The organism is Pseudoalteromonas sp. L1, assembly GCF_021728095.1.
In the GTDB taxonomy this organism is placed as follows: domain Bacteria; phylum Pseudomonadota; class Gammaproteobacteria; order Enterobacterales; family Alteromonadaceae; genus Pseudoalteromonas.
Map to the genome: position 1 here is coordinate 173,015 of NZ_JAKKCT010000005.1, position 57,671 is coordinate 230,685.

The following is a 57,671-nucleotide window of genomic DNA, read 5'->3' on the forward strand; positions in this document are numbered from 1 at the left end:
AAAGAAATCTTAACGCCTAAGCCTTTTAAATTTTCAAGCGCTTTTATTCCTTGCTCTTCATTTTCGATCATGTCGCGCTCTGTAAGCTCGATAGTGATTAAATGACCACTTAACTGGTGTGTTTTGAGTTGTTTAGCCAAATGAGAGTAGAAGCTCGGATAAGCAATATCCTGCGCCGACACATTAATAGCCGCCTGCATCGAAATGCCCATTTGCTGCCACTGCGCAACTTGTGAAACAACCGTCTTAACTACCCAAGCCGTTAACTCAACAATCACACCGGATTGCTCTGCTAAATCGATAAATAACTCTGGGGAAACCCATTGACCATCTTTACGTTGCCAACGAATCAGTGACTCAACTTTATCAATACATTGCGTTTTAATATTTAGCTTGGGTTGATAGGTCATAAAAAGCTGCCCGTCATCATCAAATAACGCTTGCTTTAGTTCATCTATAATAGCCAATCGTTCTAGGTGCTCTTCGTCCTCACCTTCTTGATAGTAGTGCACATTCTTTTGTTCAGATGATGCTGTATCAACGGCAATTAATACACGGCGCATTAAATCATCAGGCTTCACACCTTGCGACATACAATGAACTACACCAGTACTAAAGCGTAAGGTTATATTTAACCCTCGAATTAAATAGCCCACTTGTAATTGTGCCATTAACTCCATCACACTGCTTTTTAGTTGCCCTGCTTTTTGACTGGGGAATAAAGTTAAAAACTCATCGCCACCAATTCGAGCATTCACTCCACCAATCTGCTCTGAGTACTGACAAATTCGCTCTGCCACCGCTTTTAAGCATTCATCACCAATACGTGGGCCCAGTTTATCGTTAATATGTCGAAGGCCTCTGATATCAATTGCCACTAAGGTGTAATCAATTCCAAGTCCTAACAAAGACTCCATTTTTTCGAGCATGGCACTGCGGGTTAAAAAGCCAGTTAAAGAGTCATGACTTGCTTGAAAGCTGATTTGCTGCTCACGCTCTTTAATATCATTACCCATATTATTGAAAGCATCGATAAGTGTTGTAATCTCACTACTTTGCTTTTTGCCAACAAAGTCTGCTTGATAATTACCACGGGCAAATTGCTGCGCCAGCAATGTAAGCTGTAATAAAGGTGTCGTTAAATTTTTAGCTAAAAAGCCACTGGTCAACACCCCAATGAACACCGTAATAACCGCTAAAATAATGATAGTAAAAAAGAGTTGCTCAAATTCTCGGTAACTTAACGTTAAGTCTGCACTAAGTAATACTGTAACCTGATGCCCTGACAATGAGGGAAGTTGAATTATACGATTACGATAAACTGGCTTTTCCCCAAAAATCCGATGTGTCATTTTATTATTGAAATGTTCAAGTACTGAGCTTCCATAAAGGTCATCAGTGAGCGATGTTTCAACAACATCATCCTCTTGACCAATAAAGCTCACATCCATTGTAGTCAGGTTTTTCAACTCTTTAGCAACTAAGTCAGTAATTTTGAACCCAACGAGGCTGTATGCCACTGTACGAGGCGCTCTCACTGGCAGTAAGATCACCTGATATAAAGCTTTATCAATAATAATAAAGTTTGATTGCTCAGCATGCTTCAGCAGTTCACGCATTAAAGGGGTAAACTCATCAGAGGTATGATCTAACTCTGTATTTGCCGATACAAGTTGACCCGACAAATCAATTAACATCATTAAATCTGCGTTAATACGCCGACTGTGATTATTTAAAACGCTACTAATTGTGTCGGCATCTTGCGTGGCAATAGCTTGTTTAAAACCAAAATCAGCAGTCAGTACTTTCGCAGCCGTTAACAATAAGCTTTCTTTGGCGCTAAGGTACTGCTTGAACACATTCTCAGCAACATTGATATCTTCAACTAACTTTTGATTATTAAAACGATTTGTTGACCACCAAGAACTTAATAAACTCACCAGTGTGGTAAGTAAAACTAAACCCACGCATAGCGCAATAATTCGCCCTCTTAAACTATTAACCATTATTTACCTTAAACATCTCGCCAAATGTATTTCGTGGTGCAGGTTCCACAGTCTCAACAATAACTTCATAAAACTTTTTAGGAGATTGATTTACAATGAGTGACTGCTTAAAAGTAATATCGCTTACTTGGTTTGGGTGCCAAATAGTTAAACTTAGTGGATATATAACATCCTTAAGTGTTGCCATTCCCTGTTGATTTGTTTTTGTAGCCTGATGATTTTTAGCGACATAAATATAGCCGACCATTGAATCATGGATATTACAACCCAGTACCACAACACCTGAGGTATCAAATTTTTCAGGCTTTTCGGGTTGCCCCGCATACAGCTTTATATCAAAGACTTTAGCAGGCGAAAAAGAGTAAACATGATGACGAATATCATCACTATTAGGAAAATCCACTAACTGCCCTTGTTGAACAATCAGTACCGCAGGAGAAAATTGTTTATTAACTTGATCCATTACCGCGACTGGAAGAGGCGTAGATTCATTATTTTTTATTGCAACCTGCTCAATAACAGCGTCAGATAACGGATTACCTAGCTGGTCACGAACAACAAATGAAATATCCGCTGCAAACAAAGTTGAACTGGTAAAGAGTGCAAGACCACACGTCGCGCGAAGACAATGCGCAAATAAAAACATAGGTTGGTTCCTTGCTTAGCTTATTCTGCTAATTAGTATAGATTAATCTTGTGTTAAGTTAATGACTGAAAGCAGGAAAAGCAAGAAAAAAGCCAAGCAAACGTACCTAAAACATAAACTTGGCTTAAAAATAAGAAAGGCCTTGAAGGAATATTAGGCCTGAAAATGTGTTTAACTGTGTTTAATCAAACCGTATTCGCTGTCTAAAATAGCAATCACTTCACCACGCGGATCGCTTGGTATCGTTATTTTTTCGCCCACTATTTTACTTGCGATACCAACATAAGTATCAGACACTTCAAGCATTACAGATTCAGGTAATGTGTAATCTTTTGCTAATTGCTCGCGCTCACCCATGCGATCTTTATTTAACAATACATCGCTGTCTGGCACATTATAAATTAATAACTGGCGGAAACCTTCTTTTGAATTTTCAACTATTTTACCATCACGATAAGCAGGGCCATCCCAAATACGTGATGAATCAGGCGTGCCCACTTCATCAATATAAATAAGCTTGTCAGAGCCATCGATATCTTCTACATAACCAAACTCAAACTTGGTATCTACGAAGATTTGGTCAAGCTGCGCTAACTCATCACTAATAAGCTTAAAGCCCTCAACTAGCAATTGCTCATATTTAGCGACATCGTCTTCAGATTTAAAATTAAATACTGATAGATTATTAGTAATGTTTTCGCGGGTGATATTAACATCGTCCACCTCAGGAATTTCGGCAACACCTGTAATAATCCCTTTTGTTGATGGTGTAATAAGTACATCATCTAACTTTTGATTAGCTGTTAGACCTTCAGGCAAATCAATACCACAGAAATTGCGTGTACCTTTAGCGTAATCTCGCCACATGCTACCTGTAATATATTGGCGAGCAATGGCTTCAACTTTTACAGTGCTTGCTTTACGCACAATCCACACATATGGATGTGGAATATCAACAATGTGATTACCTGCAAGACCTGCTTTGTCAAATAACTTAAACCAATGTGATGCCACAGAGTTTAAAGCAATACCTTTACCTGGCACACCATTTAAACCATTTTCACCTTGCCAAATACAATCAAACGCAGAAATACGGTCTGAAATAACCATAATAGCTAGCTCGGTTCCCTTTGGAACTTGGTAACCTTTTTCATTAATTAAACGAGCGCTATCTTCATCAGTTAACCAATAAACTGAACGCACTTTACCACTGTGTACCGCACCTTTGGTACGGATCGGTAAATCATCGTTTACGTCTAAAACTTTATAGCTAGTCATGCTATCTCCGAAAGTATTTGGCATGCTCAAATGAGCACTTGTATGGGATTGGGGTTATGGCCGCCTATAATAATCTAGACGCTATGAAAGCTCAATCATTGCGCTACGATCCGCTTTTCAATTCTCATGACAAAATCAATAAACTTTAAATGTTCTGTAATTTTGCTGTCATAAACAAAACTTCGCTATAATAGCGCCCTCACAATAGGAGGTTTTCTTGGATTACTTAGCAGCTACCGCAGAAAAAAAATACTTAATGTATATTTCACAGAATTATTCATACGCCATCTTGCGCCCTCTACAGCAAGAAATTTTAGCTCATGGCGGTGAGGTTAAGTGGTTTCTAGAAGGAGATGAGGTTAACCCTGATTTTCTTCACCAAGAAGAGCAACGTTTGATGTCATTAAACGATGTAAAAGAATGGCAGCCCGATATTGTCTATCTACCAGGAAATATTGTTCCAAACTTTATCCCTGGTAAAAAAGTCAAAGTTTTTCATGGCTTTAATTCAGGAAAACGCGTTAATAATGGCCTAGATAATCATTTTAAAATTCGTGACTGTTTTGATTTATATTGCACTCAAGGGCCATCGACTACGACCACCTTTACAGAGCTTGCTCAGAAGCATGGCTACTTTCAAGTAAAAGAAACAGGTTGGCCAACACTGGATCCCTACTTTTCTGAGGTCGTAAATAACCCTTACGAAGATAAGCAAGATCCACGTAAAACATTACTCATTTGCTCGACTTTTTCTCGGCGTATCTCACTCGCTCCAAAGCTTTATGAACAAATTAAAGCATTTAGCGAGCAAGGAAAATGGCGCATTTTAATGCAGTTTCATCCTAAAATGCCAAGCGAACTCGTTGCGCAATATAAAGCGCTACAAAATGAAAACTTAACCTTTGTAGAAACCGACAATGTTCTACCGCTTCTTAAAGCAGCGGATGTGATGCTCTGTGATACCTCATCGATATTACTGATGTTTATTTTACAACGTAAGCCTGTGGTGACCTTCTGCAACCAAAACCCCGATGAGCATCTCGTTGACATTACAGATGCAGATAAAATCGAACAGGCCATCGATTATGCTCTCACAGAGCCCGATGAACTAATGGCTAAAATTGAACACTTCTGCCAACAGTTACACCCATATCAGGACGGCTTATCGAGTCAACGTGTACTTGCTGCCAGCAATGAATTACTATTGACGAATCCAGCACTTAAGCCAAAACCACGTAATTTTATTCGTAACCTCAAAATGCGTAAAAAGTTAAATTACTGGCGATGGTAACAACTTATAGGTCGTTATGATCACGCTTTCAAATGTGCTATTTAAGTGGCACTCACAACAAACGACGCCAACGATCAATATTGCACAATTGCAGATTGATCAAGGCGAACATGTTTTTCTTCATGGCCCGAGTGGCTGCGGTAAATCAACTTTGCTGTCTTTGCTTGCCGGTGTTGCTACTCCTAACAAAGGCACAATTGAGTTACTAGGCAAAGCAATAAACCAACTTAGTAATAGCCAGCGCGACCGTTTTCGTGCCGACCATATTGGTTATATTTTTCAAAACTTTAATTTACTGTCTTACTTATCACCCATTGAGAACGTAACATTAGGCTGCCAGTTTTCGACATCTCGCAAACATCATGCGCTTCAAAACAATGCTACTATTAGTGCAGAAGCGAGCCGACTGCTTACAGCGTTAGGGTTAACAGGCAGCTTACAGCATCAAGCTGTCGGTGAATTAAGTATTGGTCAACAACAACGTGTTGCAGCAGCCAGAGCATTTATAGGTAGTCCAGAAATCATTATCGCCGATGAACCAACCTCGGCACTAGACACACAAAACCGTCAAGCATTTGTGAAGTTACTGTTTGAACAAGCCACAGCCACTAATAGCACGCTCGTGTTTGTCAGTCATGATGAGACCCTGCGCAGCCTTTTCAAACGCAGCATTGACCTTGTTGAACTACAAGGAGGCAGACATGCTACTACTTAAACTTGCCGCAAAAAGCTTATTCAATCGCAAAGCCAGTGCTTTGCTTACGTTATTCACTATTGCTATTAGTGTGATGTTGCTCATGTCGATTGAGCGTGTTCGTATCGATGCCAAAAGTAGCTTTAGTAATACCATTTCTGGCACAGATTTGATCGTTGGCGCTCGCACGGGCGACATTCAATTGCTGCTCTCTTCTGTATTTCGTATTGGGCATGCTAATAACGGCGTCAGTTGGCAAAGTTATCAGTATATTGCAAAGCAACGGGGAGTAAGTTGGAGCATTCCACTGTCGTTAGGTGATAGCCATAAAGGCCTTGCGGTGCTTGGTACAAACAAGGACTACTTTACTCACTATCGCTTTGGTAAGAAGCAGCCATTAAGCTTTGCAAACGGCCATGAGTTTAATCACTTATTTGACGTTGTTCTTGGTGCTGATGTAGCCAAATCCCTTGGCTATCAACTGGGTGATAAGGTCGTGATTGCTCACGGCATGGGTAATACTAGCTTTCATAACCATGATGATAACCCATTTACCGTTGTTGGTATTTTACAAGCAACAGGTACACCCGTTGATAAAACCTTGCATATTCCACTTGCAGCGATTGATGAAATTCATGGTGGTCATAGTCATCAACATGAAAAAACCCACGACCACGACCACGACCACGACCACGACCACGACCACGACCACGACCAGCATGATGATGTCGATCTCATTGGCACACCAAAACAAATAACCGCTTTTCTACTCGGTTTTGATTCGCCACTGTACACCCTACAAGTACGCCGTAATATCAACCAATACAAAGAGGAGGCATTACTAGCCATCATGCCTGGTGTGACCTTACGTGAATTGTGGGAAATGCTCTCAATTGTCGAAAAAATATTATTACTTTTTTCAATTGTGGTGGTCATTATTAGTTTACTTGGCATGTTGACCAGCTTGCTGTCGAACTTAAATCAGCGTCGCAGAGAATTGGCTATTTTGCGCTCGGTAGGCGCTAGGCCTTGGCATATTTTTACATTGATAAGCGCAGAGTCATTACTCATCACTGGGCTAGGCTGCCTTGTTGGTGTCGCCTTGTTCTATGCTTTAATGCTATTCGGCGCAGGTTACTTGCAAAGCCATGCCGGAATAAGCCTTAATATAGCGCTATTATCGGCCTATGAACTTATGCTATTAGCTGCGATAATGTTTGCAGGTTTTATCGTTGGGTTGATACCTGCAACCCGCGCATATTTTTACTCACTTGCCGATGGCATGAGTATCAAAATTTAAGGAATTTTATGCAATTTTTTCAAAAATTTATTGCTGTTGCCATGCTTTTATCCTGCACGTTAGCAAATGCAGGCGAACCTAAAGAAATTTTTTGGGAAGACTTAATCCCACAAGGGCATGTACAAATTGACACCCAAGCACAAGCTAACCATGAGGGTTCAGAACAAAATTGGGTACAACCTGATTTAGATGCGCCGGTTGTTAAAGAACTAAACGGCCAATCAGTTAGTTTGCCTGGCTTTGTAGTGCCACTAGAGGGCGACAGCGAAGTAATAACTGAGTTTTTACTGGTGCCATATTTTGGTGCCTGTATCCATGTACCACCCCCGCCACCTAATCAAATTGTGCATGTCACAATTGAAGGGGGTGTGCCTATTGAAAGCCTATATGATGCAATCGTTGTTACAGGCGTGATTAGCACAGAAACTTGGTCGGGTGAAATTGCGCAAGTTGGCTATAAAATGAAAGCGGTCGGTGTCGCCCCATTTGAACTATAATTTAAAAGCACGCCGAGGCGTGCTTTTTTGATGGTTGCTTTCAGCGTCACTTTTGGCAATTAGAACAGTAAACCGTGCTTCTTTGCCCTAATCTAATTTCCTTTAATGGCTCTTTACAATTAACACATAGCTCGCCTTTGCGACCATAAACCAATAATTGCTGCGCAAAATACCCTGGCTTACCGTCACTTTGGGCAAAGTCTTTTAATGTTGTGCCACCTTGTGTAATAGCCGCTGCAAGGGTTTCTTTAATAATAGGCACCAATTGCTGATAACGCTTTAAAGACACCTTTCCGGCTTCTCGTTTAGGATGAATTCCAGCCTTAAATAGTGACTCATTGGCATAGATATTACCAACACCAACCACCACAGCGTTATCCATAATAAATTGTTTAATGGGTACTTTTTTGTTTCGTGACTGCTCAAAAACGCGCTCTGCAACAAACTCTTCTGTTAACGGCTCAGGCCCTAGCTTTGACAGCAAGGTATGGCATTCATTTGGCGCTTGCCATAAGCAAGCACCAAAACGACGAGCATCATTAAGCCGTAACGCTTTACCAGACGCTAAAATAAACTCAATATGGTCATGTTTTTTTAAAGGCTCAGTTGCATCCACAACACGTAAATTACCCGACATTCCTAAGTGCAAAATCACACTACCCAACTCACAACCGAGTAATAAATATTTTGCTCTACGCTCCACTGAGGTAACTTTAAGCCCTTGCAATTGATAAACATCATCAGGCACAGGCCAACGCATGCTGGCGTTATGAATATTTACTTTAGTCACTGTTTGGTTAAGCACATGCGGCGTTATTCCCAAACGGCTAACTTCAACTTCAGGTAATTCAGGCATCTATGACTCTCTTAAAACGGGTATAGCGGAAATAACTTAACGACATCGGCTTGCTCAAGCACAAACACCCGTTGTAACCGCTTATCCAATAAATAGTATTGCTGCTCAATGCTATATAACTGATATACCGCTGGCAATTGCTCACCAGCAAGCCATACAGAGGCAACATAATCCGCAGACGCCTTTGAAATTTTACTCACTGGCAGCGCTGCTATGGTTAATTGCTGGCGCTGCCAACGTTCGACTAATTGTTCGAGCATCTGTTCATCGGCTTGCCATGTAATGCTTTGTAACTTTTGGCTCCGCCACGAAGTACCTATGCGCTCAATTTTCAGTTCAGGAAAAGCCATTGCTAAAATAAAGCTTTGCTCAGGCAGTAGAGCTTGAACGCCCTCATTCACAGGGGGAGTATTGAGCTTTTTGTGCAAACCGTTAAAGAAAAAAATCATCAACAGCATCGAAATAATCACCACATTATTCCATGCTTTTCGGCTCAAACGCATCGTATCTTCCTCACTTTTCAATACCTTAAAGTGTAACTAAAAAGTCCATTAATTGGCAGTTGTAATTGATCAACAAAATTTCATGTCTGTTATATATCAATCTGTAGAGACTTTGCTAAAATATCCGCCAAATTTAAAGGAGTTCCGTCAATGTCAATGTATGTAGTGGGTCATAAGATCCCTGATTCAGATTCAATTTGCGGTGCAATTGCGCTTGCTTATTTAAAAAACCAAATCGAAGAACCTGCAATACCAACGCGTTTAGGTGAAGTATCGCCTGAAACACAGTTTATCCTAGATAAATTTGGTTTCGAAGCCCCTGAGCTAAAGCTTAGCTACGCAGGTGAAGACGTTTATATCGTTGACCATACAGAAAAAACACAAGCACCTGATGACATCGATGAAGCACGTGTTGTCGGTGTCGTTGATCACCACAAACTAGGCGATTTAACATCATCAACACCGCTTGAGTGTTGGATCCGTCCTGTTGGCTGTTCAAACACTATCATCAAAATGATGTATGACTTCTACAATGTAGAGATTCCAAAAGATATCGCAGGCATCATGTTATGTGCAATTTTAAGCGACACTGTAATCTTTAAATCACCAACCTGTACAACGGCTGACATCAAGTGTGTTGAAGCACTTGCTGAAATCGCAGATATCGAAGATTTTAAAGAGCTTGGCATGGAAATGTTCAAGGTGAAATCAGCGGTTGAAGGCACACCTGCACGCGACTTAGTCATGCGTGATTTCAAAGACTTCAACATGAACGGTAAGCTAGTAGGTATTGGCCAGCTAGAAGTGATCGACCTTGCTGTATTTGATGAAATCAAAGCAGATCTTGAAGCTGATATCGCAAAGCTTAAAGAAGAAGGCGGTCGCCACTCAGTATTACTCCTGTTAACTGATATCATGAAAGAAGGCTCTGAAATGCTAATTGCGTCTGATGACGTATCAGTAATCGAAGCTGCCTATGATGTTAAATCAGAAGATGGTCGCGTATGGTTAGATGGCGTATTAAGCCGTAAGAAGCAAGTAGTACCGCCACTACAAGACGCTTTTGCAAAGATCTAATCTTACGAAATAGACACAAAAAAGCCGATGTAACTTCACTTCAAACATCGGCTTCTTTATTACTCTATTATTAAGTTTTTATCTAGATATTACTAAAGGCTACCTATAATAGGTGCTTTTTTAAAAACGGCGTTATCTCAGAGAATAACTTTATTTGGCTTTCTTGATCGTCAAAAAAGTGTGTTCCATCCTCTATTTCAACATATTTAATATCTAGCTGTTTTCTCGCTTTGTCATAGAAATCTTTCGATTGATTATAATTAACGCGCGTATCGTTATTACCATGTATTAAAAGAATAGGCGCCTTAATGTGGTTAATTTTTCTTATTGCTGATACCTCAGCTAACGCATCGATAGACTTATCATCTTTAACATCAACGATATTACCTAAGTATTTCCCTTGTCTATCTGTTTTCGTAACAAAAGTTTCAAGGTCTGAGACGCCTGATATACTCACCACACATTTAAAGCGCTTGGGCTCTTGAAAGGCAGCTGTTAAGGCAACATAACCACCGTAGCTTGCGCCAAAAATACAGGCATTATCTTTTTTAGCTAAACCTTGCGCAATTGCCCAATCCATTGCCTCATACACATCTTGTTGCATACGTTTACCCCACTGGTAATAACCAGCCGTTTCAAATGCGCTACCAAAGCCTGCAGAGCCCCTAAAGTTAACTTGTAATACAGAAAACCCTAATTCAACAAGATACTGAAGCTCTTTGTCAAAATACTTATAATCTCTGGCGTGCGGACCACCATGCGGCATAACGATCAATGGCGGGTTTTTAACATTTGCTGGCTGCGTAAAGTAACCCGTTATTTCCAGACCATCACTGGCTTTAAAGCTATAATTTTGTACTGGGCTAAATGACTTTCTGACTAAATAAGGATATTTCGATAACCAAACACCTCCTTTTTGAGTATTTAAGTCGAAGTAATAATAAGTTGGCGGCGTAACATCATTAGTGACTGACACTAATAATCGCGTATGATCTCGGCTACGGCTGCTGATTGTGGCCTGCTTTCCTTTAAAAAGGCCTGCCACTTCACGCTCTTGTGCGCCATCTTTGTCATCAAAATAGTGAGTGCGATAGTAGTCATCAAAAAAAGATACACCGATAAACTCGCCCTCATTATCAGTTATTGCGCCATCGAGATCATATTTATCATTACTAAAAATCAACTCCTCAAACTTGCCTGCTTCTATGTTATAGAGCCAAAGAGCTTCACGTCCAAGCTCCCTATTAGAAAGCACATACGCTTTGGAGCCATCTTTTGATAAAGCTTGAATAGAAAAAGTATCATCTTCCCCCCACACCTGTGAGTGAATTTTTTTGAGCTCTGCGTCTTTATTTGCTCTATACCAAATTGATGCTGTAAATACGTCATCTTTTTCTTCAACGGCTAGTCCAAGTCTGATAACCCCTTTACTATCAGCATACCAGCTACCAATATCATTTTTGTTACCCTGAACTTTATCAAAGTCAGATGTGCCTAAATGCACACGATAGACAACATAGCCTTTATCATTTTTGTCGTAGGTGGAAATCAGTGCATAATCGGTTTCATCCTTGAGTGATGATACTAACTCAAATGACTGATACTTATACCAACGATCATCTGTAAAACGTGGAGATGTGAGCACTTTAGTTTCAGAGGTTTCTACATTGATAGAGTACAACCTAGATACTCTGAAAAACTGACCATTTACATATTCGGGATAACTTGCCGAAACGATAATGTAGCGATTACCTGACCAGCGAATAAAATCAACACGGTCTTTGTTTTTCTTTAACCGCGCCAACACCTTAAAATCAATATCAGGAAACTTAGTAACACTAATAGTTGGGCCTGAATCAGTATTATAAAGTGTCGCAATAAGCTCACCATTTGGCGATAAGCTTGGCTGCTCAACCATTGGAAGTTTAGCGTATTGTTCCCATACAGGGGCTTTAGCATTGACAATAAATGTTGCCAAAAGCAGGATTGCCATGATTCCTTTTAACATATTTTCCCTTTTGAATTAATCAGTTAAATGACCATAAAAGGGTAACACACGAAAAGCAATTAACACAGGGTTAATTCATCATTAACGCTTCAAGGGGGGATTATTTAATATTAAATAACCACCTCTATAGAGGTGGTTAGAATATTGATATTTGATAGGGCAAGTCAGTTTTATAACTGCGTCGCATTACGCTGGCGTAACACTTCAAATAAACAAATACCGGTCGCAACTGACACATTTAAGCTTGATACCGTGCCTGCCATTGGAATTTTAACGAGTAAATCACAATGCTCACGAGTCAGGCGGCGCATACCATCTCCTTCTGCGCCCATAACAACAGCCATAGGTCCAGTGAGATTTGCATCAAATAACTCAGTATCGGTTTCACCGGCAGTGCCGACAACCCAAACACCGGCATCTTTAATTTCACGCAAGGTACGCGCAAGATTAGTGACTTGTACCAATGGTACTGTTTCCGCTGCGCCGCACGCTACTTTGCGTGCTGTGCCGTTGAGTTTGGCAGATTTATCTTTAGGAACGATAATCGCGTGTACACCCGCGGCATCAGCGCTACGTAAGCAGGCTCCTAAATTATGCGGATCAGTAATACCATCAAGCACCAATAAGAAAGGAGTTTCTTCACGGGCTATGATCTCATCTAGATCTTTTTCGTTATACATACGCGCCGCTTTTACATTGGCAATAATGCCCTGGTGTTGCTCACCATTGGCTTTATTATCAAGCGCTTTACGCTGCATAAACTGTACAGAAATACCGAATTTACGTGCTTGGTCAATAACCGGATTTAAACGTTTGTCTTCACGGCCTTTTAAAGCATATATTTCTAAAAAGCGCTCAGGCTCTTTTGCTAAAATTGCTTCAACTGAGTGAAAGCCAAAAATTAATTCATTACTCACGTATTATTTGCTCCTCGGCCATTACGTTTACGGGCATTCTTACCCGGTCTTTTTGCCTTTTTAGTGGCTTTTTTCTTACTCTTTTTGTTACTGGCTTTTACTGCATCAGCTTTTTTACTACTTGGCTTTTTGCGCCCTTTAGAAGGAGAAGACTTGCCACGTTTTTCGTTCTCTTTATCGCCTGATTTTGCTTCAAAGCGACTTGATTCAGATTTTTTACCAGGAATTTTACCTGCTTTAAGCTGGGCACGAACACTTGGTTTTGCAGGGGCGCTGCGACCACGACGACGTGCATAACGGTCTTGTTGTGCCTCGCCTGCTAACACTAAGTTTATGCGACGCTCATCAAGACTGACAGATGAAACCTGAACCGTTAATTTATCGCCTAAACGATAAACAGTGTGGGTTTGTTCTCCAATCAAGCAATGCTTAGCACCATCGTAATGGAAATACTCATTGCCTAAGTTGGTTACATGGATCATGCCATCAATTTGTAAATCGTCTAAACGTACAAACAACCCAAAGTTAGTTACCGATGAGATCACCCCACCAAATTCGTCACCAACATGGTCTTGCATAAATTCACATTTCAGCCAATCTGCGACTTCGCGAGTTGCGTCATCAGCACGGCGTTCAGTGGTTGAACACTGCTCACCTAAAATATCAACTTCGTCATCAGTGTATGCGTACTCACCCGATGTTTGCTGACCTTGCGCTTTAAGCACGGCTTTAATTGCACGGTGCACCACTAAATCAGGGTAACGACGAATAGGCGACGTAAAATGGGCATAGGCTGGCAAAGCCAAACCAAAGTGACCAATGTTATCTGGCTGATACACCGCTTGCTTCATTGAACGGAGTAACATGGTTTGAATAAGCTCAGCTTCAGGACGGTCGCCTAATTTTGCTAACACTTGAGTGATTTCTTTTGGTGTTGGCTCATCAGAAATCGCGGTTTCAATACCAAGCTCTGATAAAAAGTTTCTGAAGAAACCAAGCTTTTCACCATCCGGCTCATCATGCACACGATAAAGCGCACTTGCTTCGTGTTTTTCTAATAAACGGGCAGCTGATACGTTCGCAAGAATCATGCACTCTTCGATAAGCTTGTGTGCATCATTGCGCACCACAGGCACGATTGATTCAATCTTACGGTGTGCATTAAACACAAAACGCGTTTCTAAGGTTTCAAACTCAATCGCACCACGTTCTTGGCGTGCTGCTTTAAGTGCCATATACATTTGCTGTAAGTCAGTTAAATGCGGCACCATCTTGGCATATTCTTCACGCAGCTTTTCATCGCCTTGTAAAATCGCATTCACTTTAGTGTAGGTAAAACGAGCGTGTGAATTCATCACCGCTTCGTAAAATTTATACCCAGATAACTTACCTGCATCCGACACTGTCATCTCAGCAACCATACACAAGCGGTCAACTTCAGGGTTTAACGAACATAAACCATTCGATAACACTTTTGGTAGCATCGGAATAACTTGCTCAGGGAAGTACACTGAGTTACCACGCTCGATTGCTTCTTTATTCAGAGGCGTGTTCATTCCTACGTAGTGCGACACATCGGCAATGGCTACCCATAAACGCCAACCACCTGATGGTTTACGCTCACAATAAACGGCATCGTCAAAGTCACGGGCATCTTCACCGTCGATAGTAACCAGTGGTAAGTCACGTAAATCTACGCGACCTTGCTTTGCTTGCTCATCAACAAATTCGCCTAAATGTGCAACTTGCTTTTCAACCGCTTCTGGCCACACATGAGGAATATCGTGATTGCGTAGTGCAACTTCAATTTCCATCCCTGGTGCTAAGTGCTCACCGAGAACTTCGGTTACTTTACCTACTGCATTCATATGTCGGCTTGGGTTTTGAGTAATTTTCACCTGCACCATTTGGTTGTGGCGCGCGCCATTTTCACTACCCGGTAGTATCATAATGTCTTGCGTTATGCGTGGGTCTTCTGCCACAACAACAGCAATACCATGCTCAACAAAATAGCGGCCAACAATCGGTGCTCGTTCATTGGTTAATACCTTAATGATACGTGCTTCGCACTTGCCGCTTGAACCTTTGCGATTGCCTTTGGCAAGCACAATGTCGCCGTGCAACACCATATTCATTTGGTGCTTTGCGATAAACCAATCTTTACTCTCACCTTCAACTTCTAAAAAGCCGAATCCGTCACGATGACCAATGACCTTGCCTTTAACCAAGCCAGATTCATCGATCAATGCGTAGCATTTAAACTTATTGAAATACAGTTGACCATCGCGCTCCATAGCACGTAAACGACGTTTGAACGCTATTTGGCGCTCTGTATCGTTCACATGTAATTCGTCACAAAGTTGTGTGAAGTTTGCTGGTTTAGCGCGAGATTCTAAGTGAGTAAGTATAAACTCACGGCTAGGGACGGGGTTTTCGTACTTTTCTTGCTCTCGACTGAGATTGGGATCCTGTTTTGACATTCACTATCTTGTTAGTTGGTTATGTTGTTATTTTAACCCATAACCTAACAATGAGACAGGCAAAAGCTATGAAACTTTTAAGAAATTGATTAATTCTGCTAAAAATGGGGCTTTAATATTCTTTGCAGCAAACACTCTGTGTTAATATTTTCGGTAAATAACAATACACTAACAAATTTATATGGATATTAACTTAACCCACTACCTATCAACGATGGCCTATAACAGCGCCTATATTGGTCTGTTCATTGCGATTATAGCCCTTGCAAAATTGTCCTATAACCTAGCAACCCCTTATAACACCACCAGCCAATTAACCGACAATGCCAACTGTGCTTTAGGTTTATCTATTGGCGGCTACTTAGGTGCGATTACTATTATTTATGGTTTTGTGTTGGCGGGGCCTAGCCAAGGTCTACTAAGCGATTTGATGAATGTATCACTTTACAGCGTATTAGGTATGGTGCTACTTACTTGCTCACGCATTTTGAATGACAAGTTACTACTGCGATTGTTCTGCAATCAAGAGCAATTAATCAACCAACAAAACGAGGCGGTTGGCCTAGTACAAGCAGCTAACTATATGGCCGCAGCACTGATCATTGGTGGCGCATTAACAGGCGAAGGAACCTGGTTATCAGCCATCGTCTTCTATTTACTCGGGCAATTGCTGCTGATCATTTTTGCCAAAGGCTATGATCGCCTGACAAGCTTCAACCTTCATGAGCAACTCGAAAAAGGCAATAAAGCCGTCGCACTTAGCTTTTCTGCCACTATGTTGGCACTAGCCATAATCTTATGCCATGCGCTGATTGGTGGCTTCCACAGCTGGCAACAAAGCCTGAGTTTATTCTTTATTGACGCATTATTTGGCTTTTTAATTTTACCAATTGTGCGCTACCTCGTTGATAAAATTATCTTTAGTAAAATCTCCCTCGACCAAGCAATGCACGACAACAACACTGCAGTGGCGGTTATTGAAAGTAGCATTGCAGTCTGTGTCGCAGTAATCATTACCATCGCTATTTAAGCTTATTCATGGAGTAACGGATGAACATCTATAAGCTTTGTATTATTGCTGCCATCACATTTTTGGCCTGCTTAATAATACGATCAGACCTACAGACACCTCTAATGAGTGGCCAATATGGTAATTTTAAAGACTACGATGGACAAGACAAAGCCTACCTATTTACAGTGCCTGAAGATGGCCAAATGATGCGTTTAGAAATAAAAGGTAGGCTGCCTTTAAATTCATGGAAAGCCATTGATATGGAAATTTTTGACCCTGAAGGCAACTATCTATTCAGTTATTCTGATGAGCTATGGGCTGAATCTGGACGTGACTCTGAAGGTGAATGGCGAGAATATAAGAGCAGGGCTTATCATGATGTGCACTTCCCTAAAAAAGGCCAATATAGCGCATATGTAAGCAGTAGTTTTGGCCCTAATAATAGCGCTAAGAATTTCAGTTATACATTTCGCATCATTCCAATCAAAGGCAATATCAGTTTCATCGACCCTCTACTTTGGATCACTGGCATAATAGCAGGCTTCTCTTTAATTGTTATTTTGCATCGACTTGGCGCAAAGAGAGAAAACTCTGAACTTACTTATAAACCAATCAACACGTTAAGCCCAAAGGCTATGAAAGCAATGGAAACCCATATCCCAGCTTGGCCAATTGCATTGTTGTTTTTCGTGCCTGTGCTAGTTGCATCTTTGTTTGCTTATAGCAAAGGCGATAATGAGCACGATTGGCAAGTTTATTCATATCACCACTTCAATATAAACGTTGATAAACAATTACGTGAACAAAGTATTGGCAGCGCAGGTTTTCGTTCACGAGGCGGCTCAGGTGGTAAGTAAGTCAATTCGCGAAAGCCACATTTTACTGTTTAGTATTTTTGTTGCTGGCCTTTGCTCTATTATTTATGAATTATTAATTGCAACCACTGGCGCCTATTTTTTAGGTGATAGCATCACCCAATTTTCCCTGACAATTGGCGTATATATGGCGGCAATGGGGGTTGGCTCTTATTTTTCGCGTTTTGTACCTGATAAGCCATTGCTGGTGTATTTTATTGGTTTTGAGCTACTACTTGCGTTACTAGGTGGCTTGAGTGTGCCATTACTATACTTCGCTTATGCGTATGGCTTACCACTACAAGTGATTAGTGTTTTACTCACCACCTTAATAGGTATTTTAATTGGTTTAGAAATTCCGTTGTTAAGCCGCTTAATGGAAAAACATTATGCGCTAAAAGCAAACCTTGCCAATGTACTATCAATTGACTACTTTGGTGCCCTGCTCGCGACTTTATTATTCCCTTTTCTCTTCTTACCTTGGCTGGGGGTATTTAAAACAGCCCTAAGCTTTGGCTTAATGAACCTAAGTATTGCGCTATTATTGCTGTGGTACTTTATTGACCATATCAGCACTCATCGTCGACACGTGCTAAGACTCACTCTCATTTTAGTTAGTCTCATATTGGTGCTTTGTTTATTTGCTAGTAAACAGCTCACCCATCTTTGGCAAAGCCAAATCTATGATGATCGTGTCGTCCACTCGGAGCAAACGCCTTATCAACAAATCGTACTGACTCGCCATAAAGATGATATTCGGCTTTATTTAAATGGTGGCTTACAGTTTTCATCGATTGATGAATATCGCTATCACGAAGCGCTTATTCATCCAGCTATGGTGCGCCATGGCAACGCAAAACGAATTCTAATTTTAGGCGGTGGTGACGGCTTAGCTGCTAGAGAACTTTTGAAATACCCACAACTAGAGTCTATTACCCTTGTCGATTTAGACCCTGCTGTTGCCAAACTTGCACGGACTAATTACAACCTCACAACCCTTAATCAACAGTCGCTAAATGATCCAAAGGTTAAGGTTATTCATCAAGATGCCTATGTGTTTATTGAGCAAGGCAAGCAACTGTTCGATATCATTTTTATTGATTTACCTGACCCAAAGGCGATTAACTTAGCACGACTCTACAGCAAACAATTTTACCAATTAGTGAAAGCTAGCTTGCCTGACAATGGCATTGTTGTGACCCAAGCAACGAGCCCGTTTTTTGCGAAGCAGGCATTTTGGTCTATCAACAATACGCTCCGCGCAGCAGGCTTCACCCATACTTTGCCTTATCATTTAAACGTACCGTCTTTTGGTGAATGGGGCTTTGTTATGGCTTGTAATTTGATGTGTAGTAACCACCAGTTATTGCCTGTTAACACTCGCTTTTACCGCCCTGAAAATGATGCTCAACTATTTATTTTCTCCCCCGATATTAGCGCTAACAATGAAAAAGTATCGACGCTTGATGAGCCTAATGTGCTCCACTATTACTTGCAAGGTTGGAAATATTGGAACTAACCGAATGGATTAGCCTATTTAGGGAGTTTACAAAGTAAAGGATTACCGTTACAAAGAGAGCTAATAACAACAAACAAAAGGTTTGTAATGCAGGCGCACAAACAGAGCCTTATGTACTTACACATTGCAGTGCTACTATTCGGTGGCACGGCATTATTTGCCAAATTGGTCAGCCTAAGTGCATTAGATATTACCGTTTATAGAACAGCGATTGCAGGCTGTGCCTTACTGATTTTACTCACAATTCAACACAAAGCCATTAAGCTTCACTCTCGCCGTGATTACCTAATTGCCTTGTTACTTGGCATTACTGTTGGAATACATTGGCTCACCTACTTTGCTGGCATGCAATTGGCGGGGATTGCGGTGGGTATGATTGCCTTTTTTACTTACCCTGTGATTACGGTATTTTTAGAACCTTTTTTTCATGGCAGCAAACCACAGCTCAAAGATATAGCAAGTGCCTTGGTAGTTATGTTGGGTATTTACTTACTCATTCCTGATGCCAGTTTAGGTAATGATGTGACCTTAGGGATTGCCATTGGTATTTTATCGGCGTTCTTTTTTGCTTTTAGAAATATTGTGCATAAGCGTTACTTTAGCCAATATGGCGGCCCACAAACCATGCTTTATCAAACTTGGATCGCGTGTATTATGTTGTGCGCGTTTGTCGAAATACCACCATTACAAGTTGATACAATAAATTGGCTGCTATTAATTACCGTAGGGGTTATTTTTACAGCAGCACCGCATTCACTGTTTGCAGCAAGCTTAAAACATTTATCCGCTTCAACCGCTGGTTTAATATCTTGTTTGCAACCTTTATACGGTACGTTTTTCGCTTTTTTAATTTTGCATGAGCAACCTACAATTAGCACACTTATTGGTGGTACATTAGTGATTAGTGCCGCTTTTTATGAAACATGGTCAGTGACTCGGAAACACAAGCAATGATGAAAGTATTCGCTCACAGAGGTGCCAGTGGTACCTATCCAGAAAATACCAAAAGCGCCATTATTGCCGCAGTAGATTTGGCAGTAGATGGTATCGAAATTGACGTACAAAGCTGCCTTGATGATTATATGATCATTCACGACACTTGGCTCGATCGCACAACCTCTGGTCGCGGTAAAGTAAATGCCTGCACAAAAGAGCAAATTCAACAATATGATGCAGGTAACGGAGAAGTTGTTCCCTGTCTGCAAGATGCCATTGACTGGGTAGAAGATAAAACGCTTTTAAATCTTGAACTAAAACACACTTTTTCTTTAGATAAGTTTGTTGAGATGATAGAGTCAAACATTAGTATTGGAAAAATATCAAGAGACAATATTTTGGTATCATCTTTTGATCATCATCAACTCATGTGGCTCAAACAAAAGTTACCATGGGTAAAAATTGGCGCTCTTACGGCTTCAATTCCAATCAATTACAGTGAATTTGCTCAAAAACTGCATGCCTACAGCATTCATATAGATAAAAACTTTATAAACCATGAATTTGTTGCAGATGCAAAACAACGAGGCCTTCAAGTTTATGCTTACACGGTCGATAAAGTAGAAGATATTGAATTAATGTTAAGTTATGGCGTGGATGGTATTTTTACCAATTTCCCGTGTCATACACAAATGACACTTCAATCACTGTAACTCAGCAAGAGTAAGCTATACTGTTGAATTGAGTGGCATTGAATAAGACTAAGAAACGTCCAAATGAATCAACACAACACCTTAATGAGTAGCTATATGCGCATGTATAATTTTATCGAACAGACTTTCTTTTACACCTTAACGCGTAAAATTGTCGGTAATTTAGGATTTGTGTTTGCATTCCAAGCTATCACTTTAATCTGGCTTTACAATAGCCTGTCTGAGCAACAAGCAAGCATGGGCTTGTTTTGGCTGATGGCGTTTATCATCGTCGCGAGCTTTATTTTTACTATTTTCTATATGCGCTTTTTAATAGTTCGTCCAGTCCAAGCCATGCGTGACACTTTAGCGCATATAAACAGTCATGATGCTGATCTATCTGCTAAATTACCACACTTCACATTCGATGAATTCAGAGATCTCAGTGAGCAATACAATACCTTTACAGCACACTTAGGTGAGCTACTCGCGACAACTTATCAAAGTGCGCAAGCCAGTGCCCAGAGCAGCTCAAAGATGACTCAATCAATGCAACAAACGGCAGAGATTAGCCATCAACAAATTAAATTTAGCCATACAATTACTGATTCAAGTAACCAAATTACTTCAAGTTTAGAAAATATTTCGGCTAACACAGACAGTGTGCATACGATTAATAGTGAGCATCTGGCATTTGTGAAACATTCAGCCACTGAGCTCTCTGCCCTTGTTAAGAAGGTCGCGATGATTAGCCAAATTTTAGCTAACTTCTCAGCGACTATTTCAGGTTTAAAAGAAAACAGTGAAAATATTCGCGCTATTTTAAAAATGGTTGAAGAGTTTTCCGACCAAACTAATTTGCTTGCATTAAATGCAGCGATTGAAGCGGCACGCGCTGGCGAAGCTGGACGAGGCTTTGCTGTGGTTGCAGATGAAGTGAGAACGCTTTCAGTAAAAGTGAATGATGCGACCCGTCAAATAAGTGACTTCATCAATCAAATGAATTCGTTAGTTAATGAAACAAACAAAGAATCAGAGCAGTTAATTAGTCATTCTAGCGATGCAGAAACAGCGATTAGTGACACCTCTGCAGGGTTTAGTAATATGCTTGGCGAATTTGAGCAAAATCAGCAGCAATTACAACAAATAGTCAGTGCAGTGCATTTGCTGGAACAAACACAAACACAAACTCATCAAAGTGTTGAACAAATTGTGACATTAGGTGAACAAGCGAAACAGCAAATAGATGAGTCACTGGCTGATTGTGAGCAATCACATTTACTAAGTCAACAAACACTACAACAGCTAAAACGGTTTGTTTAAGGCCAGTTTTTAGCTCTTTTGTTTTAACTATTTATGGTAAAGTAGCCACTTCTTGGCTACTTTTTTTATTGAATGTGACAACTCCTACTACCGATTACCAACAACTCGCTTTGCAAATTAAACAATGGGGTAAAGACCTTGGTTTTGCCGAAGTGGGGATCACCGATATCGATCTCACCAAGCATGAAGCACAGCTTCAGCGCTGGCTAGATAAAGGCTATCATGGTGAGATGGAGTACATGGCTGCCCACGGTATGAAGCGTGCTCGCCCTGCTGAATTAGTCCCAGGTACACAAAGGGTCATCTCAGTTAAGATGAATTACCTGCCCCCCGATGCCAGCTTTGCAAAAAACTTAAAGCAAACAAACAAAGCGTACATCAGCCGTTATGCCTTGGGTCGGGACTATCACAAGCTACTTCGTAATCGTCTAAAAAAACTCGGCCAAAAGATTGAGCAGCATGTTGGCGAGCTAGGGTTTCGCCCATTTGTCGACTCTGCGCCTGTACTTGAAAGGCAACTTGCTGAAAAAGCAGGCTTAGGTTGGCGAGGTAAGCATAGTCTGTTAATCAATAAAGAGGCGGGCTCTTGGTTTTTTTTAGGTGAGTTATTTGTTGATATTCCACTGCCTATCGACGAGGAAAACACCTTTGAAGGCTGTGGTAAATGTGTTGCTTGTATGACGTTATGCCCTACAGGCGCGATTGTGGAGCCTTATGTAGTGGATGCTCGTAAATGTATTTCATACTTAACAATCGAGCTACAAGGCGCGATCCCTGAAGAGTATCGTCCTTTACTCGGTAATCGGGTGTACGGTTGTGACGATTGCCAGCTCGTCTGCCCATGGAATCGTTATGGTCAAATAACGGATGAAGCTGATTTTCACCCGCGAAAGCAATTAAAAGATCAAGACCTCTTAACTCTTTTTGCTTGGGATGAACCAACATTTTTAAAAAATACAGAAGGTAGTCCTATCCGACGAATAGGCCACCAGCGATGGCAGAGAAATCTCGCTGTCGGCTTGGGTAATGCTGAATATAACGAAGAAATAGTGGCAACATTGAGCGACGCGCTTAAAAGCGCAACTCCACTTGTAAAAGAGCACATAGAGTGGGCGCTTGATCAACAGACCCATAAGCGCCAACAACAATTACGTAAAACAGCACGACTTATCCGTATTGTAGAAAAAGGCTTACCACGAGACGCTTAGCGCGTTACCTCATAAATGTTAGCTTTTGAGTAACAAGGATAAATCGTCTTCAATTTCTTTAAATGCCGCTTTAACACCTTGTACTGACTCTTCACGTGCAACTGAATTTTGAATCGTTTCATCAACTTTTTGATAAATGAAAACCTCTTGGTCTTCATCAAGCCCCATTGTTGGTATTCGCTGTTCAAGGTCTTCCTGTAGTTGTTTAAAAACAGCTTCGTTATTGAGACGGTTATCATTTAACAGCTCAATTAAGCCACGAAACTTACTATGTACTTTACCCACCGCGTCATTTAATTGCTGTTGCTGACGAATAAGCTCTTTTTTAGTAATAATCGCTTTAAGCTGTTGCTCAGTAACACTCACCAAAAAACAAATATGATCTCGAATTCGACCATGCTTATCAGGGTCTTGTTCAGGCATATTGAGGATCAATAAACTGATCATTTCATAGTTCACTAAAATTCGGCTCGAAAACTCATGTAAGCGGCCTTTATTTTTTAGCATTTCAAACAGTTCAACCACAATAGGTGAGCATATCCCTGTTACAGAAAAATGCTCTATCCCTGAGTCAAGACGAAACTCAACATTGCTTTGTAAATCGAATGAGCTTAAACAATGGAGCAATGCCTTTCCTAACTCTTGTTCATTATCAATAGAACCAATATGTTCAATATAATTAACAATTTGACCCATCTCACTGCTATTTGCCATCGCATTAAACGCTGTCGATGTTGCATCCTCGACTTGTTGTTCTAAGGACTCTTTTTCAATGAGTACTTGGTGTAGATGCTGAAGCTTCAGTTTTAATTCTTCATGCCCAAATGGCTTCACAATATAATCTTCGGCACCAACCGAATATCCCTCCATACGCTCTTCAACTGTGCCTCTTGCCGATACAAACATAACAATAATGTTTGCTGTGTTTGGATTTTCTTTAAGCTTTCGGCATACCTCATAACCACTCATTTGCGGCATACTTACATCAAGTAAAATAACTTGTGGGTCAAACTCTTCAACTACAGCTAAGCATTCGGGACCACTGTTAACCATTTTTAATTCAAAATCGAGCTCTTCTAAAATCTCTTCAATGATCTCTAAATTAAAAGGCTCATCATCAACTGCTAAAATTCGTTTTAAGGCCATCTCACCCTCTTCCATTTTAAATTAAGCTTCATAATTACTTTGCACTCGCTCTTCATTTGTTAAATGCTGAGGAAAGTCAATTTCTAAAGGCAGGGTCACTAAAATAGTGGCACCACCGTATTCGTTGTTACTTGCCACAATAGTGCCTTGATGTAGCAAAACAAACTCACGGCAAATTGCTAAACCGAGTCCTGTGCCTCCTGCACCGCTATTGGTTTTACTGCTTTGTTCAAACTTTGCGAATACTTTTTCTAATTCATCGTCAGGTATACCTATACCACGATCAACAACAGCAATTTCAGCCGACCCATTGCTTAGCGCCAGCTTTATGTCTATATCGCTATTGGGTTCACTAAATTTAAGTGCATTGCCAAGTAAGTTACGCATAATTTGATTAATTTGCTCTTCATCACACTCAAGTGTGATGTTTGGATTAGGCGCAATTAATTTAATAGTGATATTACGTTCAAGCGCTGTACCCGAGACATCATCAATACTGGTTTTTATGATATTCATCAGGCTATGCTTCTGCGGATTAAAAGGAAATTTACCAACATCAAGCTTAGATAGGTCGAGCAAGTTATTGAGTAAAGAAAGTAACCGTTCACCACTTTGCTCTATTCGTGATAAATACTTATTAAGTTTCTCTTTACTGAGATCATCATTGGCTACTTTTTCTAAGCCAAAACGTGCGAAGCTAAGAATAGAATGCATAGGTGTTCTTAGCTCGTGAGACATATTAGCTAAAAACTCTGACTTACTGTGATTGGCAGCTTCAGCGACATTTTTTGCGTGCTCTAACTGGGCTGTGCGTGCTTTAACTTCTTCTTCTAGGGTGTCTTTTGCTTCAAGGAGTAACTCTTCTTTTTCCTTAAGGTGCGTAACATTCTTAAAGATGACAGCAAGTGCTATTTCACCGTGATGGTCAATTTCATTGAACGAGCCTACCAATGGAACCGATGCTCCATTTTTCTTTAGTAGCTTTAAATCACAACTAAATTGTCGATTCTTATTAAGTGTACTGACTTTATCTTTTATACGTTTAGTCGAGGCTAAGTCAAAAAAGTCATACACCGAGCAATTTTCAAACTCTTTTAATGACTTCTCAAATAACGACTCACAGGCATCATTGGTCTCAATAATTTTACCGTTTCGATCAAATAGAATTATCGCATCGGGTGTGTGCTTAAAAATAACACGTAAAAGACTGTCTTTTTCAATGAGTGCATCAACCGTGTTTTGTAAACGCTCCACTAACTCTGCATTATGACGTTTTAGTAGCTCAGTTTGCCAAAGCTTATGAACCGATTGCAGTAAGCTATTGTCATCTATGGGCTTAATTAGAACATCTTCAACACCTTGGCGAATAGCAGCAACCATGGAGACTTGATCGGGCTTAGAGGTATAAAGTAAACAGCGGCAATTAGGTTGCAATGTTTTGAATTTATTAAATAGCTCAAGACCGGTACCATCTTCAAAGGTAAAATCACTAATTAATAAATCAATTGCGTGCTGGTTCACCAACTCTACCGCTGAGAATATATTTTCTGCGGTGAAGGTTTTAATATGTGCACCTTTTAAATTGTGCGCAATCTTATTTAATCGCTCAGGGCAGTGATCAACAAGTAAAACCGTAGGAAGTTTTAAGATATTATCGGAATCAAGTTCAAGCACGCCTTCTAATAGAGCGCTGATCTCTTTGTTGGCAAAGAAAGGGTATATGACCACCGCATTGGGCAGCAAACGATTAATCTCACTAAAGTGTTCAAGTAAATCACTGCGCTGTGCTTTAGGGGCCAAAAGTAAAAGGTGCTCTTGAGAAAACACTTCCATTAGCTTCTTGATAGTATCTGTTGGTACACCATGTGAAGCAGCAACAAGATCAAACTGTTGAGTTAAAACAGCATTATCAACCATTGAAAAGTGTATCAGCTCAACCCTACAACCTATGAGCTCAAGTAACACCTTTACTCGCATTGCTAAAACACTATTACTATCAACAATTAATATCTTTCGCACTTTACACTACGCCCACTTAATCATGTTACTTAATTAGCGTAGTCGAAAAAAAACGATGCAGCACAATTTACACCGTATTTTTTTATTAGTTTATGAACAAACTATGAATCTAAATGTTTTCCCAAAATAGTTAAGCTGTAAGGCTTTTCATCCATAATTGCCACATTCGGCAATTCACCCCACACTTTATAATTAAATAAATTAAAGAGCTTAATACTCGGTAGGTTATGACTAAAAATAAATGCCAAAAGGACTTTTATTTTAAGTGTGCTTGCATGGGTCTCTGCGAATGTCAGCAATTGTTTTCCTAGCCCTTTTCCTTGTGCACTTGCGGTAATATAAATGCTCACTTCAACAGTGCCATCGTAAGCGGGTCGTCCGTAAAAAGACTTGTAACTTATCCATGCTAAAACCTTCCCTTCTTGTTCATATACGAAAATAGGCCGATTAATAGAATGGGATAAGAACCATGCTTCTTTATCTGCAACAGTTACCTCTTCGGTATCTGCTGTTACCATACGTCCTGGGATTGTTTCATTATAGATTGCGACAATTGCCGCTAAATCATCATAAGTTGCTGTACGAATAGTCATAAAACGAATATTTGGTGATCACTTTTGCGCATATTAGCGTATATTCGATTGGAAAAACTAGCAGGAAATAACCATGTATAAATTTGCTTTGTTACTTAGTGCAACTCTTTTAACCACTCAGGTTGCAGCTCAAACGCCCGCATCATCAAACACAACACAAACACAATGTGATGATTTCACTAATGTTGAATTACGGAAGCTTCGTTCCAAAGAAACGATAAACCTATGCCAATTTAAAGACAAACCATTGCTAATCGTTAATACCGCAAGCAACTGTGGTTTCACCCCGCAGTTTGAGGGCTTAGAAGCACTAAACAAAGAATATAAAGACCAAGGCTTAGTTATTTTGGGTTTTCCGTCTGATGATTTTTTCCAAGAAGAAGATGATGAAAAAGAGACTGCCGATGTATGTTTCATAAACTACGGAGTCACGTTCAATATGTTCGCGACCAGCGAAGTGAGAGGCAGCGGCGCAAACCCTGTATTCCAACATTTAAATAAGGTAACTAGCTCACCAAACTGGAATTTTTATAAGTATCTCGTTTCCGCCGACAGAAAAACGGTGACGCGCTTTAACAGCAAAACCAAACCGCAATCAGAGAAATTGCGCAAAGCTATAGAAACAGAGCTAGCTACACAATAAATTTAATTGTTCGTTCATTAAATATTGAACTAGACTATTCATTTAATTTATAAAAACACACATTATGGGGAGTAATTATGGCAGTAGCCAGCGCGAGGCATATATTAGTAGACAGTGAAGCACACTGTTTAGACTTAAAACAGCAAATAGAACAAGGTGCAGACTTTGCAGATCTTGCACGAGCTCACTCAAATTGCCCATCAGGTCAAGATGGCGGCGCATTAGGTGAGTTTGGACCTGGGATGATGGTGCCAGAATTCGATAAAGTGGTATTCTCAGCTCCAGTAAATCAAGTACAAGGCCCTGTTCAGACTCAGTTCGGTTATCACTTACTTGAAGTCACCAGCCGTACAGATTGATATAAATACTAATAAATGAGCCGCTTACAGCGGCTTTTTTTTTCGACAAGAGATCACCATGGAATTACTTGGTTCAACAACTTCTCCCTTTGTTAGACGTATTCGAATATGGGCTGACTTAAATGGACTTGCTTTAGTATTTAAAAATTTAGATATATTTTCTGAGCAAGATAGGCAGACGATGATAGCGCATAGCCCTGCAAGAAAAATTCCTATCCTTATTGATAATGGCTTTAGCTTATACGATTCAAATTCAATTATTCGCTACCTACTCGAAAAAACAAATCAGCCACTGTTAAGTTGGCGACAAGAGAACTTTCTTACCATCATTAATGCCTGTAATGACTCATTAGTAGAAATGCTACTATGCCAACGCTCAGGGTTCGATACACACACTGACAAACTGTTTTTTAATTTACAGAATGAACGAATTGCTGAAACATTAACCTATTTAAATAATCATTTATCTGAGCCAGTATTTAAAAGCTGTGAATACCTCAACATCAGTTTATACTGCTTGCTAGATTGGATCCGCTTCCGCGAATTAACTGATTTTAGCCAACTAGAAAAGTTAGTTGGTTTTTATCATGAATTCGCCGATAAAGCGGCGGTACAACAAACAGATCCACGAAAATAAGATAAGGGTTAGGCAAATGAGCGATATCGAAATTGAATCAGAATTAGTAAGCTTCGTTGAAAAAGTTCGTCTCAACGAGACAATGTGGGCACTCGGTGCCGAAGATGGTGGATTTGTTGTCTGTGAATCAAACCAATTTAGCGACACTGACGTCCTATTACTTTGGGGCACCGAAGACGCCGCCAAAGCACAATGCAAAGACGAATGGCAAGACTATACGCCAGTTGAAATTGGCTTAGACGAGTTTCTTGATGAATGGGTTGAAGACCTAAACGAAGATGATGCACTGGTTGGTTTAAACTGGAATGATGACCAAGTATGTGTAGAAATCGAGCCTGTGGGACTTGCTAAAGCGCTTTGTGACTAACCCTATCACGGCACTACGTTCACTATCGTAGTGCCGTTAGGCTGGAAACTAAACGTTGTTCAGGTATACTCTTTAAAGCGTCTTTATTATCAAGGTATTAGGTTGAAGTCCCATCTCGGTCGCCGGCCCTTTTCGGCCATGGAATTACATACCCTGTATAACGGTTACATCTACAGTGATCAACGCCTTCCTCGTGAGCAAGCAAAACACTGGCACTTTTGGCTGCCTTTGTTTGCTTATTACACCGGTGCCTACAGCGATGAAATTGGTCATTTAACCCTTGATAACATTATCACTTGTGATGGTGTTCGCTGCTTTGATTTTCACACTCATGGTAAAATAAAACCACGCTATGTACCCATCCACAATGCATTACTTAATGCAGGACTTGATCAATACTTAAATTTTTTAAGCGAACAAAACCAACAACGGTTAATGTTTGATTTACCGGCTAAGTCAGGCCGCTATAGCGAAAAAGTACGCATTTGGTTTTCCGGTGAAGGTGAACGTGCTGGTTATTTACAAAAATGTGCTATTCCCAGTGTTGACCAACAAGGAATGAAAACGGCGATTAGTAGCTTACGGCTCAACTTTGAACAACAAATTCGTATTCATGCACTGCAAGCAAACAGCAAAGATGCCTTTAACTACTTACTTGGTTTTAAAGATTTCAACGAGCAACGTTTTACGGATATGCCACTATTAAACACCGTGCTACAAAATGTGCGACAAATCAACCCGCAACTACATTGGCAACGCTTCATCGACCGCCATCATTAGCTGACAAACTTTGTTACTAACTATTTATTACTGTTCAAATTAAAACCTGATAGCATGGTATTTCGCCCCTCATAGCAGGTGCCTTTCTAACAACAAAAAATCAGGGATACTTATGTTCTTAAAAAGCCTATTAACAGTGAGTGTTGCACTTGCTGTTAGCTCAGCCCATGCCAATGAATATGTTATCGAAAAGCTTGCCAAGCCTAGCTCACAACAAGTAAAACTTACGCTTGATCCTGCAAAAGACAATTTTTCTGGTCATACCGACATTGCCCTTGAAGTACTTAAAGCAACGAATTATATCGAACTAAACGGTATTGATTACGCTGTGAGTATGGCCAAGATTTTAGGTGCAGAGAACTGCGACCTCAGTGCTGAAATGCTAAAAACAGGTAAAGTTAAATTCACCTGTGATGAAAAAATTCAGCCTGGTAAATACACTTTAAAAATTGATTTTACAGCACCTTACAACCGTCAAAGTGTCGGTTTATATAAAACACTTGATCAGGGTACGCCTTACCTATTTACTCAATTTGAAATGAGCGATGCCCGCCGTGCATTCCCTGTATTTGACGAGCCTAGTTATAAAATTCCATTTCAGCTAACAATCACAGCGCCAACATCTCAAAAAGTGTATGCCAACACACCTGTATTAAAAACCAAGGTTGATGGCGAGATGACAACACACTTTTTTGATAAAACGCCGCCTATTCCTTCTTACTTAGTAGCAATGGCTGTAGGCCCATTTGAAGAGCTTGAAATTAAAGGCATGCCAATTCCTGGTCGTGTACTGACACCGCAAGGTAAAATTCACCTTGCTGATTACGCAAAAGAAAATATGCCGCGCGTATTAAAAGCACTGGAAAATTACTTTGGCATCCCATACGTTTATAAAAAACTGGATTCAGTTGCAGTACCAGAATTCCCATTTGGCGCGATGGAAAATGCAGGCCTTGTTACTTATCGTGAAGATATCCTTCTGGTCGACCTTGCCACTGCAACACGTAGTAAAAAAGAGCGCAATGTATCAATCATTGCCCATGAATTAGCTCACCAGTGGTACGGTAACCTAGTCACCATGAAATGGTGGAATGACTTATGGTTAAACGAAGCGTTTGCAAGCTGGATGGCTGCTAAAATCACCGCACAAATCAACCCTGAGTTTGAGTCACACCTAGACTTACCACAAAACCATGTAATGGCACTCGATGCACGCTTAAGTACTAAGCCTATTCGTAAGCCAATAAAAACCGAAGCTGACATCATGGATGGCCTTGGCCTTGCTTACAGTAAAGGCAGTGCGGTGCTTTCAATGGTGGAAAACTGGATTGGTGAAGAAGCATTCCAGCAAGGTATTCAAGCTTACTTGAAGAAGTTCTCATATAAAAATGCAGAAGCAGCAGACCTTTGGCAAGCATTAGGCGAAGCCTCGAATAAAGACGTTGCAAGTGTACTAAAATCGTTTATCGAACAATCATCTTTCCCACTTATCAAAGTAACCCAAGACGGTAAGAAAATTAATATTAGCCAAAGCCGCTTTGTGAATGCCGGTGTTGATGCGCCAGCACAACTGTGGAATGTTCCGGTTGCAATTAAATATGGTGCAGGCGATAAAGTTGAAACAGCCAATATATTACTGAACAAAGAGACACAACAGCTAACCCTCGATTTTGAACCTGAGTGGATTTATCCAGATCAAGGCGCCATGGGTTATTACCGCTGGCTATTAGATGACGCACAGTTTAGTGCCCTACTCGACAACGCAGCGGATAAGCTAACCGTGCGAGAGCGCCTAGCGCTTCTTTCGGCGGTAGACTCCCTATTAGATGCAGGCGTTATTTCTGCTGCAAATCTAATGCAAACCCTTGAAGCATTCGTAAGCGATGCGCACCCGCTTGTTGCTAATACAGCCCTTGGTTATTTAGCGTCGCAAAAACGTGTATTTGAAGATGACAGCAACCGTGATTTATGGCCTAAATTTATCCGTAACAGCATTGCACCAGCGGCGAAGCAATACGGTCTAACAGCAAAAGTGAATGAAGATGCTGCTGTATCACAATTACGCGCACAGGTTATTAGCCGTTTAGGTTTTGATGGCGAAGATCAAAAAGTGATTGATACAGCAAAAGCACAAGCAGCGCTTTATTTGAATAACCCTGAAAATGTTGACCCATATTTAGCTTCAACCTACCTAAATTTGGCAGCCTATCACGGCGATGCAAAGCTCCTTGAAAAGTACAAGCAAACCTTTAAAACAACCAAAGACCCGCAAGTACGTACTAAGATGCTAGCTGCGATGGGGTATTTCGGAAAGCCTGAGCTACAAAAAGCGGTATTAGATTATAGCCTAACAGATGAAGTAACGGCCTCAGATATGCGAACACTATTAGGTGGCCTAAGCTATGGTAAAGAACGCCAAGCATTGTTCATTGATTGGATCTACAAAAATTACGATGCTATCACTAAGAGCTTACCGCCTTTCTTTGTTCCAAACTTGCCGTTCTTCACAACCGCAAACTGTGATGCGAAAAGCCTAGAAAAAACAAAAACCTTCTTTACAGATAAAATTTCTGAACAACCTGGCTATGCTCGCACTTTGAGCAAGTTAGAGGAAGGAGTGAATGATTGTATCGCACTTAAGAAACGTGAGCTAAGCTCAGTGAATAGTTTTCTTAAACGCTAACAACCACGTTAAATAAGGGCCACATGTGTGGCCCTTATCATTGTGCTAAAATAGTACTTAGCTGCTTAATAAATAATTCAACGGCTTGAGTGGTTGTCACTTTAAAAGCAACGCCATAATGAATGGGCTGAGCACTTTTATAAATCCGTGTAGGGAAACGTGTCATTTCACTACTATGAAAGTAATCTTTAACTCTAGAGATACCTTCCAAAGCTTCAAAATCAGCGCTAAACACTTCAAAAGCAGGCCTTATAATTAATTTAGCCTGACCACTTTGCTCATGCACATAAAACGCCTCTTTGGAGTGAGCAAGCATGAACTCGTTAATATTTTTTATTTTAAAGTTACTACGACAGCCTAATTTTATAAGCTGTTCACTAAGTTGTGCTGCAGATAAAGACAAGTGCGCGCCTTGTTAAAAATGATCAATAATAAATACAGTACAGTAATCTGTTGAAAATCGTTACTTATTTATTACACACAAATGCAAGCTTACGATTATGATAACTTAATCGTGTAATTGAGGTTTCACAATAACGACCTAAATCAAGCCACTGCGATACCCCCCCTGCATCAGTCAAATCACGTTTATAAATACGGCTTTGAACTGCATACGCCACGGTGTGCTCATTCACTAATGTAAAATCTTGTACTGCTTCAGGTAATCGAAATAAATCAGCAACTTCACTCGTTTTAGGTGAAAAGCGCGCCAACCAATGCTGGTTATCTTTTTTGTAGCTAAACAAAAAGCTGTTTGTGTGTTTATCAAAAATAAGTGTACGACCAATATCACCGGCAATAACTTGAGGTTTAGCAGCAGCGAGTGATGTGTATTGTAAGGTATGTGGTTCCCCCAAAATAAACATAACAAGATCATTGTCGGCTCCCCAAGCATGGTAGCCAACAGGCTCAATCCATTCAAAAATACGACTCGCTTGTTGGTCTGATTTTAAAGGGTATTGCCACAATTTTTGCTTACCATCCTTTTCCACCACGATGGCTGATAAAGCCTGTTTGTCAGGCATTAAAGTAGGTGAATATTCACTAACAGGAGAATTGGTTAGGTTTAAGGCACTTTGACTTGCAAAATCAAAATAATACAAGTCAGTTTGTGATTGCCCCTGCTCAGCAATTACTTCATGGGTATAATAAACACCTTGGTCAATCAAGAACGGTTGATTGTTATAGCTTGTATCATCGGTAATACGAGACACCTTCATGCCATAAGGTGTATCCAGATCAGCTAATAATATTTCGCTTTTCGGCATCGCAGCATCCACTGCACTTGATAAAAATGTACTTGTCAGTACAAAAAATAAAGGCGAAATTAATTTCATGTTGCTCTCTCGTTTTAATTTTTATTCGCTCATGATAGCGTTATTTAATTGGCCAGTCACTTGACCTTACTATACTCGACCTTTATAACTAAGGCGTGTTTGTTTTTTGTTACTTTAACTAAGTGCTTGAGCAAATAACACGACTTCACTAATAACGAGAACAATTATGTCAGCTAAACACCCAATTATCGCAATTACCGGCTCATCTGGTGCAGGCACAACCACCACCACGAATGCCATTAAGCATATCTTTAGAAGCTTAAATATTGATGCGGCCTTTATCGAGGGTGATAGCTTTCATCGTTATACGCGTCCTGAAATGGATAAAAAAGTTCGTGAAGCACAGCAAGAGGGCAAGCACATAAGCTATTTTGGTCGTGAAGCTAACGACTTTGGTGCACTCGAAGAATTATTCTACCAATATGGTGAAACTGGCCAAGGAAAAATTAGACGCTACTTGCACACTTTTGATGAAGCCGTTCCTTACAACCAGTTGCCAGGAACCTTTACTCCTTGGCAAGACCTAGAAGCCAATACCGATATCCTCTTTTATGAAGGCTTACATGGTGGTGCAGTTGACCAAGACCATGATGTAGCCAAGCATGTTGATTTGCTTATCGGCATGGTGCCTATCATCAACCTTGAATGGATCCAAAAACTAATCCGTGATACCTCAGAACGAGGCCACTCTCGCGAGGCTGTCATGGGCTCAATTGTGCGCAGTATGGACGACTACATCAACCACATTACGCCACAATTCTCACGTACTCATATTAACTTCCAGCGCGTGCCAACGGTTGATACTTCAAACCCATTTAGCGCTAAAGATATTCCGTCACTAGACGAAAGCTTTGTTGTTATCCGTTTTCGTGGCATTGAAGATGTAGATTTTCCATATTATCTACGCATGATTGAAGGTAGTTTTATGTCACGTATAAACACCTTAGTTGTACCAGGTGGGAAAATGGGTTTGGCGATGGAACTTGTTTTAACACCGCTAATCAAAGACATCATTTTGAAAAAACGTGCGCTGGAAAATTTAGCCCCAGTTGACTTGCCGATTTAAATCACTCGGGTACACTGCTGACTTAACTAGGAATGATGGAGTCGTCAGCTTGAAAGAAACATTACGTGTTATTGTCGGTTCAAAGAACCCTGTTAAAATTAACGCAGCTAAACATGTCTTTAGTCTTTATTTCCCAGACCATATCATTGAATGCAAAGGTGAACACGCCCCTTCCGATGTGCCTGATCAGCCATTGGGTGAAGATGAGACCCGCATAGGTGCTGAAAACCGTGTAAAGTACTGCCAAACTCACTTTGACGCTGACTTTTATGCAGCGATGGAAGGTGGCGCAGAACAGTTTAGTTATGGTGCAGCAACCTTTGCATTTGTGGTTATTGCAAATAAACAACAATTTAGTGTTGGTCGCAGTAGTAACCTCCCCTTACCGCAATCTTTTTACGATGCCTTACTGGCCGGTAAAGAACTGGGTGACGTCATGGATGATGCGTTCAATACCGTTAATATCAAACAACAAGGGGGCGCGATTGGCTTATTAACCAATCACCTTGCTACCCGTGAAAGCACCTATACACAAGCGCTTACACTAGCAATGGCGCCATTTTTACACCCGAGCTTATTTAATCAGTAGTTAGGATAACCATGAAGTATAGCCACGTATTATTCGATGCCGATGAAACCCTATTCAGTTTTAATGCATTTGAAGGGTTAAAGGTGATGTTCGCCAATTATGGCGTAGAATTTACTGATGCAGACTATCAGCATTACCAAGCCACTAATAAACCTCTTTGGGTTGCGTATCAAAAGCATGAGATCACTGCCAGTGAGCTACAAATAACCCGTTTTACCCAGTGGGCTAACAAACTTAATGTTCCCGCTAAAACTCTTAACGATGGCTTTTTAGATGCAATGGCATCAATTTGTGTACCACTACCTGGTGCTGTTGAGTTGTTGGCAAAGTTAAAGCCGCATGCAAAGCTGGGGATTATTACTAATGGCTTTGCAAAATTACAGCAAAAACGCCTAGAGCATACAGGTTTACAAGATATGTTTGATTGGCTCGTTATTTCAGAGTTAGTAGGTAAAGCAAAGCCTGCTCCTAAAATTTTTCAGCACACGTTTCAATTAATGGGCAATCCGCCAAAAGAGCAAATCTTAATGGTTGGTGATACAGCGGCCAGCGATATTTTGGGGGGTCATAATGTGGGTATCGATACTTGCTGGTTGCAACACCCAGGTGTTCTATTACCTGAAGATATTAAACCAACTTATCAAATCAACCAGTTAGTAGAGCTTGAAGCTATTCTTGGATTATAAGCAAGGCAAAAAAATGACGCTAAAAGCGTCATTTTTTATAACTGTAATATGCTTGCGATTAAGCTGTCGCTACTTCTAGGCCAGGTGCAGGCATAGTCACTGGGGTCTCAAATGTTGCCCACTCCCATGCTGACTCAGTTGCCATAATTTTACGAAGTAGTTTATTGTTTAAATCATGGCCTGATTTATAAGCCGTGATTTTACCTAGAATGTTGTGGCCAGTCATAAACATGTCGCCGACACAGTCTAAGATTTTGTGTTTAACAAACTCATCGCTATAACGTAAGCCGTTTGGATTTAGTACTTTAAAGTCATCCAAAACAACTGCGTTATCCATGCTACCACCTAATGCTAGGTTATTAGCATGCATATACTCGATATCTTTCATAAAGCCAAAAGTACGTGCACGGCTGATTTCTTCAGTGAAGCTCTGCGTAGTAATATCTAAACCGATACGTTGGCGGCTTTCATTGATCGCTGGGTGATCAAACGCAATTTCAAAGTCGATGTGAAAGCCATCATAGGGTTCTATTTCAGCCCACTTATCGCCTTCTTCAATACGTACTTTTTCTTTAATACGAATAAAGCGCTTAGCTGCATTTACTTCTTTAATGCCGCCTTTTTGTAACAAGTAGATGAATGGTAATGCACTACCATCCATAATCGGCACTTCTGAGCTATCTAATTCAACAATTAGATTATCAATCCCCATTGCCGCAACGGCAGCAATAAGGTGCTCAGTCGTTGATAAGCGAACACCATCTTTATTTGTTAAACAGGTACACAATTGCGTATCGCCAACGGCTTCAGGTGTTGTTTCAAAATCAACAACCGGGTCAAGGTCCACACGACGAAATACAATCCCAGTATTTGCGCTCGCAGGTCGGAGAGTAATAGTGACCTTCTCACCTTTATGAAGTCCAATTCCTATGGCTTTGACTACTTCTGCAATCGTACGCTGTTTAATCATAGGTTCGCTCACTTATAGTTACAGTTAGACGGCGGATTGTATCATAAATACACTCAACTGCCAAATTTGTTTACTTTTCAGGCAAAATACCATAAAAAAATCTTAGTCAGCTTGTTTTCTCAAAAACGCTGGAATGTCGAAATAATCGCCACCCTCTGACTTATCAGATTTTTTACTGCTTTCAGTATTACTTGATACTGAACTACTTGCTGTACTTTGCTTCACAGATTCTTGCTTATCAACACTTGCTGACACGCTTACATCATCGCTACTACCTTGGCTTGCAAAGCTTGGCACGTACATGCTGCTAGTAGATTGGCTTGTTGTGCTTTGCACATCTGAACCCGATGCTTTTTTAAAGCCATTATCAACAATACCAAACTGTGGACGACGCTCGCCACCTAAACCAGTTGCAACGACAGTAACGCGTAACTCATCACTCATTTCAGGGTCAATTACCGCACCGACAACCACCGTTGCGTTTTCTGACGCAAGCGCTTTAACGTGATTACCAACAATCTCAAACTCTTCAATCGCAATATCCATACCTGCTGTGATATTAACTAGAATGCCTTTAGCACCTGTTAAATCGACATCTTCAAGTAATGGGCTTGAAATAGCGGCTTCAGCTGCTTCTTGCGCACGATCAGGACCAGACGCTGACGCAGTTCCCATCATCGCAGTCCCCATCGCTGACATAACAGTACGTACGTCGGCGAAATCCACGTTGATTAGACCAGAGCGTGTGATTAATTCTGCAATACCTTGAACCGCACCAAATAACACGTCATTTGCTTTTGCGAAGGCATCTAATAGTGTAGTGCCTTTGCCTAAAACTTTAAGCAATTTATTGTTCGGAATTGTAATAAGTGAATCAACAGTTTCTGACAATTCATTAATACCTTGTTCAGCCGCTGCGGCACGCTTTTTACCTTCAAAGTCAAACGGGCGTGTTACTACTGCAACAGTTAAGATCCCTAACTCTTTAGCAATTTTAGCAACCACAGGAGCCGCACCGGTACCAGTACCACCGCCCATGCCCGCTGCGATAAATACCATGTCAGCACCTTCAAGGCTTGCACGGATTGTTTCAGCATCTTCTTCCGCTGAATTACGACCCACTTCAGGGTTGGCTCCAGCACCTAAACCAGAAGTGATTTGTGTACCTAGCTGTACAGTGACATCTGCTGATGAATTACGCAGTGCTTGTGCATCCGTATTCGCTGCAATGAAGCGTACACCTTCAATTTGTTGTTTTACCATGTGCTCGACAGCGTTACCGCCGCCACCGCCCACGCCAATTACTTTAATGACAGCTTCTTCGCTGTGCTGTTCCATTATATCAAACATCTTTACTCTCCGACTTGAGTCTTAAAACTCACCTTGGAACCACTTCGTAATACGGTTCCACCAATTATTATCACCTTCTGCTTTCGACTTTTGTGCATTCATCGATTGCATTGTACGGCCGTATTGTAACAAACCAACAGCGGTTGCGTACGAAGGATCATCAACATAATCTGTCAAACCAACTATCCCAATTGGTTTGCCAATTCTTACAGGCATTTGGAAAATGTCTTCTGCCACTTCCATTGCACCTGTCATTTTTGCCGTCCCGCCAGTAATGACAAGACCGGCAGCAATTTGGTCTTCTAAACCTGAGCGGCGTATTTCTTCCATTGCCAACTCAAATAATTCTCTAAATCGTGGCTCAACTACCTCAGATAAGGTATGGCGCGACATAATACGTGCAGGTCGACCACCCACACTCGGCACTTCAATGGTGTCTTCATTGCTTGCCATTTGGCTGCTTGCACACGCATATTGTACTTTGAGTGATTCAGCATGCGATATAGGTGTTCTAAATATTTTTGCAATATCGCCAGTCACCTGATTGCCCGCAACCGGAATAACTGCTGAGTGACGAAGTGCACCATTAATATAAATGGTGATATCCATCGTTCCGCCACCGATATCCATAACAGCCACGCCCAGCTCTTTTTCATCATCTGTCAGAACGGAATAGCATGACGCTAATGCCGTAAATATCAGTTGATCAACTTCTAACCCACAGCGCTCAACACATTTTTCTATGTTTTTAGCCATGTCATTTGAGCAAGTAATGATGTGCGCACGCGCTTCCATACGTACCCCACTCATGCCTAATGGGTTTTTAATCCCCTCTTGCATATCAATGCTGTATTCTTGCGGTAACGCATGCAGCATTTTGCGTTCAGCTGAAATAGGCACTGAGCGTGCAATGTGAATCACATTCTCAATATCTTCATCTGTGACTTCAGTGTTGTTAATCGCAACCACGCCGCTTTCGTTTTGACACTGAATATGTTTACCAGAAATACCTAAATAAACAGAGCTGATACGGCAATCTGCCATTAGTTCAGCTTCATCAATAGCGCGACGAATCGATTCAGAAACAAGGTTAAGGTCGTTAACGCCACCTTTGTCCATACCATGCGAAACTTGGCTGCCAACACCCACAATGCTGAGTTTATTATCTGCGGTGATTTCACCAACGGTGGCCACTACCTTTGAGGTGCCAACGTCTAATCCAATCACTAGGTTTCTTTCTGCTGACTTAGTCATGCCTTACTCTTATTTTCTAATTGTTCCTCTTGCAGTGGCTTCCAGCTCACTGCAAGACCGGTATCGTACCGTAAATCAACAACATCAATTTGTGCATCTACACGTTGTTCCATGCGCGGATACACATCTATAAAACGTTGTACACGCTTTGCTTTTTCTTTACGCCCCAAATTAAGGCGAATGCCATTATCAAGCCACAGCTGCCATGAAAAACGCTCTGAAAGCGCGAGGCTTGTTAGCTCTAAATTATTCACTTTTAGCATCGCTTTAAATTGACCAAATGCCGTCCATGCTTCTATCTCACTCCCCTCAGGGCCATAGAGCTTGGGTAATGTGCTTGGTAATTTATCACTGCTTGCTTGAAACACTTCACCAGACTGATTTAACAATAAATCATCATTCCAATGTGCAACCGCTTCATGCTCAACCACATACACTTGAATGGTGTCTGGCCACTGCTTTCTGACCGATGCAGTCGCCACCCAAGGCAAACTTTGTACTAAGCGTTGCACATGTTTAACATCCAATTCAAAAAAACTCGATAAGTCGGCTTTTTTTATTGCGCTAATAATTGCCTTTTCATCTGTATACTTAGGCTCACCTTGTACAGCTAAATGCTTTATTTGCGCATCTTTATTTTCGACCAACCAATCTGACACACCGGTAGTGATTTTAACCAAACTAAAAATCACGATGAGAAAAAAGCTCACGCCAAAGATCAACGACCAATTGAGCCGCTGCTTTAACTGTTGTGCTTTTTCTAAAAAGTGATGCATATTAAAGGGTTTGCTCCAAAATGCGAACAACTAATTGCTCAAAACTCGCTCCGTTGGCTTTTGCTGCCATTGGTACCAATGATTTTTCAGTCATGCCAGGAACTGTATTGACTTCGAGTAAGTAAAAATTACCTTGCTCATCGCGCATCGCATCGACACGTCCCCAACCGCTGGCCCCGACTAAATCAAATGCTTTTAATGCCATATCTTGCAACAGTTCAGTTTCTTGCACAGATATATCCGCAGGGCAATGATACTGAGTTGTACTTGACTGATACTTAGCTTGATAGTCATAAAAACCATTTGGCGTGGTCATTTCAATGACCGGCTGAACATCGTGTCCAAGCACAGCAACGGTAAACTCACGCCCCGAGATCCACTGCTCAACAAGCACTTGACTATCAAACTTAAATGCAGCGTTGAGCGCAGTATCTAGTTGCTCTGCGTTACTCGCCTCAGCCATACCAATGCTTGAGCCTTCATGTGACGGCTTAACCATCACTTTGCCAAATTCATTAATAATTGCTTGGCTATCAAACTCATAGCGGCTATCAACAACAGCATAAGGAGCGGTACTTAAGCCCATTGCTTTAAACAAGTGTTTACAGCGTACTTTATCCATCGCCAGTGCTGAGCCTAAAACATCACTACCGGTATAAGGAATCCCCATAAATTCAAGAGCACCTTGAATAGTACCGTCTTCACCACCGCGACCATGTAGAGCAATGAACACACGTTCAATGTTTAGCTCTTTTAATTGCCACAAAGGCTGATCTTTTGGATCAAAAGCAATGGCATCAACGCCCACACTTTGCAAAGCATTCAATACAGCTTGGCCTGATTTTAGAGAAACTTCTCGTTCAGCAGATGTGCCGCCAAAAAGCACTGCTACTTTGCCAAATTTGTCGCTTAACTGGCTCATACATTTACCTGCTTCAGTTGTTCAATAGATAAGTTAGTAGCCGCGAGCGTCTTAACTAACTGACCAATGTTACCAGCACCTTGAGTTAATACTAAATCGTTATCTTGCAGAAGGTTAGCAAGAACGCCTGCAAGCTCAGAGCTATTGGCAACATGAATAGGCTCTTTGCCTCGTTGACGCAAACTACGACATAAACTCTTACTATCGGCTCCGACTATTGGCTCTTCACCTGCTGAATACACATCTAGTAATAAAAGTTGATCGACATCTGCCAATACTTTCACGAAATCTTCATACAAGTCACGTGTACGGCTATAGCGGTGAGGCTGATAAACCATCACTAAACGCTTATCAGGCCAACCTTCGCGCACTGCCGCAATGGTTGCTGCAACTTCTGATGGATGATGACCATAGTCGTCCACCAACATGACATTACCACGTTCATTATCAAAAGTGCCGTAATGCTGAAAACGACGACCCACTCCTTCAAACTGCGCAAGCGCCTCTAAAATCGCTTGGTTAGCAATATGCTGATCTTTGGCAACAGCAATAGCCGCTGTTGCATTTAAAGCGTTGTGCTTACCAGGCATATTTAAAGTTACAGGTAAGCTTTCACCTTGTTTATTCACAACATCGAACGAGCATGTGTTAGCTGTTTGACTGAAGTTAAGCATTCTATAATCTGCATCCGTTGACTCACCATAGGTGATCACTGGGCGGCCAAAACGTGGAATAAGCTCAGCAGCAACGTCTGAATCGATACAGACAACGGCGAGACCGTAAAATGGCAGGTTGTGGATGAAATCGACATAGGTATCTTTCATCTTCTCTAAGCTGCCACCATAGGTATCCATGTGATCTTCTTCAACATTCGTGATCACCGATACCATAGGTTGTAAATGCAAAAATGATGCATCACTTTCATCGGCTTCTGCAATCAAGAAATCACTCTTACCGACTTTGGCATTACTACCTGCGCTATTTAAAAGACCACCAATTATAAAGGTTGGATCAAGACCTGCTTGCGCATAAATACTCGCGATTAAGCTGGTTGTAGTTGTTTTACCGTGTGTTCCTGCCACAGCAATACCGTGGCGAAAACGCATTAGTTCAGCAAGCATTTCTGCACGGCGAACAATAGGGATACGCGCTGCTCTAGCCGCTTTAATTTCGGGATTTTGCTCATTGATTGCACTTGATACCACCACAACGCTGGCATCTTTTACATTGTTTTCATCATGGCCAATAAACACTTCTGCGCCAACATGAATTAGGCGCTCAGTCATTGCACTGTGCGCAATATCAGAGCCGGTAATACGGTAACCTTCAAAAGCAAGTACTTCGGCAATACCACCCATCCCTGCACCACCAATTCCAACAAAGTGGATGGTGTCGATACGACGCATCGCAGGGCGCGTGTTGTTTTCTTTCATCATGCTTTCTTTCACTACGAATCTCTTCTATCTACTAGCTGCTCACAGCGGTTTGCAACCTTGGCTGTGGCATCTAAAATAGCAAGCTGTTTTGCTTTGCTTGCCATTATGGAAATTTTTTCTGGTGCAATTAAGTACGGTGTCAACAAATCCACCACCGCCTCTTTAGAAAACGCGTTTTGTTGCATCATCAGTGCAGCATCTGAGTTAACTAAATAAGCAGCATTAGCAGTTTGATGGTCATCCACTGCATGTGGGAACGGCACAAATAATGCCATTCGACCTGCTGCGGCAATCTCACTAACCGTTAATGCACCAGCACGGCAAATAACCAAATCGGCCCATTGATACGCACTATCCATATCATCAATAAACTCAGCCACTTTCGTATTTTCAGCAAGACTTAGTTGTTGATAGTCTGCCGTGACTTTTTGTTCATTATTTTTTCCGGTTTGGTGCCATATATTAAGCGTTGTTTGCGCTGAAAGTGCACTGAATACAGCAGGTAAAGTGCGATTAAGCACCTGCGCTCCCAACGATCCCCCCACAACTAATATATTAATGGGTGTGCTTGTTTGTTTGGCACTGACTTGAGCAACACTTGCCCTTACTGGATTACCGACTACCTCGCACTGCCCCTTAGCAAATGCTGAAGGAAAAGCCGCTAATACTTTACTGGCAAACTTAGCTAACCAACGATTACTCATACCAGCGACTGCATTTTGCTCATGAATCACTAACGGGATACCTAAGCTTTTCGCTGCAATCCCTGTTGGTCCTGTCACATAACCGCCCATTGCAAGTACCACATCAGGGCGTTGTGCTTTTAGAATTTTACGCGCTTGAAAAATCGCATTCATCACCATAAATGGTGCTTTAATTAGCCGTTTAATACCATTGCCTCGCACCCCTTTGACATCGATAAAATCAATTTCAATATTGTGCTTAGGGACCACAGTTGCTTCCATTCGATCAGGTGTACCAATCCAGCTAACCTGCCAGCCTTGCTGTTTGAGAAAGTCAGCCACTGCAATGCCTGGAAAAATATGTCCACCAGTACCACCGGCAACAACAAGTAATTTTTTACTCATCGCTTACCTCCTGAAGTCGCTTGCTTGGTCGCCATTTTAGTTTCAAAGTCAATACGTAAAAGTACACCTGTGGCTATCGTCATTACTAATAAGCTTGAACCACCATAAGAAATAAATGGCAGTGTTAAGCCTTTGGTTGGCAAAATACCGGCACTCGCGCCGACATTCACCATGGTTTGAAAAGCAAACCAAATACCTATCGCAAACGCAAAATAGCCTTCATACTCTTTTCCGCATTTAAGTGCCTTTTGACCAATTAATAATGCTCTGAATACCAAAACAGCCAACACACATAAAATACTCATAACCCCAAAAAAGCCGAGTTCTTCGCCAATTACAGCAAAAATAAAGTCATTATGTGCTTCTGGTAGGTACTGCAATTTTTGTACACTGTTACCCAAACCTTGCCCAAACCAGCCCCCTTGGCTATATGCCATTAGCGACTGCACGAGTTGATATCCTTTACCAAACGGGTCTTCCCATGGCTCTAAAAAGCCTACAACACGTGCCATACGATAAGGTTCAGCAATGATCAATCCGACAACGGCAGCAACGCCTGTTAAAATCAATACAAAAAACTGCCATAGCTTCGCACCGGCTAAAAATAATAGGCCCACCGTCGTAACAAATAGTACAACCACGGTACCCAAGTCAGGTTGTAATAAAATTAATAAAGCATATGCACCAAATACCACCATAGGCTTTGCGAAGCCTTTTAAGTTTTCTTGCACTTCTTCTCGCTTACGAACCAAGTAGCCAGCGATGTAACTAAAAAAGTATAACTTAGCCGCTTCTGCAACCTGAAAACCCACTGGTCCAATCGGGATCCAGCGTTTTGCACCATTCACTTCGCGACCCACAACAAGAACTAATAAAAGCAAAGCAAGGCCTAGTAATAACAAATAGGGATTACTTCGTTTCCACCAATCCATAGGTACATTGGTTGTGATCCAAAATAAGATAAACCCCATAACAAGGAACATCGCATGGCGAATAATAATATGGTAAGGGTCGTCAAATAACCTTTCAGCGGTAGGCATCGAAGCACTGGTTACCATGACAAAACCAACACCAATCAGCATTATCATGCAATACAATAAGGGGACATCATAAAGCTGTGCGGACTGTTTAGGTGTTAATGCGTCACGGATATCTGCAAATGCAATCATACTGCCTCCGCCAATACGCATTGCGTAAAGTCATCACCGCGTTGCATGTAGTTGTTATACATATCAATACTCGCACAAGCTGGCGCTAAAAGTACGATATCACCATCAACACTTAGTTTTTTCGCTAGCTGCACAGCTTCATGCATATTCGTGGTTAAATGACCTTTATCACTCAGTGCTACGAGTGCTTTGGCGTCTTTACCAAAACATACTAAGGCTTTGACTTTGTTGGTTAGATACGGTTTTAGAGCATCTAAATCAGCCCCTTTCGCATCACCACCTGCAATAACAACTAACTGTTTTGCTTGGTCAGCTAGGCTTTCAATGGCTGCGATAGTTGCGCCGACATTGGTCGCCTTTGAATCATTAAAATATTTTACACCCTTAATTTCAGCAACAAACTGACAACGGTGCGCAAGTCCTATAAATGCGCCGAATGCTTGCTCATAATGTGCTACTGTTATGTCAAAAGGACTTAGCAATGCCATTACAGCTAAGGCATTTTGTTGATTATGCGAGCCCACTACTTTCAAACTGCTTGCAGGTAACACGGGCTTCCCATAAGCTGCAAAATAGTGCTCACCTTGATGTTCAATCAGTGCATAGTCTGCATGCGCGAGAGCAAAGCTTACTTGTGGCTGCTTTGCTGTGTGCGTTGCCACATCAATAGCATTGACGACAGCAAGCTCTGATCCGTTATAAATACTTTGTTTTGAATCTATATAAGCTTGGTAGCTTGAATAACGATCTAAATGATCTTCGCTCACATTAAGTACGCAAGCGCTTTTGGCTTTTAAGCTGTGCGTGGTATCAAGTTGAAAACTCGACAGCTCAAGTACATACACATCGTAGTCTTGCGACAGTAAATCAAGCACCGCAGTGCCAATGTTACCGCCAAGGCCTACTTTATAACCGGCAGCTTTAAGCACTTCAAACGCTAATGTAACAACGGTCGACTTACCATTTGAGCCCGTCACTGCCACAATGGGTTTATTTGTTAGGCGCGCGAACAACTCAACATCACCAATCACTTCCACACCAGCATCAATTGCGTTTGCGACAGCCGGTGTCGCTAAGCTTAAACCTGGACTGATGATAATAATGTCATTGCTGCTCAGCTGTGCATTATTTAAATCACCAAAGTGAGTCGTTAACTCACGAGCATGCTCGCTTAACCAATCTGCACCCGGTGGCGCTGTGCGGCTATCAACAACAATTGGCTTTATATTCTGAGATAATAAAAAACGCACAATGCCCAGACCGGTTACACCGAGTCCGAGCACTGTAATTTTTTTATTTTTTATCTCGTTAATAACTGTCATTTACCTGATCTTCAATGTAGCAAGGCCAGCAAGAACTAGCACAATTGAAATAATCCAAAAGCGCACAATTACGCGCGGCTCAGGCCAACCTTTCAACTCATAGTGATGATGAATGGGTGCCATTCTAAAAATACGTTGGCCGCGTAATTTGTAAGAGCCTACCTGTAAAATCACTGATAAGGCTTCCATTACAAATACACCACCCATAATAATTAAAATAAGTTCTTGTCGAACGAGTACCGCAATAATGCCAAGTGCTCCGCCCAGCGCTAATGAGCCAACATCGCCCATAAATACTTGCGCTGGGTAAGTGTTAAACCATAAAAAACCAAGGCCTGCACCAACAATCGCGGTACATACCACAACCAGTTCACTTGCCAGTGGTAAATGAGGAATATGTAAGTAGCTTGAGAAATTCACATTACCGGTGAGGTAAGCAATAATAGCAAGTGCCGAAGCCACTAAAATAGTAGGTACAATTGCTAAACCATCAAGGCCGTCTGTCAGGTTTACTGCATTCGATGTGCCGACGATTACAAAGTAAGTCATGACGATATAAAACAAGCCTAGCTGCGGCAATACATCTTTAAAAAACGGCACAACCAAAGACGTTTCACTTGCTTGCTGCGATGTAAAATACAACGCACTAGCCACGACTAAAGCAATGACTGACTGCCAAAAATACTTCCATTTAGCAATCAGTCCTTTTGGATCCTTACGAATAACCTTGCGGTAATCATCAATAAAGCCAACGATACCTAATGATCCCACAACAAATAAAGTTGCCCAAACATACTTATTAGATAAGTCAGCCCACAGCAATGTGCTGGTAAAAATAGCACCTAGAATCAAAATGCCACCCATGGTTGGCGTGCCTTTTTTCGACAAGTGAGACTCTGGTCCATCATGACGAACGACTTGACCAATTTGCATCTTTTGCAAGCCACGGATTAATATTGGACCAAAATAAAGTGATATAAGTAATGCTGTTAAAATACCTAAAATCGCGCGCAGCGTTAGGTACGAAAAGACATTAAAACCACTGTAATATTGTGTTAAATACTCTGCCAGCCAAACTAACATGACGATACTCCATTGTTGCCATTTTGCTGGCTATTAACTAAATCTGCGACGACTAGTTCCATACGAGAACTACGTGACCCTTTTACAACTATCGTGGTTTTTTGCTGAGACTGAGCAAGCACACTCTGCAATTGTTGTAGTAATTGTTCGCGGCTTGAGAAGTGGCGGTTTGGCTTTTCAAATACATCACTGGCTGACTTGCTCAATACGCCTAAGCTGTATAGCTCATCAATCCCTTTTTGCTGTGCGTACTCGCCGACTTGTTGGTGATAAAAACGTGCTTCTTCGCCAAGCTCGCCCATATCACCTAGTGCAAAAATGCGACGACCTGGCATATCACTTAATAAATCAATCGCCGCCTTTACAGACTGTACATTGGCATTATAAGTGTCATCAATCACAGTCAGCGTGTCAGAGACTTTGAGTACATTCACACGACCTTTAACTTCACCCATGGTTGCCAGTGCCGATGCAATGCTTTCTAGGCTTACGCCAAGCTCAGTCGTTAAGGCTGTGGCAATCAGTGCGTTGGCAATATTGTGCTTACCAGGTAGAGCAAGGGTAACAGGTACTTTTTTATCTTGATTACACAGCATAAAAGATGCGCGAGCCTGTTCATCAAGCACCACATCTTCTGCCCAATAATCTAATTGCTTGCTAGTAGAAAAGCGTTTTACGTTGCGTTCATTTAGTTTGGCGAGCCAAAAATCAGCAAAATCGCTGTCACAGTTAACCACGGCTACACCATCTGGCTTTAAGCCATCATAGATTTCGCCCTTTGCTGTTGCTACACCTTGAAGTGAGCCAAAACCTTCTAAGTGAGAAGCTGCTACATTACACACCACGGCAACATCGGGTTTAGTCATTGCAACGGTGTAAGCAATCTCACCAATGTGATTCGCGCCCAATTCAATCACCGCATATTCATGCTGTGGTTCAAGGCGTAATAAAGTCAGTGGCACACCAATGTCATTATTAAAGTTGCCTTTCGTCGAAAGCACTTCGCCGTGCCCTGACAAAATTGCCGCACACATTTCTTTTACGGTTGTCTTACCAACACTGCCCGTAATCGCAATAGTTTTAGGTGCAACTTGCGCCATAACGGCTGAGCCAATTTCACCTAGCGCAATGCGTGTATCAGTGACCACAAACTGCACAATATCGACATTAACAGGGTGTGCCACTACCACTGCTATCGCCCCTTTTTCTTTGGCTTGTGCTATAAATTTGTGGCCATCAAAGTTTGGTCCTTGAAGCGCTAAAAACACGTCTCCCTCACAGAGTGTACGCGTATCTGTATTTATATTTTTAACTTGTTGATTACCACCTTGGTAATCGGTTGCTAGAACGTTTGCTAGCCAATCAAAATCCATAGGGATCATAACTGCGCCCCTTGCGATTTTTCTTTTAATTGTTGTTGTACATATTGACGATCACAAAAATCGATACGTTGCTCGCCAATAATTTGATAATCTTCGTGGCCTTTACCTGCAATAAGAATGACATCATCGGCACTGGCTTGTTCTATTGCGTAGCTGATTGCGCGAGCGCGATCTGCTTCACTGTGAGCTTGCTCTGGATGTTCAAGCCCAGCAATAACATCAGCAATAATCTCGTTAGGATCTTCACTGCGTGGATTATCACTGGTGATAATAATACGGTCTGCATTCCCTTCTGCAGCTTTTGCCATCATTGGGCGTTTGCCTTTATCGCGGTCACCGCCGCAACCAAATACACAACTCACGCCACCCGGAACATGTTTTTGCAATGCTTGTAATGCAAGTGCCAGCGCATCAGGAGTGTGAGCGTAATCTACAATACAGGTTGGTTGGCCTGGCGCACTAAATGCCTGCATACGCCCTGCGACAGGCTGCAAAGTACTACACGCATCAGCTAATAATTTAAGTGGATACCCTAAGCCAAGAAGCGTTGCGAGTGCAGCAGCCAAGTTATAAAGATTGAATTCACCAAATAAAGCGCATGTAATATATGCATCGCCCCAACTGGTTTCGAACTTAGCGGCAATACCTGTGTTGTCATAGGTTACTTCACTGAAATAGACAAAACGTGCGTTTTCAGGTGTTAAGTTTTTATGTCCATAACAAACAAGGTTATTAAAGTCGTATTTTTCTAACCACAACTCAACTTGCGCATCATCTTGATTCAGTACGACAAGTTCAGGATTATGGTCACGCATTAACATCAGTTTAGCGTCACCATATGCTTCCATTGAGCCATGATAGTCTAAATGATCCCGTGAAAGATTAGTAAATACTGCCGCCTTAAACTGGCAATGATCAACACGTTGTTGAACTAAGCCATGGGATGAAACTTCCATTGCCACAATGTCAGTATGCTGTTGTTCTAATTCAGATAGAATACGCTGTAAGTCAACACTTGAAGGCGTAGTATTCATCAGTGGCGTTAAGTTATCAGGGTGACCATAACCTAGAGTGCCGATGACCGCAGCTGACTTATGACACTGCTGCGCTAAATGCGCAATCATAGCTGTGGTTGTTGACTTACCATTGGTGCCCGTGACACCCACTAATTCAAGTTGTTTAGAAGGTTGGCCATAAAAAGCAGCGGCCAAAGCAGGTAATTTCTTAGCTAAATCAGTAATTAAAAAAAGTGGTTCAAAATGGCTCTCAAACTGACATAAACGGTCTGCAATGATTGCCACAGCACCATTTTCAATAGCTTTATCAATAAATTGGCCACCATCAAGTTGGTGCCCTTTAATTGCGACAAATACATCGCCTGGTTTTACGTCTCGGCTATCAAGACGAAGTTGATTCACCAATAAGGTATTGGCTTCAACATCAATATGATTAAGAATCGGTTTTAAATCACGCATCGTTATCTTTGCCTTCTACGTACGCAACCGCATCTTTGTCCGGTGCGACGTTTAAAATTCTTAAGGCATTGGAGACAATCTCTGCAAACGCAGGGCCTGCCGTCGCACCGCCATAATATACATCTCCACCGGGTTCATTAATCATTACTACAACAGCTAAACGAGGGTTACTGGCCGGTGCGACACCTGCAAAGTAACCGACATATTCGTCACCATAACCACCCACAGCAGCTTTTTTAGAGGTTCCCGTTTTACCCGCAGCACGATAGCCATCAACTTTAACGCTTCTAGCCGTACCATCTTTTTCAAATACGCTCTCCATCATGTGAACTACAGCCTCAACGTCTTTTTGTTGAAAGACACGTTCACCCTCAGGAATTGAATCTTGCTTTAAAACTGTTAACGGACGCATTACACCACCCGAGCCAAGCATGGCGTAGAAACGGGCCATTTGTGCTGTGCTCACCGCGAGGTTATAGCCAAATGAAAGCGCTGCTATCTCGTGATCTGACCAACGTCGATTAGGGTAAAATAAACCGCTACTTTCGCCGACCATGCCTGTTCCACTGTCGCTTCCGAAACCTACTTTTTGATAAAGACCAACAAAATAGTCTTTCGGTACGGTTTGGCTCACTTTTGTAACACCCATATTACTTGAATACTTCAAGATTTCTCTTAAAGTCATTTCACCATGGTTTCGTGTATCTTGTACTAAGCTGCCACCTACGCGCATCCAGCCTGGGTAAGTATCAATGATGTCATCCGGTTGGATCGAGCCGTAGTCTAAACCAGCTAAAATGGCTAGCGGCTTAACAGTTGAGCCTGGCTCAAATAAATCTGTAATAGCACGATTACGACGTTTATGAGGTGCTGCATCGTTAAGGTTATTAGGGTTAAACGAAGGGCTATTAACCATCGCTAACACTTCGCCTGTTTTTACATCGACGACCATCGCTGATCCTGAGGTTGCTTTATATGTCAGCACTGCCGACTTAACAGCCTTATAGGCGATTGCCTGAATACGTTGATCAATACTAAGCTGTATATTTTCAGGTTCAACACGCTCACGCTCATCAAGTACTTCCACTTCACGACCTTGCGCATCTTTACGAATAGTACGTTGCCCTTCGACACCTGTAAGTTGTTTTTCGTAAAGTTTTTCAATGCCTTCAATACCGTGACCATCAATGTTAGTAAAACCAATAACATGCGCTGTCACTTCACCGGCAGGGTAATAGCGTTTTGATTCATCAAGTAAATGGATACCAGGTAAACGTAAATCACCAATATAATTTGCTACAGCGGGAGTCACTTGACGCTTTAAATAAACAAAGCGGCGTTTAGGGTTATCGCGCAGGCGTGCATTAATTTTCTTTGGCTCAATACGAAGCACATCAGCCAGCTCTCGCCAACGTAAATCGTGGTTATAGTACGTGGCAATACGTTTATTGAGCTCATTGGTGTTTTCAGCAAGGGCATTTTGGTCTTCACCATTTTTACGGGCTTGGCGAAGTACTTTGCTTACTAAAGATTTATGAAGTGCTTTTGGATCTGCATAAACGCTAACAACAGGAACACTAACGGCAAGCTCTTTACCATTGCGGTCAAAAATCATGCCCCGTTGTACATGTTGTTTTTCAACCCGCACTGTGCGTTTATCACTTTCTGAACGGGCTTTATCAGGCTCAATCACTTGTAAATAGGCAGCACGAGCAACTAACGTCATAAAGACGAGTAGAACAACTGAACACACGAGCGTAAAACGCCATGTGATCAAGGTATTTGTTGGCTTTTTCCCTCTGCTTCTCATTGCAGTACTACCACCTGTTCATCTTGGCTAGTTGGCCTTTTCATTTCAAGCTGCATGGTCGCAACTTCTTCGATGCGCGCATGCTGTGAGTAAAACTCTTCTTCTACCAACAAGTAGCGCCACTCTAAATCGAGTTCATCACGCTCTTGCAATAATTTATCCTGCTCTATTAACTGTTGACGTGCTAAGTGTGTCACTTGAACCACACCCAAGCTCGATGCAAGGATCACAACCAACAAGGCCAAGGTCAGCTTATTAGCTCCTAGGCCTTTAAAAATTTCTTTAAATAAGTTTGGTTGGCGATGCGTCGCTTTTGCTTTCATTACAATCTCTGCGCAACCCTTAGTACCGAACTACGCGAACGAGGATTCATTTCAATCTCCGTTTTGCTAGGCTTAATGGCTTTACCCACTGCCTTTAACGTCAGGTTTTTATTTATTTGTGCGTCCGTTAAAGGCAGACCTCTGGGTATCGCCTCTCCCTTACTCTGTTTTTTAATAAACTGCTTAACAATGCGATCTTCTAACGAGTGGAACGAGATAACGACTAAACGCCCACCTGGTTTTAAAACGTCAACAGCGGCTTGCAGTGCAGTTTGAATTTCTTCAAGTTCACTGTTGATATAAATACGGATCGCTTGGAATGTGCGTGTTGCAGGGTGCTTATGTTTATCTTTTACGGGGACTGCTTCATCGACCAAATCAGCAAGCTGCTTGGTGCTAGTAATCGCAGTGTGCTCACGAGTCTCAATAATTTTATGAGCAATACGGCGACCAAATTTTTCTTCGCCATAGGTTTTGATCACATGAGTGATATCTTCAAGTTCAGCTTCCGCTAGCCATTGTGCCGCGCTGCGACCACTGGTTGGATCCATACGCATATCAAGCGGGCCATCTTTCATAAAACTAAAGCCGCGCTCAGCATCATCTAGCTGTGGTGAAGAAACACCGATATCTAACAAAATACCATCAACCTTGCCGATTAAATTGTTGTCTTCAGCAACCGTTTTTAAGTTTGAAAAACGGGTATGGGCAATTGAAAATCGCGTATCGTCGGCAAATTTTTCGGCGGCTTTAATCGCTTGCGGATCTTGATCGATTGCTTGTAAGCGACCTTGATCACTTAAACGCGCAAGAATTTGACCTGAATGTCCGCCGCGACCAAATGTGCCATCCATGTAAATGCCTTCGGGTTTAATATCCAAAGCATCTATGGTTTCGTCCATTAGTACAGAGACATGTTCAAATTGCGCTGTCATTAGCTATTTTTTGCCTTTTTATTATTGTGGTTAGAGTGAAAAGTTATCGAACTCAGGATTTGCCTCAAAATCACCTAGGCGTTCAATTTCAGTATCTTGGCGCATTTGCTCATGCCAACGATCTTCATCCCAAATTTCAAACTTATTCATCAAGCCAACCAACATGATTTTTTTTCCAAGTTCTGCATGAGCCCGTAACGACGGCGCCAGCAAGATTCGGCCATTTTTATCTAGTTGATACTCTGTAGCATTACCGAGCAACATTCGTTGCATACGGCGTGCACGTGGATTCATGTTAGAGATCTTTAATAATCGCGATTCAATTTCTAACCATTCAGCTAATGGGTACAACCACAAACAAGGTTCATTTAAAGCAACAGTGCAAATAACCGTTCCCTGATCTTCAGACAAGATCGCATCTCGGTACTTGGTTGGTACCGCAAAGCGTCCTTTATCATCCAAACTCAGAGAGCTCGCACCCCGAAACATAGCTTGCCTTAAAATTAGGTTGTTAATCGCTGACGATTATTTCTGATCCAATTTGATCCACTAAAAACCACTTTTTACCACAGTGCTCCAGTTTAGGGCTTGACAAGCCATTTTGTCAAGTAAGCTGATCATCATACTCGCCTTCTAAAGCCAGAAAAAATAAGGGCTCAAGCAAAGCTACTGAATTAAGTGGGAAAAAGTGGCAAACAAAGAAAAAATTTTTTTTACCTATTTTATTGGGTAAAAATGATGAATGAATGAGCAGTGAATAGTTACACTATTTCTACCGCACTGTAATTTTTACTCAGTTACCCTGCAAGAGTTACGAGAAAACAACGCTAAGACAAAAACCATTCAATTCGAGAAAGCATAACCCATTAAAAATTAAGAATATTTATATTTGGTATGAAGGTTGCCACATATAAACTACCAACTAATGGCAATATTTAAGGAATGATTATGACTACCGCAACGACAAAATCGAACTCAACTGCAACAAGCAACAGCAATGTAGATCCGAAAGCGGCTCAAGTTGAAGCGCCATTCACAGACAAAGCAACTGAAGCAGCACATCACGCTGTGGATGCTTTATCGACTCGTGCAGCCAGTGCCGAGCACAGTGTTCGCCAAGGTGCGTCAAGCTCTGCTAAAACGCTTTCTGAAAAGCAAGCTGTAGCGCGTGCTAAATTTAATGAATATAGCGGCAAAACGCGTCAGCTTGCCTCAGAAAACCCACTTGCAACAGCAGGTATTGCGTTTGCAGCGGGTATGCTAGTAACTGCACTTATTCGCCGTAAGTAATTGTTATGCAATCTTCTCAACCTACAGATGAGAAAACGCAAGATGCCACTGATCAGAAATCAAACGCTGATCAGTGGCAAGATCATCTTGCCAAACTCTCAGACTACTCTAGGCAGCTATACGTCGATTACCGAAAACAAGCGGGTATATGTAAAGAATTAGCAGCCGCTGAGTGGCGTTTATCAACACGCTCGTTGGCACTCACTATTATTATGCTGGTTTGTTTTGCAGGTGGTTTAGTGCTGTTATGGGCTGGTTTACTTGCCACAATCGGCATTGGCATATTTACCCTAAGTCAATCGCTAATATTATCAGCGATCTCATTAATCGCTTTGCAATTACTTTGTTTAGCATGGCTTTGGAAAAATATAGGTTATGTCAGCAGCAAGATTGGGTTTGATAAATCAGTACGTAGTTTTAAACAGCTTCTTAATATTGATAAGGATGAATCATGATTATTGATTATTTTATTAATAAGCCTCAAAAAAATGTACGTTCACTTAGCGAACAAATGGATTTAGCTGATGAATTAAAGCGCCAACATCATCAAGCTTTTAATTATCGTTTAAAACGCTTTGCAGTAAGCAAAGCCGGTATCGCAAGCGCTTTTACCGCAGGGATGGGTTATCAAGCAATGAAAAGTGATGAACCATCGAAAGGTCCGGTTAAACAAGTAACTCAGTTTGCTTGGTTGCTAAGATTACTATAATCATGATTTATATCATCTAAATCTGTTTTGCTACTTCTCATTTTCACTTTATGCTATTAACTTAAAGCTATTATGGCTAATAGGATAGGTTACTGTGAAAAAACGGATTGTGTTAACAGGTGGACCAGGTGGTGGTAAAACAACGGCAATTGATTTATTACGACGTGAATTTTCAAATCAAATTGTAGTTGTTCCTGAATCTGCAACCATGCTGTTCAGTGGTGGGATAGAGCGTAATGATTCGCCTAGTCTAATCAAAGCACAACAACAAGCAATTTATAATCTCCAGAAGCACCTTGAACATATCCAACGCACCAAACATCCAGACCGTTTAATGCTTTGCGATCGTGGCAGTTTAGATGGGCTCGCCTATTGGCCCGATAACCCTGATGAGTTTTTCAAATACCTGAACACCGATTTAAACACTGAGCTCGCGCAATATGACGCTGTTATATTTTTCGAAACCGCGGCTAAATCAGGTCAAAGCATCCACTCAAATAACCCTGTTAGAAATGAATCAGACAACCAAGCAATTATACTTGACGACAAACTTCAAGCCGTTTGGTCGCAACACCCAAATTTTAATTTAGTGAAAAGTTCAGAGTCATTTATTCAAAAGGTGATGTTTGGCATCGACACTATCCGCAAGGTCATGGATAGTTATAACTAACAGCTTAATCAGTCATTAAACTGTTAGTTATCAGAGTCTATTAACCTCGATTATGTGGTCGAGCGTAGTCTATATCAGGCCCTTTTGGCACAACTTGGGTTGGGTTAATCATGGTGTGGCTAAAATAGTAATGACGTTTTATATGATAAAAATCAACGGTCTTACTCACACCTTCAATTTGATATAACTCACGCAAATAGTTGCTGATCGCCGGATAGCTCTCGATAGTACGCAAATTACATTTAAAATGCCCCACATACACACTGTCGAAGCGAATTAAAGTGGTGAATAAACGCCAATCAGCTTCTGTCAGTGCCTCACCCACTAAATAACGATTAGCAGTTAAACGTTGCTCAATTTTATCTAAAGCGGCAAAAAGATCATCAAAGGCTTCTGTGTAAGCGTCTTGCGTCGTTGCAAAGCCCGCACGATACACGCCGTTATTAATGTTGTGATAAACAAACTCATTAACTTCATCAATTTCAGAGCGTAGCGACTGTGGATAAAAGTCGCGTTCATTACCTGTAAGAGTATTAAACGCAATATTGAACATACGAATAATTTCAGCAGACTCATTACTGACAATACGCTGCGTTTTTTTATCCCAAAGCACAGGAACCGTCACACGGCCTGAATAATCGGCTTTGTTACGCGTATAAATTTGATGCATAAAGTCGCTATTGAAAAGTGCATCACCGGTGCTGTGATTGTCTTTATCAAACGTCCAGCCGTGCTCTAGCATATCAGGGCTTACAACCGACACACTGATATAATCTTCCAGGCCTTTTAAATGGCGAAAAATCAAAGTGCGATGCGCCCAAGGACAGGCTAAAGAGACATAAAGGTGGTAGCGATCTTTTTCTGCTTTAAAGCCAGCATCACCACTTGGTCCTGCACTGCCATCTGCGGTGATCCAGTTACGTAACTGGGCTGCCTCTCGCTTAAATTCACCTTGGTTGTTGTCTGTGTCGTACCATTTATCTTGCCATTGGCCGTTTACTAGTAATCCCACAATAACCTCCTATAGTGTGCCAAATTTACCTTGTTGATAGTCTTGTACTGCCTGATGTAATTCTGCTTGAGTCGTCATTACAAACGGGCCCATGTGAGCGATTGGTTGCTTAAGTGGCGAGCCTGCAAGTATCAAAACCCCCGCACCGGTTTGCGAGTTAAATTCAATGTCACTGCCAGGTTCTAAAATCAGTAAGCTTCCCGCTTTAACTGGACCGCCCTGTTCAGTATGAATTTCTCCGGTATGGATATAAATCATCACCTTAGTTTGTGTAAGCGGTGCATGGTAAAACTGCGTACCAGCGGGTAAAGTCACATCAGCAAGCATGCCGTCAGCTGCGAGATCTTGTAGGCTAGATACCTGCTCTTCACCAGCAAATTGCCAGCTTCCTGCCAACGCTTTAAGCTCAACACCCTGCTCATTTTGAATCGTTGGCGCTGGCGCTTCAGTGGTATCTTGATATCGTGGTGCTCTGAGTTTTTCTGCACTTGGCATATTGAGCCAAATTTGAAAACCATGCATGCCCTCTTTGGCATCCGCTAATGGCATTTCACTGTGAATGACACCAAAACCTGTACTCATCCACTGCACATCGCCAGCTCGAATGGCTTTTTTGTTACCCATTTGATCTTGGTGCTCAAAACCACCTTTAATAATATACGTAAAAGTTTCAATACCACGATGGGGATGCGC

56 protein-coding genes (2 of these 56 running past the window's edge) are annotated in these 57,671 nt (G+C 41.4%); 25 read left to right on the forward strand and 31 right to left on the reverse strand.

What is annotated here, in order from left to right; genetic code table 11:
- From L3V38_RS15885 to L3V38_RS15895, 3 genes are all read right to left on the reverse strand, one after another.
- A protein-coding gene (locus tag L3V38_RS15885) for an EAL domain-containing protein (RefSeq protein WP_237119990.1) crosses the window boundary here: on the reverse strand, positions 1 to 2,006 show its 5' portion. 310 nt of this gene lie to the left of the window's left edge; only the first 2,006 of its 2,316 coding nucleotides appear in the window; its start codon is at positions 2,004 to 2,006; its stop codon lies beyond the left edge, outside the window.
- A complete protein-coding gene (locus L3V38_RS15890; protein WP_237119991.1) occupies positions 1,999 to 2,652 on the reverse strand; it encodes a methylamine utilization protein in 654 nt (217 codons plus the stop codon). Before L3V38_RS15890 ends, L3V38_RS15885 begins: the two co-directional genes overlap by 8 nt.
- A 171-nt stretch (positions 2,653 to 2,823) precedes the next feature.
- Positions 2,824 to 3,930: a phosphoribosylaminoimidazolesuccinocarboxamide synthase gene (locus tag L3V38_RS15895; protein ID WP_237119992.1), complete on the reverse strand. Its 1,107-nt coding sequence runs from the start codon at positions 3,928 to 3,930 to the stop codon at positions 2,824 to 2,826.
- A 217-nt stretch (positions 3,931 to 4,147) separates the two neighbouring features.
- On the opposite strand from L3V38_RS15895, the gene L3V38_RS15900 reads away from it, so the two are divergent.
- From L3V38_RS15900 to L3V38_RS15915, 4 genes are read left to right on the forward strand one after another with little or no spacing between them, the layout of a single operon-like run.
- Entirely contained in the window at positions 4,148 to 5,221 is a 1,074-nt protein-coding gene (locus L3V38_RS15900; protein ID WP_237119993.1) for a CDP-glycerol glycerophosphotransferase family protein, read from the forward strand.
- A 16-nt stretch (positions 5,222 to 5,237) separates the two neighbouring features.
- Entirely contained in the window at positions 5,238 to 5,936 is a 699-nt protein-coding gene (locus L3V38_RS15905; RefSeq protein WP_237119994.1) for an ABC transporter ATP-binding protein, read from the forward strand.
- Positions 5,923 to 7,215 carry an ABC transporter permease gene (locus L3V38_RS15910; protein ID WP_237119995.1) on the forward strand — a complete coding sequence of 431 codons (1,293 nt, stop codon included), beginning with the start codon at positions 5,923 to 5,925 and terminating at the stop codon, positions 7,213 to 7,215. The genes L3V38_RS15905 and L3V38_RS15910 overlap by 14 nt, the downstream gene beginning before the upstream one ends.
- Positions 7,216 to 7,256: 41 nt before the next feature.
- Positions 7,257 to 7,712, forward strand: a complete 456-nt coding sequence (locus L3V38_RS15915) for a DUF3299 domain-containing protein (RefSeq protein WP_237120082.1) — start codon at positions 7,257 to 7,259, stop codon at positions 7,710 to 7,712.
- Positions 7,713 to 7,758: 46 nt separating this feature from the next.
- Here L3V38_RS15915 and mutM read toward each other — a convergent pair whose 3' ends face one another.
- Both mutM and L3V38_RS15925 read right to left on the reverse strand, forming a co-directional pair.
- Positions 7,759 to 8,568 (reverse strand): bifunctional DNA-formamidopyrimidine glycosylase/DNA-(apurinic or apyrimidinic site) lyase, encoded by an 810-nt coding sequence (gene mutM, locus L3V38_RS15920; RefSeq protein ID WP_237119996.1) that lies wholly within the window; start codon positions 8,566 to 8,568, stop codon positions 7,759 to 7,761.
- Between the two features lie 11 nt (positions 8,569 to 8,579).
- Positions 8,580 to 9,071, reverse strand: a complete 492-nt coding sequence (locus tag L3V38_RS15925; protein WP_237119997.1) for a hypothetical protein — start codon at positions 9,069 to 9,071, stop codon at positions 8,580 to 8,582.
- A gap of 150 nt (positions 9,072 to 9,221) precedes the next feature.
- On the opposite strand from L3V38_RS15925, the gene L3V38_RS15930 reads away from it, so the two are divergent.
- On the forward strand, positions 9,222 to 10,148 hold the full coding sequence (locus L3V38_RS15930; protein ID WP_237119998.1) for a manganese-dependent inorganic pyrophosphatase: 927 nt from the start codon (positions 9,222 to 9,224) through the stop codon (positions 10,146 to 10,148).
- Between the two features lie 103 nt (positions 10,149 to 10,251).
- Here the strand turns inward: L3V38_RS15930 and L3V38_RS15935 are convergent, their stop codons facing one another.
- From L3V38_RS15935 to rnr, 3 genes are all read right to left on the reverse strand, one after another.
- Complete coding sequence (locus tag L3V38_RS15935; protein WP_237119999.1) at positions 10,252 to 12,156, reverse strand: alpha/beta fold hydrolase; 1,905 nt, start codon at positions 12,154 to 12,156, stop codon at positions 10,252 to 10,254.
- Between the two features lie 170 nt (positions 12,157 to 12,326).
- On the reverse strand, positions 12,327 to 13,073 hold the full coding sequence (gene rlmB, locus L3V38_RS15940; protein WP_062568643.1) for a 23S rRNA (guanosine(2251)-2'-O)-methyltransferase RlmB: 747 nt from the start codon (positions 13,071 to 13,073) through the stop codon (positions 12,327 to 12,329).
- Complete coding sequence (gene rnr / locus L3V38_RS15945) at positions 13,070 to 15,553, reverse strand: ribonuclease R (RefSeq protein ID WP_237120000.1); 2,484 nt, start codon at positions 15,551 to 15,553, stop codon at positions 13,070 to 13,072. The genes rlmB and rnr overlap by 4 nt, the downstream gene beginning before the upstream one ends.
- A 181-nt stretch (positions 15,554 to 15,734) precedes the next feature.
- On the opposite strand from rnr, the gene L3V38_RS15950 reads away from it, so the two are divergent.
- The 7 genes from L3V38_RS15950 (at position 15,735) to queG (ending at position 23,097) form a co-directional block, all read left to right on the forward strand.
- Complete coding sequence (locus L3V38_RS15950) at positions 15,735 to 16,583, forward strand: DUF350 domain-containing protein (protein WP_237120001.1); 849 nt, start codon at positions 15,735 to 15,737, stop codon at positions 16,581 to 16,583.
- Positions 16,584 to 16,687: 104 nt separating this feature from the next.
- The gene (locus L3V38_RS15955) at positions 16,688 to 17,422 is read left to right on the forward strand and encodes a hypothetical protein (RefSeq protein WP_237120002.1); all 735 of its coding nucleotides are present in this window, start codon (positions 16,688 to 16,690) and stop codon (positions 17,420 to 17,422) included.
- Entirely contained in the window at positions 17,412 to 18,938 is a 1,527-nt protein-coding gene (locus L3V38_RS15960; protein ID WP_237120003.1) for a polyamine aminopropyltransferase, read from the forward strand. The genes L3V38_RS15955 and L3V38_RS15960 overlap by 11 nt, the downstream gene beginning before the upstream one ends.
- 87 nt (positions 18,939 to 19,025) lie before the next feature.
- Positions 19,026 to 19,892 (forward strand): DMT family transporter, encoded by an 867-nt coding sequence (locus L3V38_RS15965; protein ID WP_130149414.1) that lies wholly within the window; start codon positions 19,026 to 19,028, stop codon positions 19,890 to 19,892.
- On the forward strand, positions 19,889 to 20,587 hold the full coding sequence (locus L3V38_RS15970; protein ID WP_237120004.1) for a glycerophosphodiester phosphodiesterase family protein: 699 nt from the start codon (positions 19,889 to 19,891) through the stop codon (positions 20,585 to 20,587). The genes L3V38_RS15965 and L3V38_RS15970 overlap by 4 nt, the downstream gene beginning before the upstream one ends.
- A gap of 84 nt (positions 20,588 to 20,671) precedes the next feature.
- Entirely contained in the window at positions 20,672 to 21,889 is a 1,218-nt protein-coding gene (locus L3V38_RS15975) for a methyl-accepting chemotaxis protein (RefSeq protein ID WP_130149635.1), read from the forward strand.
- 74 nt (positions 21,890 to 21,963) lie between these two features.
- Positions 21,964 to 23,097, forward strand: coding sequence for a tRNA epoxyqueuosine(34) reductase QueG (gene queG / locus L3V38_RS15980; protein WP_130149634.1), 1,134 nt, complete (start codon positions 21,964 to 21,966; stop codon positions 23,095 to 23,097).
- Positions 23,098 to 23,115: 18 nt separating this feature from the next.
- Here the strand turns inward: queG and L3V38_RS15985 are convergent, their stop codons facing one another.
- The 3 genes from L3V38_RS15985 to L3V38_RS15995 form a co-directional block, all read right to left on the reverse strand.
- Complete coding sequence (locus L3V38_RS15985) at positions 23,116 to 24,243, reverse strand: response regulator (protein ID WP_237120005.1); 1,128 nt, start codon at positions 24,241 to 24,243, stop codon at positions 23,116 to 23,118.
- Positions 24,244 to 24,264: 21 nt separating this feature from the next.
- Positions 24,265 to 26,220, reverse strand: a complete 1,956-nt coding sequence (locus L3V38_RS15990; protein ID WP_237120083.1) for an ATP-binding protein — start codon at positions 26,218 to 26,220, stop codon at positions 24,265 to 24,267.
- A 143-nt stretch (positions 26,221 to 26,363) separates the two neighbouring features.
- Positions 26,364 to 26,855 carry a GNAT family N-acetyltransferase gene (locus tag L3V38_RS15995; protein ID WP_130149411.1) on the reverse strand — a complete coding sequence of 164 codons (492 nt, stop codon included), beginning with the start codon at positions 26,853 to 26,855 and terminating at the stop codon, positions 26,364 to 26,366.
- Positions 26,856 to 26,928: 73 nt separating this feature from the next.
- Between L3V38_RS15995 and L3V38_RS16000 the strand changes: the two genes are divergently transcribed.
- The 6 genes from L3V38_RS16000 (at position 26,929) to L3V38_RS16025 (ending at position 32,324) form a co-directional block, all read left to right on the forward strand.
- Complete coding sequence (locus tag L3V38_RS16000) at positions 26,929 to 27,498, forward strand: glutathione peroxidase (RefSeq protein WP_130149410.1); 570 nt, start codon at positions 26,929 to 26,931, stop codon at positions 27,496 to 27,498.
- Positions 27,499 to 27,575: 77 nt separating this feature from the next.
- Positions 27,576 to 27,857, forward strand: coding sequence for a peptidylprolyl isomerase (locus tag L3V38_RS16005; RefSeq protein ID WP_062568634.1), 282 nt, complete (start codon positions 27,576 to 27,578; stop codon positions 27,855 to 27,857).
- Positions 27,858 to 27,915: 58 nt separating this feature from the next.
- Positions 27,916 to 28,494 (forward strand): glutathione S-transferase family protein, encoded by a 579-nt coding sequence (locus L3V38_RS16010; RefSeq protein WP_237120006.1) that lies wholly within the window; start codon positions 27,916 to 27,918, stop codon positions 28,492 to 28,494.
- A gap of 16 nt (positions 28,495 to 28,510) precedes the next feature.
- Positions 28,511 to 28,861, forward strand: coding sequence for a DUF2750 domain-containing protein (locus L3V38_RS16015; RefSeq protein WP_062568632.1), 351 nt, complete (start codon positions 28,511 to 28,513; stop codon positions 28,859 to 28,861).
- 102 nt (positions 28,862 to 28,963) lie between these two features.
- On the forward strand, positions 28,964 to 29,641 hold the full coding sequence (locus L3V38_RS16020; protein WP_237120007.1) for a hypothetical protein: 678 nt from the start codon (positions 28,964 to 28,966) through the stop codon (positions 29,639 to 29,641).
- A gap of 112 nt (positions 29,642 to 29,753) precedes the next feature.
- Positions 29,754 to 32,324: a M1 family metallopeptidase gene (locus tag L3V38_RS16025; protein ID WP_237120008.1), complete on the forward strand. Its 2,571-nt coding sequence runs from the start codon at positions 29,754 to 29,756 to the stop codon at positions 32,322 to 32,324.
- A gap of 37 nt (positions 32,325 to 32,361) precedes the next feature.
- On the opposite strand, the gene L3V38_RS16030 is transcribed toward L3V38_RS16025, so the two are convergent.
- Together L3V38_RS16030 and L3V38_RS16035 are read right to left on the reverse strand one after the other, a co-directional pair.
- Entirely contained in the window at positions 32,362 to 32,727 is a 366-nt protein-coding gene (locus L3V38_RS16030) for a hypothetical protein (protein WP_237120009.1), read from the reverse strand.
- Between the two features lie 64 nt (positions 32,728 to 32,791).
- Positions 32,792 to 33,661, reverse strand: coding sequence for a hypothetical protein (locus L3V38_RS16035; RefSeq protein WP_237120010.1), 870 nt, complete (start codon positions 33,659 to 33,661; stop codon positions 32,792 to 32,794).
- A 166-nt stretch (positions 33,662 to 33,827) separates the two neighbouring features.
- Here L3V38_RS16035 and L3V38_RS16040 point away from each other — a divergent pair, with 166 nt between their 5' ends.
- The 3 genes from L3V38_RS16040 to yjjG are packed head-to-tail and all read left to right on the forward strand — an operon-like array spanning position 33,828 to position 36,002.
- Positions 33,828 to 34,727 (forward strand): phosphoribulokinase, encoded by a 900-nt coding sequence (locus L3V38_RS16040; protein WP_062568627.1) that lies wholly within the window; start codon positions 33,828 to 33,830, stop codon positions 34,725 to 34,727.
- Between the two features lie 49 nt (positions 34,728 to 34,776).
- Positions 34,777 to 35,316 (forward strand): inosine/xanthosine triphosphatase, encoded by a 540-nt coding sequence (yjjX, locus tag L3V38_RS16045; protein WP_237120011.1) that lies wholly within the window; start codon positions 34,777 to 34,779, stop codon positions 35,314 to 35,316.
- 11 nt (positions 35,317 to 35,327) lie between these two features.
- Entirely contained in the window at positions 35,328 to 36,002 is a 675-nt protein-coding gene (yjjG, locus tag L3V38_RS16050; RefSeq protein WP_237120012.1) for a pyrimidine 5'-nucleotidase, read from the forward strand.
- Between the two features lie 58 nt (positions 36,003 to 36,060).
- On the opposite strand, the gene lpxC is transcribed toward yjjG, so the two are convergent.
- The 16 genes from lpxC to mraZ all read right to left on the reverse strand — a co-directional run bounded on the left by lpxC (position 36,061) and on the right by mraZ (position 53,786).
- Positions 36,061 to 36,972 (reverse strand): UDP-3-O-acyl-N-acetylglucosamine deacetylase, encoded by a 912-nt coding sequence (gene lpxC / locus L3V38_RS16055; RefSeq protein WP_062568624.1) that lies wholly within the window; start codon positions 36,970 to 36,972, stop codon positions 36,061 to 36,063.
- Between the two features lie 102 nt (positions 36,973 to 37,074).
- Complete coding sequence (ftsZ, locus tag L3V38_RS16060) at positions 37,075 to 38,322, reverse strand: cell division protein FtsZ (protein ID WP_130149402.1); 1,248 nt, start codon at positions 38,320 to 38,322, stop codon at positions 37,075 to 37,077.
- A gap of 21 nt (positions 38,323 to 38,343) precedes the next feature.
- On the reverse strand, positions 38,344 to 39,576 hold the full coding sequence (gene ftsA, locus L3V38_RS16065) for a cell division protein FtsA (protein WP_062568622.1): 1,233 nt from the start codon (positions 39,574 to 39,576) through the stop codon (positions 38,344 to 38,346).
- Complete coding sequence (locus tag L3V38_RS16070) at positions 39,573 to 40,352, reverse strand: cell division protein FtsQ/DivIB (RefSeq protein WP_130149401.1); 780 nt, start codon at positions 40,350 to 40,352, stop codon at positions 39,573 to 39,575. Before L3V38_RS16070 ends, ftsA begins: the two co-directional genes overlap by 4 nt.
- A 1-nt stretch (position 40,353) precedes the next feature.
- A complete protein-coding gene (locus L3V38_RS16075) occupies positions 40,354 to 41,274 on the reverse strand; it encodes a D-alanine--D-alanine ligase (protein ID WP_130149400.1) in 921 nt (306 codons plus the stop codon).
- Positions 41,271 to 42,722 carry a UDP-N-acetylmuramate--L-alanine ligase gene (gene murC / locus L3V38_RS16080; RefSeq protein ID WP_130149399.1) on the reverse strand — a complete coding sequence of 484 codons (1,452 nt, stop codon included), beginning with the start codon at positions 42,720 to 42,722 and terminating at the stop codon, positions 41,271 to 41,273. The genes L3V38_RS16075 and murC overlap by 4 nt, the downstream gene beginning before the upstream one ends.
- Positions 42,722 to 43,798 (reverse strand): undecaprenyldiphospho-muramoylpentapeptide beta-N-acetylglucosaminyltransferase, encoded by a 1,077-nt coding sequence (murG, locus tag L3V38_RS16085; RefSeq protein WP_237120013.1) that lies wholly within the window; start codon positions 43,796 to 43,798, stop codon positions 42,722 to 42,724. The genes murC and murG overlap by 1 nt, the downstream gene beginning before the upstream one ends.
- Positions 43,795 to 44,967: a cell division protein FtsW gene (gene ftsW / locus L3V38_RS16090; protein WP_062568617.1), complete on the reverse strand. Its 1,173-nt coding sequence runs from the start codon at positions 44,965 to 44,967 to the stop codon at positions 43,795 to 43,797. Before ftsW ends, murG begins: the two co-directional genes overlap by 4 nt.
- Positions 44,964 to 46,289 carry a UDP-N-acetylmuramoyl-L-alanine--D-glutamate ligase gene (gene murD / locus L3V38_RS16095; RefSeq protein WP_237120014.1) on the reverse strand — a complete coding sequence of 442 codons (1,326 nt, stop codon included), beginning with the start codon at positions 46,287 to 46,289 and terminating at the stop codon, positions 44,964 to 44,966. Before murD ends, ftsW begins: the two co-directional genes overlap by 4 nt.
- Positions 46,290 to 47,372: a phospho-N-acetylmuramoyl-pentapeptide-transferase gene (gene mraY, locus L3V38_RS16100; protein ID WP_193987822.1), complete on the reverse strand. Its 1,083-nt coding sequence runs from the start codon at positions 47,370 to 47,372 to the stop codon at positions 46,290 to 46,292.
- A complete protein-coding gene (murF, locus tag L3V38_RS16105; RefSeq protein WP_237120015.1) occupies positions 47,366 to 48,754 on the reverse strand; it encodes a UDP-N-acetylmuramoyl-tripeptide--D-alanyl-D-alanine ligase in 1,389 nt (462 codons plus the stop codon). Before murF ends, mraY begins: the two co-directional genes overlap by 7 nt.
- The gene (murE, locus tag L3V38_RS16110; RefSeq protein WP_237120016.1) at positions 48,751 to 50,229 is read right to left on the reverse strand and encodes a UDP-N-acetylmuramoyl-L-alanyl-D-glutamate--2,6-diaminopimelate ligase; all 1,479 of its coding nucleotides are present in this window, start codon (positions 50,227 to 50,229) and stop codon (positions 48,751 to 48,753) included. Before murE ends, murF begins: the two co-directional genes overlap by 4 nt.
- A complete protein-coding gene (locus L3V38_RS16115) occupies positions 50,222 to 52,039 on the reverse strand; it encodes a penicillin-binding transpeptidase domain-containing protein (protein ID WP_062568612.1) in 1,818 nt (605 codons plus the stop codon). The genes murE and L3V38_RS16115 overlap by 8 nt, the downstream gene beginning before the upstream one ends.
- Entirely contained in the window at positions 52,036 to 52,362 is a 327-nt protein-coding gene (ftsL, locus tag L3V38_RS16120; protein WP_130149393.1) for a cell division protein FtsL, read from the reverse strand. Before ftsL ends, L3V38_RS16115 begins: the two co-directional genes overlap by 4 nt.
- Positions 52,362 to 53,297 (reverse strand): 16S rRNA (cytosine(1402)-N(4))-methyltransferase RsmH, encoded by a 936-nt coding sequence (gene rsmH, locus L3V38_RS16125; RefSeq protein ID WP_062568610.1) that lies wholly within the window; start codon positions 53,295 to 53,297, stop codon positions 52,362 to 52,364. The genes ftsL and rsmH overlap by 1 nt, the downstream gene beginning before the upstream one ends.
- A gap of 30 nt (positions 53,298 to 53,327) precedes the next feature.
- Positions 53,328 to 53,786 carry a division/cell wall cluster transcriptional repressor MraZ gene (mraZ, locus tag L3V38_RS16130; protein ID WP_036971213.1) on the reverse strand — a complete coding sequence of 153 codons (459 nt, stop codon included), beginning with the start codon at positions 53,784 to 53,786 and terminating at the stop codon, positions 53,328 to 53,330.
- A gap of 459 nt (positions 53,787 to 54,245) precedes the next feature.
- On the opposite strand from mraZ, the gene L3V38_RS16135 reads away from it, so the two are divergent.
- The 4 genes from L3V38_RS16135 to L3V38_RS16150 all read left to right on the forward strand — a co-directional run bounded on the left by L3V38_RS16135 (position 54,246) and on the right by L3V38_RS16150 (position 55,966).
- Positions 54,246 to 54,587, forward strand: a complete 342-nt coding sequence (locus L3V38_RS16135; protein ID WP_130149392.1) for a DUF883 domain-containing protein — start codon at positions 54,246 to 54,248, stop codon at positions 54,585 to 54,587.
- A 5-nt stretch (positions 54,588 to 54,592) separates the two neighbouring features.
- Entirely contained in the window at positions 54,593 to 55,042 is a 450-nt protein-coding gene (locus L3V38_RS16140; protein ID WP_237120017.1) for a hypothetical protein, read from the forward strand.
- Positions 55,039 to 55,296, forward strand: coding sequence for a hypothetical protein (locus L3V38_RS16145; protein WP_062568607.1), 258 nt, complete (start codon positions 55,039 to 55,041; stop codon positions 55,294 to 55,296). Before L3V38_RS16140 ends, L3V38_RS16145 begins: the two co-directional genes overlap by 4 nt.
- A gap of 94 nt (positions 55,297 to 55,390) precedes the next feature.
- Positions 55,391 to 55,966 (forward strand): AAA family ATPase, encoded by a 576-nt coding sequence (locus L3V38_RS16150; RefSeq protein WP_237120018.1) that lies wholly within the window; start codon positions 55,391 to 55,393, stop codon positions 55,964 to 55,966.
- A 40-nt stretch (positions 55,967 to 56,006) separates the two neighbouring features.
- Here the strand turns inward: L3V38_RS16150 and L3V38_RS16155 are convergent, their stop codons facing one another.
- Both L3V38_RS16155 and L3V38_RS16160 read right to left on the reverse strand, forming a co-directional pair.
- Positions 56,007 to 56,978 (reverse strand): glutathione S-transferase family protein, encoded by a 972-nt coding sequence (locus tag L3V38_RS16155; protein WP_237120019.1) that lies wholly within the window; start codon positions 56,976 to 56,978, stop codon positions 56,007 to 56,009.
- 9 nt (positions 56,979 to 56,987) lie between these two features.
- A protein-coding gene (locus L3V38_RS16160; RefSeq protein WP_237120020.1) for a pirin family protein crosses the window boundary here: on the reverse strand, positions 56,988 to 57,671 show its 3' portion. 159 nt of this gene lie beyond the right edge of the window; the window shows 684 of its 843 coding nt (coding positions 160–843); its start codon lies beyond the right edge, outside the window — the gene reads right to left on this strand; the stop codon is at positions 56,988 to 56,990.

Coding starts and splice junctions, on each gene's coding strand:
- L3V38_RS15890 (WP_237119991.1), bottom strand. CDS start 2,652: ATGTTTTTATTTGCGCATTGTCTTCGCGCGACGTGTGGTCTTGCACTC.
- L3V38_RS15895 (WP_237119992.1), bottom strand. CDS start 3,930: ATGACTAGCTATAAAGTTTTAGACGTAAACGATGATTTACCGATCCGT.
- L3V38_RS15905 (WP_237119994.1), top strand. CDS start 5,238: ATGATCACGCTTTCAAATGTGCTATTTAAGTGGCACTCACAACAAACG.
- L3V38_RS15910 (WP_237119995.1), top strand. CDS start 5,923: ATGCTACTACTTAAACTTGCCGCAAAAAGCTTATTCAATCGCAAAGCC.
- L3V38_RS15915 (WP_237120082.1), top strand. CDS start 7,257: ATGCTTTTATCCTGCACGTTAGCAAATGCAGGCGAACCTAAAGAAATT.
- mutM (WP_237119996.1), bottom strand. CDS start 8,568: ATGCCTGAATTACCTGAAGTTGAAGTTAGCCGTTTGGGAATAACGCCG.
- L3V38_RS15925 (WP_237119997.1), bottom strand. CDS start 9,071: ATGCGTTTGAGCCGAAAAGCATGGAATAATGTGGTGATTATTTCGATG.
- L3V38_RS15930 (WP_237119998.1), top strand. CDS start 9,222: ATGTCAATGTATGTAGTGGGTCATAAGATCCCTGATTCAGATTCAATT.
- L3V38_RS15935 (WP_237119999.1), bottom strand. CDS start 12,156: ATGTTAAAAGGAATCATGGCAATCCTGCTTTTGGCAACATTTATTGTC.
- rnr (WP_237120000.1), bottom strand. CDS start 15,553: ATGTCAAAACAGGATCCCAATCTCAGTCGAGAGCAAGAAAAGTACGAA.
- L3V38_RS15950 (WP_237120001.1), top strand. CDS start 15,735: ATGGATATTAACTTAACCCACTACCTATCAACGATGGCCTATAACAGC.
- L3V38_RS15955 (WP_237120002.1), top strand. CDS start 16,688: ATGAGTGGCCAATATGGTAATTTTAAAGACTACGATGGACAAGACAAA.
- L3V38_RS15965 (WP_130149414.1), top strand. CDS start 19,026: ATGCAGGCGCACAAACAGAGCCTTATGTACTTACACATTGCAGTGCTA.
- L3V38_RS15970 (WP_237120004.1), top strand. CDS start 19,889: ATGATGAAAGTATTCGCTCACAGAGGTGCCAGTGGTACCTATCCAGAA.
- L3V38_RS15975 (WP_130149635.1), top strand. CDS start 20,672: ATGAGTAGCTATATGCGCATGTATAATTTTATCGAACAGACTTTCTTT.
- L3V38_RS15985 (WP_237120005.1), bottom strand. CDS start 24,243: ATGGCCTTAAAACGAATTTTAGCAGTTGATGATGAGCCTTTTAATTTA.
- L3V38_RS15990 (WP_237120083.1), bottom strand. CDS start 26,220: ATGCGAGTAAAGGTGTTACTTGAGCTCATAGGTTGTAGGGTTGAGCTG.
- L3V38_RS15995 (WP_130149411.1), bottom strand. CDS start 26,855: ATGACTATTCGTACAGCAACTTATGATGATTTAGCGGCAATTGTCGCA.
- L3V38_RS16000 (WP_130149410.1), top strand. CDS start 26,929: ATGTATAAATTTGCTTTGTTACTTAGTGCAACTCTTTTAACCACTCAG.
- L3V38_RS16005 (WP_062568634.1), top strand. CDS start 27,576: ATGGCAGTAGCCAGCGCGAGGCATATATTAGTAGACAGTGAAGCACAC.
- L3V38_RS16010 (WP_237120006.1), top strand. CDS start 27,916: ATGGAATTACTTGGTTCAACAACTTCTCCCTTTGTTAGACGTATTCGA.
- L3V38_RS16015 (WP_062568632.1), top strand. CDS start 28,511: ATGAGCGATATCGAAATTGAATCAGAATTAGTAAGCTTCGTTGAAAAA.
- L3V38_RS16025 (WP_237120008.1), top strand. CDS start 29,754: ATGTTCTTAAAAAGCCTATTAACAGTGAGTGTTGCACTTGCTGTTAGC.
- L3V38_RS16035 (WP_237120010.1), bottom strand. CDS start 33,661: ATGAAATTAATTTCGCCTTTATTTTTTGTACTGACAAGTACATTTTTA.
- L3V38_RS16040 (WP_062568627.1), top strand. CDS start 33,828: ATGTCAGCTAAACACCCAATTATCGCAATTACCGGCTCATCTGGTGCA.
- yjjG (WP_237120012.1), top strand. CDS start 35,328: ATGAAGTATAGCCACGTATTATTCGATGCCGATGAAACCCTATTCAGT.
- lpxC (WP_062568624.1), bottom strand. CDS start 36,972: ATGATTAAACAGCGTACGATTGCAGAAGTAGTCAAAGCCATAGGAATT.
- ftsZ (WP_130149402.1), bottom strand. CDS start 38,322: ATGTTTGATATAATGGAACAGCACAGCGAAGAAGCTGTCATTAAAGTA.
- ftsA (WP_062568622.1), bottom strand. CDS start 39,576: ATGACTAAGTCAGCAGAAAGAAACCTAGTGATTGGATTAGACGTTGGC.
- L3V38_RS16070 (WP_130149401.1), bottom strand. CDS start 40,352: ATGCATCACTTTTTAGAAAAAGCACAACAGTTAAAGCAGCGGCTCAAT.
- L3V38_RS16075 (WP_130149400.1), bottom strand. CDS start 41,274: ATGAGCCAGTTAAGCGACAAATTTGGCAAAGTAGCAGTGCTTTTTGGC.
- murG (WP_237120013.1), bottom strand. CDS start 43,798: ATGAGTAAAAAATTACTTGTTGTTGCCGGTGGTACTGGTGGACATATT.
- ftsW (WP_062568617.1), bottom strand. CDS start 44,967: ATGATTGCATTTGCAGATATCCGTGACGCATTAACACCTAAACAGTCC.
- murD (WP_237120014.1), bottom strand. CDS start 46,289: ATGACAGTTATTAACGAGATAAAAAATAAAAAAATTACAGTGCTCGGA.
- mraY (WP_193987822.1), bottom strand. CDS start 47,372: ATGTTAGTTTGGCTGGCAGAGTATTTAACACAATATTACAGTGGTTTT.
- murF (WP_237120015.1), bottom strand. CDS start 48,754: ATGATCCCTATGGATTTTGATTGGCTAGCAAACGTTCTAGCAACCGAT.
- murE (WP_237120016.1), bottom strand. CDS start 50,229: ATGCGTGATTTAAAACCGATTCTTAATCATATTGATGTTGAAGCCAAT.
- L3V38_RS16115 (WP_062568612.1), bottom strand. CDS start 52,039: ATGAGAAGCAGAGGGAAAAAGCCAACAAATACCTTGATCACATGGCGT.
- ftsL (WP_130149393.1), bottom strand. CDS start 52,362: ATGAAAGCAAAAGCGACGCATCGCCAACCAAACTTATTTAAAGAAATT.
- rsmH (WP_062568610.1), bottom strand. CDS start 53,297: ATGACAGCGCAATTTGAACATGTCTCTGTACTAATGGACGAAACCATA.
- mraZ (WP_036971213.1), bottom strand. CDS start 53,786: ATGTTTCGGGGTGCGAGCTCTCTGAGTTTGGATGATAAAGGACGCTTT.
- L3V38_RS16135 (WP_130149392.1), top strand. CDS start 54,246: ATGACTACCGCAACGACAAAATCGAACTCAACTGCAACAAGCAACAGC.
- L3V38_RS16140 (WP_237120017.1), top strand. CDS start 54,593: ATGCAATCTTCTCAACCTACAGATGAGAAAACGCAAGATGCCACTGAT.
- L3V38_RS16145 (WP_062568607.1), top strand. CDS start 55,039: ATGATTATTGATTATTTTATTAATAAGCCTCAAAAAAATGTACGTTCA.